The sequence below is a fragment of the Streptomyces sp. CB02400 genome (assembly GCF_001905725.1).
In the GTDB taxonomy this organism is placed as follows: domain Bacteria; phylum Actinomycetota; class Actinomycetes; order Streptomycetales; family Streptomycetaceae; genus Streptomyces; species Streptomyces atrovirens.
In genome coordinates, this window is sequence record NZ_LIWB01000030.1 from 1 (window position 1) to 54,421 (window position 54,421).

At 72.3% G+C, this 54,421-nt stretch carries 46 protein-coding genes and 4 pseudogenes; 27 read left to right on the forward strand and 23 right to left on the reverse strand.

Annotated features, from left to right (window positions below; all coding sequences use genetic code 11):
- The 3 genes and pseudogenes from AMK33_RS44490 to AMK33_RS38630 form a co-directional block, all read left to right on the forward strand.
- Positions 1-608, forward strand: a pseudogene (locus AMK33_RS44490) (DEAD/DEAH box helicase); the annotation flags it as partial.
- Positions 609-677: 69 nt separating this feature from the next.
- Positions 678-989, forward strand: a complete 312-nt coding sequence (locus tag AMK33_RS44495) for a DUF1998 domain-containing protein (RefSeq protein ID WP_268817400.1) — start codon at positions 678-680, stop codon at positions 987-989.
- Between the two features lie 150 nt (positions 990-1,139).
- Complete coding sequence (locus AMK33_RS38630) at positions 1,140-2,639, forward strand: competence protein CoiA (RefSeq protein ID WP_235618336.1); 1,500 nt, start codon at positions 1,140-1,142, stop codon at positions 2,637-2,639.
- Between the two features lie 215 nt (positions 2,640-2,854).
- Here the strand turns inward: AMK33_RS38630 and AMK33_RS38635 are convergent, their stop codons facing one another.
- The 3 genes from AMK33_RS38635 to AMK33_RS38645 form a co-directional block, all read right to left on the reverse strand.
- Entirely contained in the window at positions 2,855-3,157 is a 303-nt protein-coding gene (locus AMK33_RS38635) for a hypothetical protein (RefSeq protein WP_073937926.1), read from the reverse strand.
- Positions 3,154-3,732, reverse strand: coding sequence for an RNA polymerase sigma factor (locus AMK33_RS38640; RefSeq protein ID WP_073937927.1), 579 nt, complete (start codon positions 3,730-3,732; stop codon positions 3,154-3,156). Before AMK33_RS38640 ends, AMK33_RS38635 begins: the two co-directional genes overlap by 4 nt.
- Before the next feature lie 256 nt (positions 3,733-3,988).
- Positions 3,989-5,680, reverse strand: coding sequence for an IclR family transcriptional regulator domain-containing protein (locus AMK33_RS38645; RefSeq protein WP_073937928.1), 1,692 nt, complete (start codon positions 5,678-5,680; stop codon positions 3,989-3,991).
- A gap of 209 nt (positions 5,681-5,889) precedes the next feature.
- Between AMK33_RS38645 and AMK33_RS38650 the strand changes: the two genes are divergently transcribed.
- The 3 genes from AMK33_RS38650 (at position 5,890) to AMK33_RS38660 (ending at position 8,599) form a co-directional block, all read left to right on the forward strand.
- A complete protein-coding gene (locus AMK33_RS38650) occupies positions 5,890-6,636 on the forward strand; it encodes an aquaporin (RefSeq protein WP_073937929.1) in 747 nt (248 codons plus the stop codon).
- 29 nt (positions 6,637-6,665) lie between these two features.
- Positions 6,666-8,135, forward strand: a complete 1,470-nt coding sequence (locus AMK33_RS38655; protein ID WP_073937930.1) for an aldehyde dehydrogenase family protein — start codon at positions 6,666-6,668, stop codon at positions 8,133-8,135.
- Between the two features lie 131 nt (positions 8,136-8,266).
- A complete protein-coding gene (locus AMK33_RS38660) occupies positions 8,267-8,599 on the forward strand; it encodes a deoxyxylulose-5-phosphate synthase (protein ID WP_073937931.1) in 333 nt (110 codons plus the stop codon).
- Between the two features lie 132 nt (positions 8,600-8,731).
- On the opposite strand, the gene AMK33_RS38665 is transcribed toward AMK33_RS38660, so the two are convergent.
- On the reverse strand, positions 8,732-9,220 hold the full coding sequence (locus tag AMK33_RS38665) for a carboxymuconolactone decarboxylase family protein (protein WP_073937932.1): 489 nt from the start codon (positions 9,218-9,220) through the stop codon (positions 8,732-8,734).
- 314 nt (positions 9,221-9,534) lie between these two features.
- Between AMK33_RS38665 and AMK33_RS38670 the strand changes: the two genes are divergently transcribed.
- The 3 genes from AMK33_RS38670 to AMK33_RS38680 all read left to right on the forward strand — a co-directional run bounded on the left by AMK33_RS38670 (position 9,535) and on the right by AMK33_RS38680 (position 13,306).
- Positions 9,535-10,905, forward strand: a complete 1,371-nt coding sequence (locus tag AMK33_RS38670) for a cellulase family glycosylhydrolase (RefSeq protein ID WP_073937933.1) — start codon at positions 9,535-9,537, stop codon at positions 10,903-10,905.
- A gap of 138 nt (positions 10,906-11,043) precedes the next feature.
- Positions 11,044-12,213, forward strand: coding sequence for a cellulose-binding domain-containing protein (locus AMK33_RS38675; protein WP_073937934.1), 1,170 nt, complete (start codon positions 11,044-11,046; stop codon positions 12,211-12,213).
- 106 nt (positions 12,214-12,319) lie between these two features.
- Positions 12,320-13,306: an RNA polymerase sigma-70 factor gene (locus tag AMK33_RS38680; RefSeq protein ID WP_079195155.1), complete on the forward strand. Its 987-nt coding sequence runs from the start codon at positions 12,320-12,322 to the stop codon at positions 13,304-13,306.
- A gap of 36 nt (positions 13,307-13,342) precedes the next feature.
- Here AMK33_RS38680 and nhaA read toward each other — a convergent pair whose 3' ends face one another.
- The 5 genes and pseudogenes from nhaA to AMK33_RS38705 all read right to left on the reverse strand — a co-directional run bounded on the left by nhaA (position 13,343) and on the right by AMK33_RS38705 (position 20,687).
- Complete coding sequence (nhaA, locus tag AMK33_RS38685) at positions 13,343-15,220, reverse strand: Na+/H+ antiporter NhaA (RefSeq protein WP_201263163.1); 1,878 nt, start codon at positions 15,218-15,220, stop codon at positions 13,343-13,345.
- 265 nt (positions 15,221-15,485) lie between these two features.
- A pseudogene (locus AMK33_RS38690) lies at positions 15,486-16,212 on the reverse strand (peptidase dimerization domain-containing protein); the annotation flags it as partial.
- 74 nt (positions 16,213-16,286) lie between these two features.
- Positions 16,287-17,543 carry a glycoside hydrolase family 1 protein gene (locus AMK33_RS38695; RefSeq protein ID WP_073937936.1) on the reverse strand — a complete coding sequence of 419 codons (1,257 nt, stop codon included), beginning with the start codon at positions 17,541-17,543 and terminating at the stop codon, positions 16,287-16,289.
- A gap of 53 nt (positions 17,544-17,596) precedes the next feature.
- Complete coding sequence (locus AMK33_RS38700; protein ID WP_073937937.1) at positions 17,597-19,888, reverse strand: alpha-L-rhamnosidase; 2,292 nt, start codon at positions 19,886-19,888, stop codon at positions 17,597-17,599.
- A gap of 175 nt (positions 19,889-20,063) precedes the next feature.
- The gene (locus AMK33_RS38705) at positions 20,064-20,687 is read right to left on the reverse strand and encodes a TetR/AcrR family transcriptional regulator (protein WP_073937938.1); all 624 of its coding nucleotides are present in this window, start codon (positions 20,685-20,687) and stop codon (positions 20,064-20,066) included.
- A gap of 245 nt (positions 20,688-20,932) precedes the next feature.
- Between AMK33_RS38705 and AMK33_RS38710 the strand changes: the two genes are divergently transcribed.
- Positions 20,933-22,399 carry an MFS transporter gene (locus AMK33_RS38710; RefSeq protein WP_073937939.1) on the forward strand — a complete coding sequence of 489 codons (1,467 nt, stop codon included), beginning with the start codon at positions 20,933-20,935 and terminating at the stop codon, positions 22,397-22,399.
- 9 nt (positions 22,400-22,408) lie between these two features.
- On the opposite strand, the gene AMK33_RS38715 is transcribed toward AMK33_RS38710, so the two are convergent.
- Positions 22,409-23,302 (reverse strand): helix-turn-helix domain-containing protein, encoded by an 894-nt coding sequence (locus AMK33_RS38715; protein ID WP_073937940.1) that lies wholly within the window; start codon positions 23,300-23,302, stop codon positions 22,409-22,411.
- Between the two features lie 149 nt (positions 23,303-23,451).
- Between AMK33_RS38715 and AMK33_RS38720 the strand changes: the two genes are divergently transcribed.
- The 5 genes from AMK33_RS38720 to AMK33_RS38740 are packed head-to-tail and all read left to right on the forward strand — an operon-like array spanning position 23,452 to position 26,284.
- The gene (locus AMK33_RS38720) at positions 23,452-24,012 is read left to right on the forward strand and encodes a quercetin 2,3-dioxygenase (protein ID WP_073937941.1); all 561 of its coding nucleotides are present in this window, start codon (positions 23,452-23,454) and stop codon (positions 24,010-24,012) included.
- A gap of 7 nt (positions 24,013-24,019) precedes the next feature.
- Positions 24,020-24,166, forward strand: coding sequence for a DUF1427 family protein (locus AMK33_RS38725; RefSeq protein WP_073937942.1), 147 nt, complete (start codon positions 24,020-24,022; stop codon positions 24,164-24,166).
- Positions 24,163-24,414, forward strand: a complete 252-nt coding sequence (locus AMK33_RS38730) for a DUF1427 family protein (protein WP_073937943.1) — start codon at positions 24,163-24,165, stop codon at positions 24,412-24,414. The genes AMK33_RS38725 and AMK33_RS38730 overlap by 4 nt, the downstream gene beginning before the upstream one ends.
- Positions 24,404-25,369 (forward strand): amidohydrolase family protein, encoded by a 966-nt coding sequence (locus AMK33_RS38735; RefSeq protein ID WP_073937944.1) that lies wholly within the window; start codon positions 24,404-24,406, stop codon positions 25,367-25,369. Before AMK33_RS38730 ends, AMK33_RS38735 begins: the two co-directional genes overlap by 11 nt.
- Positions 25,370-25,384: 15 nt before the next feature.
- The gene (locus AMK33_RS38740; protein WP_073937945.1) at positions 25,385-26,284 is read left to right on the forward strand and encodes an alpha/beta hydrolase; all 900 of its coding nucleotides are present in this window, start codon (positions 25,385-25,387) and stop codon (positions 26,282-26,284) included.
- Between the two features lie 13 nt (positions 26,285-26,297).
- Here the strand turns inward: AMK33_RS38740 and AMK33_RS38745 are convergent, their stop codons facing one another.
- Together AMK33_RS38745 and aztA are read right to left on the reverse strand one after the other, a co-directional pair.
- Positions 26,298-26,792, reverse strand: a complete 495-nt coding sequence (locus AMK33_RS38745) for a VOC family protein (RefSeq protein ID WP_073937946.1) — start codon at positions 26,790-26,792, stop codon at positions 26,298-26,300.
- 227 nt (positions 26,793-27,019) lie between these two features.
- The gene (aztA, locus tag AMK33_RS38750) at positions 27,020-27,772 is read right to left on the reverse strand and encodes a zinc ABC transporter ATP-binding protein AztA (protein WP_073937947.1); all 753 of its coding nucleotides are present in this window, start codon (positions 27,770-27,772) and stop codon (positions 27,020-27,022) included.
- Between the two features lie 14 nt (positions 27,773-27,786).
- Between aztA and aztB the strand changes: the two genes are divergently transcribed.
- The 4 genes from aztB (at position 27,787) to aztD (ending at position 32,178) form a co-directional block, all read left to right on the forward strand.
- Positions 27,787-28,641: a zinc ABC transporter permease AztB gene (gene aztB / locus AMK33_RS38755; RefSeq protein WP_073937948.1), complete on the forward strand. Its 855-nt coding sequence runs from the start codon at positions 27,787-27,789 to the stop codon at positions 28,639-28,641.
- 17 nt (positions 28,642-28,658) lie between these two features.
- Positions 28,659-29,909, forward strand: coding sequence for a hypothetical protein (locus AMK33_RS38760; protein ID WP_073937949.1), 1,251 nt, complete (start codon positions 28,659-28,661; stop codon positions 29,907-29,909).
- Positions 29,906-30,865 (forward strand): zinc ABC transporter substrate-binding protein AztC, encoded by a 960-nt coding sequence (aztC, locus tag AMK33_RS38765; protein WP_073937950.1) that lies wholly within the window; start codon positions 29,906-29,908, stop codon positions 30,863-30,865. The genes AMK33_RS38760 and aztC overlap by 4 nt, the downstream gene beginning before the upstream one ends.
- A 107-nt stretch (positions 30,866-30,972) precedes the next feature.
- Positions 30,973-32,178 carry a zinc metallochaperone AztD gene (gene aztD, locus AMK33_RS38770; protein ID WP_073937951.1) on the forward strand — a complete coding sequence of 402 codons (1,206 nt, stop codon included), beginning with the start codon at positions 30,973-30,975 and terminating at the stop codon, positions 32,176-32,178.
- Positions 32,179-32,381: 203 nt separating this feature from the next.
- Here the strand turns inward: aztD and AMK33_RS45090 are convergent, their stop codons facing one another.
- The gene (locus AMK33_RS45090; protein WP_327380511.1) at positions 32,382-33,302 is read right to left on the reverse strand and encodes a phosphatase domain-containing protein; all 921 of its coding nucleotides are present in this window, start codon (positions 33,300-33,302) and stop codon (positions 32,382-32,384) included.
- 327 nt (positions 33,303-33,629) lie between these two features.
- Between AMK33_RS45090 and AMK33_RS38785 the strand changes: the two genes are divergently transcribed.
- Positions 33,630-34,829 (forward strand): oxygenase MpaB family protein, encoded by a 1,200-nt coding sequence (locus AMK33_RS38785; protein ID WP_073937952.1) that lies wholly within the window; start codon positions 33,630-33,632, stop codon positions 34,827-34,829.
- 145 nt (positions 34,830-34,974) lie between these two features.
- Here the strand turns inward: AMK33_RS38785 and AMK33_RS38790 are convergent, their stop codons facing one another.
- From AMK33_RS38790 to AMK33_RS38805, 4 genes and pseudogenes are all read right to left on the reverse strand, one after another.
- Positions 34,975-36,168, reverse strand: coding sequence for a TetR/AcrR family transcriptional regulator (locus AMK33_RS38790; RefSeq protein WP_073937953.1), 1,194 nt, complete (start codon positions 36,166-36,168; stop codon positions 34,975-34,977).
- A 124-nt stretch (positions 36,169-36,292) separates the two neighbouring features.
- Positions 36,293-37,385: pseudogene (locus AMK33_RS38795) on the reverse strand (NAD(P)-dependent alcohol dehydrogenase).
- On the reverse strand, positions 37,382-37,891 hold the full coding sequence (locus AMK33_RS38800) for a DUF4334 domain-containing protein (RefSeq protein WP_073937954.1): 510 nt from the start codon (positions 37,889-37,891) through the stop codon (positions 37,382-37,384). The pseudogene AMK33_RS38795 and the gene AMK33_RS38800 overlap by 4 nt, the downstream one beginning before the upstream one ends.
- Before the next feature lie 86 nt (positions 37,892-37,977).
- Positions 37,978-38,700: a TetR/AcrR family transcriptional regulator gene (locus AMK33_RS38805; protein ID WP_073937955.1), complete on the reverse strand. Its 723-nt coding sequence runs from the start codon at positions 38,698-38,700 to the stop codon at positions 37,978-37,980.
- A gap of 262 nt (positions 38,701-38,962) precedes the next feature.
- On the opposite strand from AMK33_RS38805, the gene AMK33_RS38810 reads away from it, so the two are divergent.
- The 6 genes from AMK33_RS38810 (at position 38,963) to AMK33_RS38835 (ending at position 47,882) form a co-directional block, all read left to right on the forward strand.
- The gene (locus tag AMK33_RS38810; RefSeq protein WP_079195156.1) at positions 38,963-40,120 is read left to right on the forward strand and encodes a CaiB/BaiF CoA transferase family protein; all 1,158 of its coding nucleotides are present in this window, start codon (positions 38,963-38,965) and stop codon (positions 40,118-40,120) included.
- A complete protein-coding gene (locus AMK33_RS38815) occupies positions 40,120-41,145 on the forward strand; it encodes an LLM class F420-dependent oxidoreductase (RefSeq protein WP_073937957.1) in 1,026 nt (341 codons plus the stop codon). The genes AMK33_RS38810 and AMK33_RS38815 overlap by 1 nt, the downstream gene beginning before the upstream one ends.
- On the forward strand, positions 41,142-42,290 hold the full coding sequence (locus AMK33_RS38820) for a long-chain specific acyl-CoA dehydrogenase (RefSeq protein ID WP_107425363.1): 1,149 nt from the start codon (positions 41,142-41,144) through the stop codon (positions 42,288-42,290). The genes AMK33_RS38815 and AMK33_RS38820 overlap by 4 nt, the downstream gene beginning before the upstream one ends.
- Positions 42,291-42,367: 77 nt before the next feature.
- On the forward strand, positions 42,368-43,582 hold the full coding sequence (locus tag AMK33_RS38825) for an acetyl-CoA C-acetyltransferase (RefSeq protein ID WP_073937958.1): 1,215 nt from the start codon (positions 42,368-42,370) through the stop codon (positions 43,580-43,582).
- 39 nt (positions 43,583-43,621) lie between these two features.
- Positions 43,622-45,814 carry a 3-hydroxyacyl-CoA dehydrogenase NAD-binding domain-containing protein gene (locus tag AMK33_RS38830; RefSeq protein WP_073937959.1) on the forward strand — a complete coding sequence of 731 codons (2,193 nt, stop codon included), beginning with the start codon at positions 43,622-43,624 and terminating at the stop codon, positions 45,812-45,814.
- A gap of 229 nt (positions 45,815-46,043) precedes the next feature.
- On the forward strand, positions 46,044-47,882 hold the full coding sequence (locus AMK33_RS38835) for an AMP-dependent synthetase/ligase (protein ID WP_073937960.1): 1,839 nt from the start codon (positions 46,044-46,046) through the stop codon (positions 47,880-47,882).
- 79 nt (positions 47,883-47,961) lie between these two features.
- Here the strand turns inward: AMK33_RS38835 and AMK33_RS38840 are convergent, their stop codons facing one another.
- On the reverse strand, positions 47,962-49,101 hold the full coding sequence (locus tag AMK33_RS38840) for an acyl-CoA dehydrogenase family protein (protein ID WP_073937970.1): 1,140 nt from the start codon (positions 49,099-49,101) through the stop codon (positions 47,962-47,964).
- A 128-nt stretch (positions 49,102-49,229) separates the two neighbouring features.
- On the opposite strand from AMK33_RS38840, the gene AMK33_RS38845 reads away from it, so the two are divergent.
- On the forward strand, positions 49,230-49,856 hold the full coding sequence (locus AMK33_RS38845; protein WP_073937961.1) for a TetR/AcrR family transcriptional regulator: 627 nt from the start codon (positions 49,230-49,232) through the stop codon (positions 49,854-49,856).
- A 55-nt stretch (positions 49,857-49,911) separates the two neighbouring features.
- Here the strand turns inward: AMK33_RS38845 and AMK33_RS38850 are convergent, their stop codons facing one another.
- From AMK33_RS38850 to AMK33_RS38870, 5 genes and pseudogenes are all read right to left on the reverse strand, one after another.
- Positions 49,912-51,417, reverse strand: coding sequence for an aldehyde dehydrogenase family protein (locus tag AMK33_RS38850; RefSeq protein ID WP_073937962.1), 1,506 nt, complete (start codon positions 51,415-51,417; stop codon positions 49,912-49,914).
- Positions 51,414-52,355, reverse strand: coding sequence for an oxygenase MpaB family protein (locus AMK33_RS38855; protein ID WP_073937963.1), 942 nt, complete (start codon positions 52,353-52,355; stop codon positions 51,414-51,416). Before AMK33_RS38855 ends, AMK33_RS38850 begins: the two co-directional genes overlap by 4 nt.
- A gap of 442 nt (positions 52,356-52,797) precedes the next feature.
- Positions 52,798-52,935, reverse strand: a pseudogene (locus AMK33_RS42030) (alpha/beta fold hydrolase); the annotation flags it as partial.
- Between the two features lie 4 nt (positions 52,936-52,939).
- Complete coding sequence (locus tag AMK33_RS44500; RefSeq protein WP_073937965.1) at positions 52,940-53,248, reverse strand: hypothetical protein; 309 nt, start codon at positions 53,246-53,248, stop codon at positions 52,940-52,942.
- A 148-nt stretch (positions 53,249-53,396) separates the two neighbouring features.
- Positions 53,397-54,200 (reverse strand): SDR family NAD(P)-dependent oxidoreductase, encoded by an 804-nt coding sequence (locus AMK33_RS38870; protein ID WP_073937966.1) that lies wholly within the window; start codon positions 54,198-54,200, stop codon positions 53,397-53,399.
- Positions 54,201-54,421 lie beyond the last annotated feature (221 nt).

Here is a 54,421-nt window from a genome sequence, read left to right on the forward strand (position 1 = left end):
ACGGGAGAAAACGACCTCTAAGTGCAGCCGTCCACGAGTACGCGCCGGGAGCCGAGATCGTGGCGGGGGGCCGCCTGTGGGCGTCCGCGGGCGTCTACCGCCTGCCCGACCGTGAACTGGTCAGTCGTCACTACACCGTGTGCGACGCCTGTGGCCGTTACGGTGAGGCCACCGAGCCCGTCGATCCCATCTGTACCGCCTGCGGCACGCTGTCCACCTCCGCGCCGCGCCGTTACGTCGAGCCGGTCTACGGGTTCGTCGCCGCGCGCGGACCCCAGCGCAGCCCGGGACAGACACCGCCGCGCCGCTCCTGGTACGGCGACGTCCACATGTCCACCGACACCGCGGACGTCCACGAGGGAACCGCTGTCTTCGAGTTCGGACACACCACGGCCTGGTCGGCGGGTGCCCGGGGCGAGATGGTCGTCGTCTCGGAAGGGCCGGGCGGCGCCGGGTACGAGATCTGCGACTGGTGCGGCTGGGGCCGCCTGCACGCGCGAGCGGCGTCCCGGGGCGCGGCACACCCTCATCTGCTGAAGGACGCGCAGTGCACCGGCCCGCTCCGGGTCGTCTCCCTCGCGCACCGATACCAGACGGACTTCCTCTAGATCCACCTCGACCCGCTCACCGCCCTCAGCGCGACGCAGGAAACCCTGCGTTCCGGCCTCTACGCACTGCTGGAAGGCGCGGCCACCCACCTGGAGATCAGCCGGGACGACATCGACGGCACGGTCCACACCGGAACCGACGGCATGCCGTCGCTGCTCTTCGATACCACGCCAGGCGGCGCGGGTAACACGATCCGTATCGGCGAGCATCTCGAAGCCGTCGTAGAAGCGGCGGTCGACCGGGTGGACGGCTGTGAATGCGGCCCCGAGAGCAGTTGCTACGCATGCCTGCGGACCTTCCGCAACGAGCGCTTCCACGAACTGCTGAGCCGCCGCGAAGCCATGGTGCTCCTAGGCGCCCTGTCAAGAGTTAGCAACTGACCGCATGAAGGTGAAATATGAAATAGGGGACAGCTTGTGAAGTGAGTTTATAGATCACATACTGGTGCCGAAAATGATCAGTGTGACGTCGCCCCCGGTGGGCGCGGACGGTCCCCGGGGGAAGCAGTGAGCGGTCCGGACAGCAGACTCGTGCAGACCGCGGTGATAGGGAGCCCGAACTCGGGACGCGCGATCATTCTGCCGACGGACGCCGACGAACTGCTGCGGTGGCGCCGCGGTCACCGTGCCTGCACATACTGGTGCGGAACTCAGCTCGGTGGCTGTGGCAACGAGCTTTCCGACCGCCTGTACCGGGACAAGGTCTGTCACTTCGCGCACCGGCCGCACACCTCCTGCCACCGCACGGCCACGGGCGCCAACAGCGCCGACCACCTCTTCATCAAGGACGACCTCGCCGCCTGGACCAGCGGACTCGGGATCAAAGGACGTGCCACCTCACGCGATCTCGGGTCCGGACCCGGCGACGCCGTCGACTTCCGTGCCGGGAACGGCGGGCAGCAGCACGTACGCTTCCAGTTCAGCGAGCTCTCTCATGCCGAGTGGACCAGCACGCGTGATCGGCTGACGCGTGAGGCGGCCACCCTCGACTGGGTCTTCGGGCCGAGCACAGTGCAACCGGAAACCATGGAAGAACTGTGCGACGAGTACGGACATCTGCTTCGTTTCCGCTTCGAGACGCACGGCGCGGCCCGGCACATCCGTCTCCGGGCGGAGGACCCCCGGAACAGCACCGAATGGGTGCCACTCCGGGCCTGCGTCATGACTCCCGAAGGGCTGCGCGTGCCAGGAGCCGAGCTGCGACGCCGCACCTCCGGCTCGCGACCTCTCGATGCGGCAGGCACCGCGGCGGCGCCGAGGTCGCGTGACGACCAGGTCCGTGCGCTGAGGGAAGCGTTGACCAGCGCCGCACGCTTCCGGACCCGGCCCACCTGGGAGGCGCTGTGCCGCACGGCTGGTAGTGACCTGCTGAGGGTCTCTCCGCAGGACCGGGTCGGCCTGCTCATCGCCGTGGAACAGGCCGGTGAAGAGGGCACACCGCTACTGTCGGCCCTTCTGAGAACCGGCGCGGGCGAACCGCCGCCCTACATCAGGGAAGCCGTCGCCGCTGTCGGGGGCGGGACACCGGCCACGGCACAGGTGTTGAAGCGCTGGTGTCAGCGGGAGGCCGACCGGGCGTTCGCCGTGTACGGAATGCCGTCCCGCACCGCTCCGGCGCGTCTGGCGCTCACCGCCGACGGACGGATCGCCACGCAGAGAGCCGAGCCGGCGACGCGGCGAACCATCGTCCATGTCGAGGCCCGCGCCTCGGTATTGGAGGTCACACCACTTTCTGAGGCTCTGCGCGGTGCACGAGAGAGGCGGGACAGAAGGCTCGTGGTGGGTCTTCTCGAACAGGCGGAGGACTCGATAGTCACCCTGCCGAAACCCGAACGCACCAAGCTGCTGCAGGAGATGAGGACGGCACGCGACTGGCTGAACAGCGGGGTGACGAAACGCAAGCGGAAGCGCCAGGCGCTGGTGAATCCGGGGAAGAAGGCGCCGGCGAAGAAGAAGGGCGGCACACTGAGGGACGCCCGTCCGCTGCCGGGCCTCGGGGAGAAGCCCAAGAAGAGGAAGCCGTCACAGTGAACCCACGCTCCGTCCGGCATCCGCGGGAGGCTGCGGCGCACCCGCCGGAGCGTCAGAGGACTTCGGGCGACGCGGGCCCTCGGAATCCCGGAGACGATACTTTCTGATGGCGCATCAGTGGATGGGCGGCCACTTCGATGTCGCGGTGTGCGGGGCGTGCGTGGAGTTCGCCCGTTGCCGATGCCTTCCGAGGGCTGCCCTGCCGGGTAGGTGGTTCACGTCGAGGCAGCGTCGCCCGCCTTCGTCAGGGTGCAGACGCCGTCCGCGCAACTGCGTTCCAGACGGCCGCGGGAGATGGTCTGCGCCAGGCCGATCACCCAGCAGGCCGGGCAGCCGCGGAGGGCGACCAGGCCCAGGGGAGCGGCCAGCAGGACGGCGGGGCCGGCGAAGGGCACCAGGGCGATCGAGCCGATGATCAGACCGAAGCCCAGAACACCGCGCAGCAGGTGCCGGGGGACGGAGGAGCCGGCGAAGTCCGCCTCCGCACGGACGGGCCTGCCGGTTTCGGCTGTCTTCACGGTAGTGCCTCTCCTTCGGCTGCTTCATCGGTCGCCAGGGCTTGCCGCAGGGCGGCCCGGGCCCGGTGGAGCCTCGATTTCATGGCCGCGTTGCTCAGGCCGAGCGACTGCGCGACGAGACGGCCCGGATATCCCTGGACGTCCCTCATGATCAGCACCTGCCGCTGGTCGCGGGGGAGACCGCTGACCGCGAGAGCGATCCGCTCGGCGTCCAGCCGCCGCAGCACCGAGGTCTCCGCGGAGGGCGCCGGCTCGCTGCCGGCCTCTTCGGCGACGGAGGCGGAGGCGGATGCGGAGGCGAGCAGCCGTAGGTGCCGCAGGCATTCGTTGCGCACGATGCGGAACATCCAGGAGGCCAGGGCGCCGGATGCGCGGAGCGTGCCGATCTTCCGGTAGAGGATGATCAGCGCTTCCTGAGCCGCGTCCTCGGCGTCCTGCGGTGTGGCGCACAGCGACAGCGCGAACCTGCGCACATGGGGCTGCGACTCCACGATCACCGCGGTCAGCGAACTGATGTTGCCGTCCTGGGCGGCTTTGACGAGCCGTTCGTCGGGCCAGGGGGAGTTCCGGCTCATGTGTCCTGCTCGTGTCCGTCGATCCGCCGTCGTGACCAACGCGGATCAACCACGGCTCCGGTTCCTCCGCTTGAGCAACGTCACGCTGCACATGCAGACCAGCAGTACACCGGCCACGGCGATGATCGCGATCGTCATGCTTCGTTCCTCCTGGTGTCCGCCGGCCCGCTCGGCCGGTTCACGGATAAGAGGCGGTCGGGGCGGAAAAGGATTCAGCGCCGCTGCGGCCGACGTGAGGACGGACCGCACGGAGCGGTCAGCCCGTCTGTACGGGACCGTCGGCGAACGCGACCGCCAGGTCCGACTCGATGCGGGCCGCGCAGGCGCGCAGCGCGGGGAGGAGGGTTTCCCTGGTGTGTTCGGGCGGCTCGGGGCCGGCGTGCAGGGCGATGTTCACGGCTCCGACGGCCCGTCCGTCCCGGTCCCGGACCGGTACGGCCAGGGAGCGCAGTCCCGCCTCCAACTCCTGTTCGACCAGGGCGTGTCCCTCACGGGCGACCCGGTCCAGGGCGGCGGCGAGCGCGTCGGGCGAGGTGAGCGTGTGCGGGGTCAGGGGCCGGGGGCGTGAGGCGTCGACGCGTTCCCGCCGGTCCGCCTCGGGCAGGTCCGCGAGCAGGACCCGGCCCATCGAGGTGGCGTACGCGGGCAGTCGTGTGCCGGGCATGATCCGGGCGCTGGTGATCTGCTGGGCGGCGGCCCGGGCCACGTAGTGGACCTCGGTGCCGTCGAGGACCGCCAGTGAGGCCGACTCCCGTACGCGTACGGCCAGTTCGGTCAGATGGGGCTGGGCGATGTCGGCGAGGGTGAGGGTGGACAGCCGTGCGTAACCGAGCTCCAGGACGCGCGGGGACGGCAGGAAGCGACGGCCGAGCTGATCCACGTAACCCAGTTGACGGAGTGTCAGCAGGTTGCGGCGGGTGCTGGGGTACGAGAGTCCGGCGGCCTCGGCGGCCTCGGCGAGGGTGAGGCCGCCGCGCTGCCGGCCGAGCGCGGTCAGGACGGCGAGGCCCCTGGCCAGTGCCTGGAGGAAGGACGGCCCCAGTTCCGGCTTGGCGTCGGCGTAGGCGGGGGCGGCGGGTGGCACAGCGGTCGTCTTCGAGGTGTCGTACAGCTCGCCCGCTATGCGCAGGGCCTCCTCCGTCATCGTGGCCAGCGCGTGCTCGCGCAGTTCGTCGCCGCTGTGGCGGCTGGTGTGCGCCAGCACGCTGATCGCGCAGACGGGCCGGCCGTCGGGGTCGCGTACCGGGACCGCCAGTGCGACCAGGCCCGGGGCGACCAACTGGTCGTCCAGCGCCCAGCCGTCCGCGTCGGCCGCCGCGGTCCAGGCGGCGAAGTCGGCCTCCGTCCGCTCGGGGGCGGGAGCGGCGAGGCGCGCGGGAACGGCCGGGAAGGTCTCGTCCAGGGGGTCGGCGGCGCGGCGGGCCCGCCACGCCTCGTACGTGTCGGGCCCCCATCCGGTGGCGAGTACGGCACCGGCCGCGCAGCGCTCGGCGGGCAGCAAGTCGCCGACGCGGAAACCCAGGGGGATCACCCGGCCGGGCGGGACGGCCTTGCCGACGATGCGTGCGTCGCAGTCGTCGAGGACGATCGCCGAGACCGACTCGTCGAGGGCGCGGGCCAGCCGGTCGAGGCTCGGCCGCAGCGCGCGGGACATGCCGCTCGCGTGCAGGTAGGCGTTGCCGAACTCCATCAGGCGCGGGGCGGGCACGAGGTCGCGTCCCACGGTGCGCAGATGGTCGAGGTGGGTCAGGGTCGCGGCTATCCGGTCGACGGTCGAACGCGCCAGGCCGGTCGCGCGCGTGAGGTCGCCCGGGCGCACGGAGTGGGGGGCGTCCGCCACGATCCGCAGCACGGCCAGCCCGCGCTCCAGCGGCCCGGCGGCTTCCGCGGGGGAGTCGGCCGGCGCGGACGCCGCCGGCGCCGCCACCCTCGAAACGCCCGGCGCCATGGCACTTCCTCCTGTATGTCGGCTTCCCGGCGCATGCGGCCGTACCCGTCTCCAGGAGAACGCTACCGGCCATTGACAGCCGTCTCGGCGATCACACACACTCAGCGCACTCGGTCAATGAAAGTAAGTTCACTCAGCGAAAAAACAGTGGCCCGGTGTGCTGCGGGACGCATCCCGCCGGGCCGCCCCTTCCCCTGATGAGGACTCCCATGAGCACTTCCGCCCGGAGCCGCGCGGATCTCGTCCGGCACAGCGCGTACGAGTTCGCGCTGACCACGGTGCTTCTCTTCGCCGTGGTGAGCCTGATCCGCTGGCTGGCCCACCCCGCCTCGCCGCTGGCGATCGGCGACCCGGGGACCCTGTTCGCCGTCGCGGGAGTCGCGGTCGCCGCGCTCATCGCGGGCCTGATGTACTCGCCGCCCGGCCGCAGATCCGGGGGCCACATGCACCCCGGCGTCACCGTCTTCCTGTGGTCGAGCGGTCTCTTCCCGTCCCGCGCCGTCCTCCCGTACGTCACCGCGCAGCTCGCCGGGTCCGCGGCCGGCACCGCGCTGGCCGGGCTGGTGTGGGGCGGGGCCGTGCGCCAGGTCGGGCACGGGGCCGTGCACCCCGCACCCGGGACGGGTACGGTCGAACTGTTCCTCGTCGAGGGCGCCGCGCTCGCCGCGGTGTTCACCGCGGTGGCGCTGGTGATGACCAGGCCCGCCCTGGGGGCGCTGATCCCGGCGGCCATCGGTGTCGGCGTGGGCGTGGTCGTCGCGACCCTGGGCACCGTGACCGGCGCGAGCATCAACCCGGCGCGTGCCTTCGGCCCGGCCCTGCTCTCCGGTACGTACGAACACTTCTGGAACTACATGATCGCGCCGGTGGTCGCCCCGGCCCTCGTCGGCCTCGCCCACCGCGCCCTGCGCACCCGCCGGGCCGCCGCCCCCGCCCCCACGCCCGCCGAGGCCTGAGCCCTCACATCCACTGTCAGGAGCACCCCGTGTCCATCTCCCGAGGACTGATCATCAACGGCCAGGAGGTCCCCGCCTCCTCCGGCCGCACCGCGACCGACACCAACCCCTGGACCGGCGCCGTCTGCGCGGAGGTCGCCGCGGGCACCCCGGACGACGTACGCCGTGCCGTGGACGCCGCCGACGCCGCGTTCGAGGCGTGGGCCGCGACCAAGCCGGCCGAACGCCGCCGGATCCTCCTGCGCGCCGCGCAGCTGATGGCCGAGCGCGCCGAGGAGGTCGTACGGCTGATGGCCACGGAGGTCGGCGGCGCCGCCCCCTGGGCGGGCTTCAACGCCCACCTGGCCGCCGACATCCTGCTGGAGGCGGCGGCCGAGGTCAGCCGCCCGACCGGCGAGATCCTCGCCACCGACGCCGACGGCGTCCACTCCACGCAGGTGCGGGTGCCCAAGGGGGTGATCGCCGCGATCTCGCCGTGGAACGCGCCGGTCATCCTCGGTGTCCGCGCGGTGGCGTTGCCGATCGCGATGGGCAACACCGTGGTGATGAAGCCCAGCGAGGACGCGCCGATCGCCTGCGGCCTGCTGATCTCCGACGTCCTGCACGAGGCGGGGCTGCCGGCGGGCGTGCTCAACGTCGTCACCAACGACCGCGCCGACGCCGCCGAGGTGGTCTCCGCGCTGATCGCCGACCCCCGGGTGCGGATGGTCAACTTCACCGGCTCCACGGAGGTCGGCCGCACCATCGGCGTCCAGGCCGCCCGGCACCTCAAGCCCGCCGTCCTCGAACTCGGCGGCAAGAACCCCCTGCTGGTACTGGAGGACGCGGACGTCGACTACGCGGTGGACGCCGCGGTCTTCGGTTCCTTCATGAACGCGGGCCAGATCTGCATGTGCGTGGACCGGGTCATCGTCCACCGTTCGGTCGCCGACGAGTTCACCGCCAAGTTCGCCGCCCGCGTCCGGGCACTGCCCTGCGGCGACCCGAGCGACCCGGGCACGGCGGTCGGCCCGGTCGTGAACGAGGCCGCCGCCCGCCGGGTCGCGTCACTCGTCGCGGACGCGGTCTCCCGGGGCGCCGAACTGGCCGCGGGCACCGGCGAGATCGAGGAACCGGGCACACTGATCCGTCCGGTCGTCCTCACCGGGGTCACCAAGGACATGAAGATCTACTACGACGAGATCTTCGGCCCGGCGACCGTCGTCCACGCCGTCGACAGCACCGACGAGGCCGTCGCGCTCGCCAACGACACCCCGTACGGGCTCACCGCGGGCGTCATCACCGAGGACCTGGCCAAGGGACTGGAGGTCGCCGGCCGGCTGCGTACCGGCATCGTCCACGTCAACGACCAGTCCATCGCCGACGAACCGCAGGCCCCCTTCGGCGGCGTGAAGAGCTCCGGCTACGGCCGCTTCGGCGGCCAGGCCGGCGCCGAGGCCTTCACCGACACCCGCTGGGTCACGGCGCAGGTCAGGGGACACGCGCACTTCCCGATCTGACGGACGGGCGCCCGGCCGGCCGGACGGCGGACCACCGGCCGGCCGGGCGCGTACGTCGTGACGTGGTGGGGGAGGGTCCGGGCGCCCGAATTCGGTCGAGATCCCGGCCGGTCGCCGCCTACTCTGACGGCATGGGCCACGCGAAGACCTCCTATGTCTGTCTGCCCTGCCGGGCCTCGTACAAGCAGCCCTACGACGGGGACAGGCCACACCGGGCCTGTCCCCGCTGTGCGGAGCCGCTGGTCCACGTGGGGTCGGCCTTCGCACCTCCTGCGCGCCGGGACACCGAGGCCTGGAGGGTGCTGTCCGTCCTCCTGCACGCGGGGGTCCACTTCCACAAGAGCTGCTGCGGCGGGCCCGGGTACCGTCCACGCACACTGCGGGAGGTGCGTGAGCGGATGGCGTACGCCCGCCGTACCGGTGAGCCCTTCGCCGAGGCGCTCGTGCGCCACGAGGTGCCGTGACGGGAGATCCGCACGTGGTGCGGCTCGTGCGGCCACCGACGAGGACGGACGGGCGTCGCGCGTCCCGCGGCGGGCCGACCGGGCGACCGGCCCGGGGCACACGCTCCCGGACCGGTCCGAGGCGTCCTCCGGTCAGCTCTTGACCGCCGCCGCGAACATGCCCGCCTCGTACGAGCCGCCCTTCTGGTGGGTGATCACCGCGAGCCGGTTGGCCGCGTTGATCAGGGCGACCAGGGTGACCAGCGCGGCGGTCTGGTCGTCGTCGTAGTGCTTGCGTACCCGGGCCCAGGTCTCGTCGGAGACGCCCTCGGAGGCGTCGGCGAGGCGGGTGCCCTCCTCGGCGAGGGCCAGTGCCGCCTGCTCGGCCTCGGTGAACACGGTGGACTCGCGCCAGGTGGCGACCAGGTGGAGCCGGACCGCGCTCTCACCGGCGGCCGCGGCCTCCTTGACGTGCATGTCGACGCAGTGGCCGCAGCCGTTGATCTGGCTGGCGCGCAGTGACACCAGCTCCTGGGTGGACTTCGGCAGCGGCGAGTCGTGGATCACCAGGGCCGCGCCGGCGAACCGCTTGGCGAACCTGGCGGCGAGCTCGTTCTCGAACAGGTTGAATCGGGTATCCATGGCTTCGTCCTCACTCGTGCTCATTCGCGGTGTTGAGCTGGGCTGAACACGAGATGCCGGCCACCCGCTCCCTGTGACAGGAGGGAGGTGTGACGTGCGCCACCGTTCACGTCGACGGGTCCGGACGCCTCCGTGTGAGCGGCAGTCGCCCACGGCGCAGCATTCTTCGGCCGTCACATGGCTACCGCGCGTCGACGCGTCGGTGTACGGTCTCGGGCCGATGGGTTTTGGGAGCGCTCCCATCGCGCTGCACCACGCTGTGCTCGCATGGCGCGAGTTATCGCACGAGTTCGCATCGCACGAGGAGGAACGCTTTGAAACGCTTTTTGGCCTTACTGGCGACCTGTGCGACGGTCCTGGGCCTCACGGCACTGTCCGGTCCGCAGGCGGCGGCCGCCACCGGCTGCAGGGTCGACTACACGGTGGCCAGTCAGTGGCAGGGCGGCTTCCAGGCCGGAGTGAAGATCACCAACCTGGGCGACCCCGTCTCCGGGTGGACGCTCGGGTTCACCATGCCGGACGCCGGGCAGAAGGTCGCCCAGGGCTGGAACGCCACCTGGTCGCAGTCCGGCTCCACGGTCACCGCCACCGCTGTCGACTGGAACCGCACACTGGCCACCGGCGCGACCGTCGACGTGGGATTCACCGGCTCCTTCACGGGCGCCAACCCTCGGCCCACGGCGTTCACGCTCAACGGCGTCGCCTGTACGGGCTCCGTCGAAGAGCCCCCGCCCACCCCGGACGACGGCACCCCCGTGGACATCAACGGACAGCTGCACGTCTGCGGAGTGAACCTGTGCAATCAGTACGACCGCCCCATCCAGCTGCGCGGCATGAGCACCCACGGCATCCAGTGGTTCAGCCAGTGCTACAACACCGCGTCCCTGGACGCGCTCGCGGAGGACTGGCGGTCGGACCTGCTGCGCATCGCCATGTACGTGCAGGAGGACGGTTACGAGACCGACCCCGCGGGCTTCACCGGCCGCGTGAACGGCCTCGTGGACATGGCCGAGGCCCGTGGCATGTACGCCGTGATCGACTTCCACACCCTCACGCCGGGCGACCCGAACTTCAACCTCGACCGCGCGAAGACGTTCTTCGCCTCCGTCGCCGCCCGCAACGCCGACAAGAACAACGTGATCTACGAGATCGCCAATGAGCCCAACGGTGTGAGCTGGGGGGCCGTCAAGAGCTACGCCGAGCAGGTCATCCCGGTGATCCGGGCCGCCGACCCGGACGCCGTCGTCATCGTCGGCACCCGCGGCTGGTCCTCGCTGGGAGTCTCGGACGGCTCCAATGAGAGCGAGGTCGTCGACAACCCCGTCAACGCCACCAACATCATGTACGCGTTCCACTTCTACGCCGCGAGCCACAAGGACAACTACCGTGCCACGGTGAGCCGGGCGGCCTCCCGACTGCCGTTGTTCGTCTCCGAGTTCGGCACGGTGAGCGCCACCGGCGGTGGAGCGGTGGACCGGGCGAGCAGCACGGCCTGGCTGGACCTGCTCGACCAGCTGAAGATCAGCTACGCGAACTGGACCTACTCCGACGCCGACGAGGGCAGTGCGGCGTTCAGGCCCGGCACCTGTGACGGCACCGACTACAGCGGCAGCGGCGTGCTGACCGAGTCCGGTGCGCTGCTCAAGAGCCGGATCAGCACTCCTGACGCCTTCCCCACGGGCTGACCTTCGACGGGGGTCCGGCCGACCGGACCCCCGTCCCGTCGGCCGGACCCCCGTCCCACCGATTGGGAGCGCTCCCATCACGCTTTCGCACCTCGTACGTCCCACCCCCACCCCTCACCCCCTGCCCCGGAGGCACAAGTGCGCTCCCTTCTCGCCCGATTACCGCGTCGGCCCTGGACCGCGGTCCTCACCGCGGCCGTGCTGTCGGCGTCCGCCCTCACGGTGCTGCCCGCGAGCGGTGCGGAGACCGGCTGCCGGGTCGACTACACCGTGAACAAGTGGGCCGACGGCTACACCGCACAGATCAAGGTCACCAACCTCGGTCCGGCGCTCGACGGCTGGCGGCTGAGCTGGACCTACACCGGCGACCAGCAGGTGACCTCGGCGTGGAACGCGACCGTCACCCAGACCGGCGGGTCCGTCGTCGCCACCAGTACGAGCTGGAACGGCGCACTGCCCACGGGAGGCGCCGCCGAGTTCGGCCTGCAGGGGACCTGGCGTTCGGCCGACCCCGCACCGAGCGACTTCGCCCTCAACGGCGTGCCGTGCGGAGGTGACGGCACCACGCCGCCGACCACGCCCCCCACCACCCCACCGCCCACGACCCCGCCGCCGAGCGCCGACTGCGGCAGCGCGGTGATCTGCTCGGACTTCGAGGACCAGACCGGCTCCGCCCCGTCCGGCGACTGGCGCTTCACCGCACCCGACTGCCAGGGCACCGGGACGGCCGCCGTGGACACCGCCGTCGCGCACAGCGGCAGCCGGTCGCTGCGGGTCGACGGCCGGGCCGGCTACTGCAACCACGCCTTCGTCGCCGCCACCGCGGACCTGTCCTCGGTCGGTCCGGTGATGCACGTACGCATGTGGGTGAGGCACACCACCGCGCTCCCCTCCGCCCACGTCACCTTCGTGTCCCTGCCCGACTCCTCCCAGAGCGGGCGGAGCCTGCGCGTCGGCGGCCAGAACGGCGCCCTGCAGTGGAACCGGGAGAGCGACGACGCCACCCTGCCGGCGCAGAGCCCGGCCGGCGTGGCGCTGAGCAGGCCGCTGCCGACGGGAAGCTGGCAGTGCCTGCGTTTCGCGATCGACACGACGGCCCCCGGACTCGACACCTGGCTCGGCGACGAGCAGATTCCGGGCCTGCACGCCGACGGTGTGCCGACGCAGGACATCGACCGGCAATGGCTCGCCCGTACCACCCCGCCCCGTCCCACCGCCCTGCGACTGGGCTGGGAGAGCTACGGGACGGGCGACGACACGCTGTGGTTCGACGACGTGGCCGTCGGCTCCGCCCCCATCGGCTGCTGACAGCCCCTCGGCCGGGACTCCCGGCCGGCGCCCGCCCCGGCGTCCCGGTCGGAACACGGCCGGACACCGGGCGGACGGCCGTGTTCCGGGCGGGCCCTTTCCGCACATGTCACAGAACCGCGGCGGCCGGCGTCCTGTGTGCAGGGGACCGTGGAGGACGAGCAGGCGGGAGCAGCCGGTGAAGAGCGCGCGGACAGAGGAACCGACAGGGGACGTGGACGCCGCGACCGAGGCGTTCGTCGCCCACCGCAACCTGCTGTTCACCGTCGCCTACGAGATGCTCGGCTCGGCCGCCGACGCGGAGGACGTGCTGCAGGAGACCTGGCTGCGCTGGGCGGGCGTCGACCTCGCCGCGGTGCGGGACCGGCGGGCGTACCTCGTACGGATCACCACCCGGCAGGCGCTGAGCAGACTGCGCACGCTCGGCCGCCGCAAGGAGTCCTACGTCGGCTCCTGGCTCCCCGAACCGCTGCTCACCGCACCCGATGTGGCCGAGGACGTCGAGCTCGCCGACAGCGTCTCGATGGCGATGCTGCTGGTGCTGGAGACGCTCGCCCCCACCGAGCGGGCGGTGTTCGTGCTGCGCGAGGTGTTCGGCCTCGAGTACGACGAGATCGCCGAAGCCGTCGACAAGAGCCCGGCCGCGGTGCGCCAGATCGCGCACCGGGCACGGGCGCACGTCGCGGCACGCCGGCCGCGCGGGGCCGTGTCACCGGCCGAGACACGGGACGCCCTCGACGCCTTCCGGCGGGCGGTCGAGACGGGCGATCTGCAGGGCCTGCTCGACGTCCTCGCGCCGGATGTCGTCCTCCTGGGCGACGGCGGCGGCGTCAAGCAGGCCGTCCTCAAGCCCGTCGTGGGAGCCGACAAGGTGGCCCGCCTGCTGCGGGCCGGACTGGGCAGGCTCACCGCCGAGGTGTCGCTGCGGCCGGCGGAGGTCAACGGCCGCCCCGCGCTGATCGTCGGGCTCGACGGCGTGCTCGACACCGTTCTCGCGGTGCGCGTCGACGACGGCCGCATCACCGGCCTCTACGCCGTCCGCAACCCCGAGAAGCTGTCGCACATGGAGAGCGAGACCGCCCTGCGCCGCTGAGCGCGCGGGCACCGGGACGGGCCGGCGACGGCGGGTTCAGGACGAGCCGTGGGACGCGGATCTCTCGAGCTCGCCGGCGAGCGTCTCCGCGTCGTACGGCCCGGTGTGCCGCCGGTCGCCGACGAAGAAGGTCGGTGTGCCGCGGGCACCACTGGCCTCGGCGCCGGCCGCGTCGGCCCGTACCCGCTCGGCGGTCTCCTCGTCGTCGATGTCCTCGAGGAAGCGCTCCACGTCGAGTCCGATCTCGATGGCGTACGCGGCGATGTCCTCGAACTCCAGCCGGTCCTGGTGCTCGTACAGCAGGTCGTGCATCTGCCAGAAGCGCCCCTGCGCGCCGGCGGCGACGGCCGCCCGTGCGGCGAGCACGGCATGCGGGTGGACATCGGGGAGCGGCAGATGCCGGAAGACATAACGGAACCGGTCGCCGAAGCGCTCCCGCAGCTCCTTGGTGACGCCGGTGGCGCGGGCACAGTAGGGGCATTCGAAGTCGCCGTACTCCACCAGGGTGAGGGGCGCGTCCGCGGGGCCGGTGATGTGGTCCGTGGCCGGGTCGACCGGGCGGGCGAGGGTACGGGGCAGGTCGGCGTCCGTCTCGCCGCGCAGGACGGCGGCGAGGTGGAACGCGAGCCACCCCAGGGCGGTGGCGAGCACGGCGGCCAGCAGGACACCGACGACCGCCTGGTCGCGCAGGACCGGGTCGTCGAAGGCGAGACCGGCGATCAGCAGGGAGACGGTGAAGCCGATCCCGGACAGCACGGCACCGCCCACGACGTGTCCCGGCCCCACCCCCTGGGGGAGCTTTCCCAGGCGGAGGCGGGTGCCGAGCCAGGTTCCGCCCCACACGCCCAGGAGTTTTCCGGCCACGAGGCCGGCGACGACGGCCCAGGTGAGCCGGGAGGACAGGGCACTCCCCAGGACGCCCCCGCGCAGGTCGATACCGGCGTTGGCCAGGGCGAACAGCGGGACGACCACATAGCTCGCCCAGGGGTGCAGCATCAGCTGCAGCCGCTCGTTGACCGAGACCGCCCGTTGCAGTCCCACGCGTGCCGACAGCCCCACATCGGCGCGGGGCGACTGGCGGAAGGCGCGGGCGAGCCGGGTGGCGCGGTCCACGGCCTCGGGCGCGGGGGCGTGGGCGGGGATGAGGAGACCGCCGAGCATGCCGGCGATGGAGGCGTGGAGACCGGATGCGAGGGTGGCGAGCCACAGCACGAGAACGACGAGGAGGTACGGTGCCGCGCGCCAGGCACCCAGCGGGGTCAGCGCGGCGAGGACCGCGCAGAGGGCGAGTGCCACCAGCAGGGGCAGCAGGCGGACCGTGTCCGAGTAGACCAGGCCGATCACACTGACCGCCACGATGTCGTCGATGACGGTGACGGCCAGCAGGAAGACCCGCAGTTGGGTGACGAACCGGGGCCCCACCACGGCGAGCGCCCCGAGCATGAAGGCCGTGTCGGTGCCGATGACCGTGCCCCAGCCGCCGCCGGCCTCGCCCCAGGGAGCGATCGCCAGGTAGAACAGCACCGGAACGACCATGCCACCGATACCGGCCGCGGCCGGGAGCAGCACGCGGCGGCGGCCGGCCAGCGAGCCGACCGAGGACTCGTAGCGGACCTCCAGGCCGACGACGAAGAAGAAGAGGGCCATCAGGCCGTCGCTCACCCAGTGCCCCAGGTCCATGGAGAGTCCGGCGTCGCCGAGCGACATGGACGCCTCGGTCGCCCAGAGCGACTCGTACCCCCCGGACCAGGGCGAGTTGGCCCACCCCAGGGCCACCACGACAGCCGCCAGGAGCAGCCCGGCGCTGCCCGCTTCGGTGGTCAGGTAGGTGCGTACCGGATCGGCGAGCTGGGCCGCCAGCGAACGCCGCCGGGCCCTGGTCTGGGAGGGCGGGGCGTTCTCCGCGCGTGTCACAGGTGTCCCCCTTCCTGGCCGCCTGCTCCGCCCGGGCGGGGGCTTTTCAGCGGGAGAACGCGCCGGAGGCGGGTCGGGCGGCGTCGACGGGAAGTGACGCGCCGAGGACCGGGGCGATCACAGCGGCCAGGGACCCGCGCGGTGCGTGGTGCATGGGTGTCCTTCCTGTCTCTCCTCACTCGATCGTCGCGTTCCGTTGGCCTCTGGGCACCTGGAGTAACCGACTGTTGCGCCGTTCGGCTCATGAAGGGAGGCCGGAGGCGGCTCAGCCGCCGGGCCAGGCCAGGGCGGCCACCGTCAGCGCGGCGATTCCGGTGTCCAGGGTCGGCTGGACGACGGGCGCGAAGCCGGCGCTGTGGTCGACCGGGACGTCCTCGGCGACGGTCCCGTTCCTCGCGGCCTCGGCGTAGCGCTCCGGGTCGGTGCCGCCGATCACCCAGTAGGTGAACGGCGCCCCGGACGCCCGGGGGATCCCGCTCATGTCCTCGCCGGCGGTCTGCGGTTCGACGGTGTGCGCGTCGTCGCCGAAGTACGCGGCGAAGGCGTCCGCGACGCGCCGGGCCGGCTCCTCGTCGTTGGCGGTGGGCGGGAAGGAGGCGGTGCGTTCGATCTCGGGGGGCTGGGGGAGCGGGACGCCTCGCACTCGGCCCCGACGATCCGCTCGATCGCGCCCAGGACGTGCGTGTGCGCGGCGTCGTCGTAGGTGCGGACGTCGAGCTCGACGACGGCCCGGTCCGGGATGACGTCGGGGCCGCTGCCGGCGCGGACGCTGCCCACCGTCACCACGGCGGGGGTGGCGGCGGTCGGCTCCCGGCGGACGACGGTCCGCAGACGTACGACGATCATGGCCGCCGCCACCACGGGGTCGACCACCGCCTGCGGCATCGAGCCGTGCGCCCCGCGTCCGTGGACGGTGACGCGCGGACTGTCCGCGGCGGACAGGAAGGCCCCGTACGGGTGCCGACACAACCGGTGGGACAGGGCAGGACGCGCCGGTCAGGCCGAGCGCGAGCAGCGGCGCGGGCTGGGAACTCATACCGGCCTCCCTGCCCCGTGCCGCGCCGTCTCAGCTCGGGGCGCCGGCGCGCGGCCCCCGATGGCGTCGCACCACCTCCGCGTACGCCCTCGCGCTCGGCTTCGGACGGCGCTCGAAGGTGTCGCGGTCGACCTCGTGGAGCCCGAGCCGGGCGCCGTATCCGAAGATCCACTCGAAGTTGTCCATGAGCGTCCAGTGGCAGTACCCGAGGACGGGCGTCCCCGCGCGCACCTCGGCCGCGAGGTGTTCGACGGCGGCGGGGACGAAGGCGGCGCGCTGTGCGTCGTCCGGGGTCTGGATGCCGTGTTCGGTGACGAGGACCGGCACCCCGGACATCTCATGGGCGTAGCGCACGGCGCCCGCGAGGGATGCCGGCTCGATGACGGTGCCCATCCCGTTGCGTTCGCCGTCGGGCGTCACCTCGCCGTCGGGGCCGTGGACGATCCGCTCGTAGTTCTGCACGCCGATGAAGTCGTCGTGGCGTGCCTCGCGCAGCCAGTGGTCGTAGACGGCGGCGCGCTTGGCGTCCCGGCGTTCCTCACCGCCGGGGAGGGCCACTTCGTCGGCGATGGCGATGGAGACGCCGACGGGCAGGTCGCCGCGGCGGGCCTTGACCGCGTCGCGGGCGGCCCGGTGCGCCCGGGTGAACGCGGCCTGGAACTCGTCCTGCCGGTGGGCGGGGATGACGTTCGCACTGGCGTAGGTGGCGCTCCCGGCGGCGTGTGCGGCGGCTTCGAGCATCCGGGTCTTGAGCGTCTCGGCCTCGGCCGGGAGCTTCGCGCCCGCCTGGAGCAACTGTTCCAGGTTGGGTTCGTTCAGGGTGACGGCGTGGGAGACACGGTCGCCGAAGCGCGCCATGACGCGGTCGCACTGCTCGGCGAAGCGGGCGGGGGCGTCGGCGGCGGTCCAGGAACCGGCCGCGGCGAACCAGTGCGGGGCGGTGAAGTGGCTGAACGTCACGACGGGGGCGAGACCGCGTTCGAGACAGCCGTCGACCTTGCGCTCGTAGTGGTCGAGGGCCTCGGCGGAGACGACTCCGCGTTCGGGTTCGACGCGGGCCCATTCGACGGAGAACCGGAAGGCGTTGAGCCCGAGTCCGGCGGCCAGGTCGAGGTCCGTCTCCCACCGCTGGTAACCGCGGCACGCCGGACCGCTCGGTTCACGGAACAGGGAGGGCGTCGTGTGCTCCAGGAACCAGGTGTCACTGGCGCTGTTGTCGCCTTCGTTCTGGTGTCCCGCGGTGGCGACGCCCCACAGGAAGGTGTCGGGCAGGCTGGTGTGGGTCATGTGTGTGTTCCTTGCACTGGTTCAGGGACGGCGGTGGGAGGGGCGTACGGGCGTCACCGCGTGGTCGCGGGGAACGGCGCGTAGAAGGTGTGCCGGCCGGAACCGGCCTCCACGGGCTCCGCACCCGGCAGCTCGACCAGCGCGGTGACGTCGGGCGGTACGACGACGTCGACGCGCAGCCTGTCGCCCTCCCGGCTCCACCCGGCCTCGGCCCGGCCGTACGGCGTCTCGTGCTCGGCCCGCGCCCAGGTCAGGCCGCCGCCGGGACGGGGACGGATCAGCAGCCGCCGGTAGCCCGGCTCGGCGGGGGCCAGACCGGCCACGGTGCGGTGCATCCAGTCGGCGACCGCGCCGAGCGCGTAGTGGTTGAACGAGGTCATCTCGCCGGGATGGACGCTGCCGTCGGGAAGCATGCTGTCCCAGCGTTCCCACACGGTGGTGGCGCCCATGTCGACCTGGTACAGCCATGACGGGCACGCCCGCTGGGTCAGCAGCCGGTAGGCGGTGTCCACGTGTCCGGTGCCGGTCAGCGCGTCGCACACCAGGGGAGTGCCGAGGAAACCGGTGCCGATGCGGTGGCCGCGCCCGGCCACCAGGGCGGCCAGCCGGCGTCCGGCCTCGGCGCGCTCGGCGTCGTCCTCGAGCAGCCGGAAGCACAGGGCGAGGGCGTAGGCGGTCTGCGTCTCCTCCGTCAGGCGTCCGCCGCCGGTGTGGAAGCGGGCGCGGAAGGCGTCCCGGACCGCGTCGGCCAGGGCGTGGTGGCGGACGGCGTCGTCGTGGTCGTCCAGGACCTCCGCGGTCCGCGCCAGCAGCCGCGCGGAGTGCGCGAAGTACGCCGTGGCGACCAGGGCGGACGACGTCATCGCGCGGCCGGGGTCGTCCGCCGGGGCGGTCGGGTCCAGCCAGTCGCCGAACTGGAACCCCTCGCCCCAGGTCCGGTCGGGTCCGGCCAGGCGGCCGACGGCGTCGACCCAGGCGCGCATCGACGGGTACTGGGCGCGCAGCACCTCCGTGTCGCCGTAGCGCTCGTACAGCACCCAGGGCACGACGACGGCCGCGTCGCACCAGCCGGCCATGGGCGGGTTGCCCGCCGGCAGGGGCACCGGGGTGATCACCGGGATGTCGGGGCTGAACACCGGCGGCACCCCGCGCTCGTCGTCGCCCTGGTCGGCGGCGAGGTCGCGCAGCCAGGAGCGCAGGAAGTCACGGACGTCGTGGAGGAAGGCGGCGGTGGGGGCGAAGACCTGGACGTCTCCGGTCCAGCCGAGCCGCTCGTCGCGCTGCGGGCAGTCGGTGGGCACGTCGACGAAGTTGCCGCGCATCCCCCACACCACGTTCTCGTGCAGCCGGTTCAGGGAGGCGTCCGAGCAGGAGAACCAGCCCGTGCGGCGCAGGTCGCTGTGGACGACCACGGCCGTGACGTCGGCCGGGTCGAGGTCACCGGGCCAGCCCTCGACGTCGGCGTAACGGAAGCCGTGGAAGGTGAAGCGGGGCTCCCACTCCTCGCCCGCCGGGTCGCCGCGCAGGACGTAGCGGTCGGTGGCGAGCGCGTGCCGCAGCGGGCGCGTGCAGAGTTCGCCCTCCTCCAGGACCTCCGCGTGGCGGAGCGTCACCGTGCGGCCGGCCTCGCCGCGGACCCGGATGCGCAGCCGCCCGACGAGGTTTTGGCCGAAGTCGAGGACCGTACGCCCGGTGGGCGAGGTGGTGACCGCGACGGGCGCGAGGTGTTCGACGCGGCGCACGGGCGGGCTGTCGGCCGGGAAGAGGACGGTGGTGTCGAAGTCGATGACGTCGGCCGGCTGCCACGCCGAGTCGTCGAAGCCGGCTTCGCTGAAGCCCGCCCGTTCCCGGCGGGCGTCGTACTCCTCGCCCTCGTACAGGCCGGCGGCGAGGACGGGCCCGGCGCTCCAGCGCCAGCCGTCCCCGGTGGTGACGGTCTCGGTGGTGCCGTCGGCGTACTCCAGGCGCAGTTCGGCGAGGAGCCCGGTGCGCTCGCCGTAGATGTCCCGGGTGCCGCCGTTGAACCCGAGCAGGCCCCGGTACCAGCCGTCGGCCAGGTGGGCGCCCCAGGCGTTGCGGCCCGCACGGACCAGGGAGGTGACGTCGAAGGACTGGTAGCGGTGCCGGTGGCGGTAGCTCGTCCAGCCGGGGGCCAGTACGTGGTCGCCCACCGTGGTGCCGTTGAGTTCCAGTTCGTAGACGCCTAGGGCGGTGACCCGGAGCCGGGCCGACCGCACGGCGGTCCGCGCGGTGAACTCGCCCCGCAGCAGCGCGGCCGGGCGGGCCCCCTCGGCGGGCGCGGACATGGGCGGGCTGACGACACGTGCGGTCCAGTGGTGATTCATGGCGCCCTTTCTCAGCAGCGGCGGGGAGCAGGCACGATCATGCAGCCAACACCTAGTGATTACTAGGTTTTGGCGTGTGTGACGTGCGGCACACGCAGGGGCTGCCCGGTTCGGCAAGTCATGGCCATGACAATAAGAAGGGACCGCCGGCACCCTGTGGCTCCGCAAAGGGTGCCTACAACCCCTGCCCGTCCGTGGAGATGCCCCGCAGCAGGCGGTCGAGGTGGGCGCGCATGACCGCGACCAGGTCGAAGGACCGCCCTGAGGCCAGCCACTGCTGCTGCAGACCCGCGTCCACGGCGACGCACTCGCGGGCGATGCCTTCGTGGTCCAGTCCGGGAAGCAGCTCCCCGCTGCGGCTGCCGGCCCGCAGCCGGTCGGCGAGCTCCGCGACGCCCTTCTCCTGCCAGGTGGTGAAGTGGTCGTGGGCCGGATGGTCGGGCGCGGTGGCCTCGGCGGTCAGGACGACCGCCAGCTCCACCATGCCGGGCATGCCGAGCGTCTCGGCCGTGTCCTCCAGGTGGCAGCGGAAGGCGTCCCGCACCGAGTCGGAGACGCGCTCCCACCGCACGTCCATGCGTTCGTGCCAGTACTCGACGACCGCGAGCAGCAGTTGCTGCTTGTCGCGGAAGTGGTGCAGCAGCCCGGCGTCGGTGATCTCGGCGTCCCGCGCGACGCGGGCGAGGGAGGTCTTGCGGTAGCCGTCCCTGCCGAAGCGCAGCAGGGCGGCCTCCAGGATCTGCGTACGCCGTGCCCGGCCCGCCGTGTAGTGGCCGCGAGGTCCCCTGGGTGTCGCCATGCCAGAACAGTACCGGCGGGGTGCGGGGTGACGGCCGGCCGCGCCCGCCGCGGACGTGCTGTGTGAGGTGGGCCACACTCTCGAAACCTAGCGGTCACTAGGTGTTCGGGTCATCATCGACGTCACGCGACGACGGGCTGCCGCGCCGTCACCTTCCCGTGAGCGCCGCGCCACGGCAGCCCGTTCTCCGCTCTTCCCCCACATGCTCCCTCTTCCCTCGGCACCTCCGTGAAAGGAGGGCTGGCATGACGACGCCGTCATCAAGCCCCACGGTCGACCTCGCACCCCGCGACCCCGCGGACGGGCGGTGGACACCCCGCCTGGTCCTGATCCTCATCGCGCTCGCCTGGCCGACCCAGTTGCTCGCCGCGGGCGGCATCCTCGGCGCCAACGCCACCGCGGGCGTCGCCCAGGCGTTCCACACCACCCAGGTGGTGTGGTTCGGCCTGACCCTCACCCTGGTGTCGACCCTGCTCACCCCCTTCGTGATCAAGCTGGGCGACCTGTACGGCAAGCGGCGCGTCATGCTCGCGATGACGGCCCTGGGCGCCCTCGGCGAGCTGCTGGCGGCGCTGGCCGGCAGCTTCTGGCTGGTCCTCGCGGGCCGGGCGGTCGCCGGGTGCTACGGGCCCTTCGGCGCCCTGTCGTTCGCCGCCGTACGGGACGTCTTCCCGTCCCGGCTGGTGAAGCAGGCGAGCGGCATCATGGGCAGCAGCGTAGGTCTGGTGGCCCTCGGCTCCCCGTTCCTCGCGGGACGGCTGATCGACACCTGGGGGTACCGCGGGGTCCTGTGGTTCCTCGCCGCCGCCACCGCGGTCGCCTTCGCGCTGATCGCGCTGCTGGTCCCGGAGACTCCCCGGCACGCCTTCGGGTCCCGTCTCGACTGGCCGGGCGGCCTGGTCCTCGGCGGCGGTCTGACGGCCGTGGTCTACGCCCTCGGCCAGGGGCAGAGCTGGGGCTGGGCGGACGTACGGACCCTGGGCTGGCTCGGCGCGGGAACCACCGCGCTGATCACCTTCCTGTTCGTCGAGCGCTCCAGCGCCCACCCCATCCTGGACCTGCGGGTCCTGCGCCGCCGCCCGGTCGCCCTGGCGCTGACGGCCGGCGGGCTCGGCCAGACCGTCGCCTTCACCATGCCGGGCCTCGCCATCCTGCTCGCCCTGTACCCCGCCATTCCGGGCGTGTCGGACGGGCTCGGCTGGACCGCCCACCACAACGCCGTCGTCAGCGTGAGCTGGAACCTGGTGATGTTCGGCACCGGCATGCTGGTCAGCCGGTACCTGCGCCGCTTCGACGCGCGCCGGGTGTGGTGCGTGGGTCTGGCGGTCATGGCCGTCGGCTACGCCCTCGTGGGCTTCCACCACGGCGACGAACTCCAGCTCGTCGTCACCTCCTGCGTCGCCAACGTCGGCGCCGGCGTCGTCGTCTCGACGGCACCGGTCCTGGTGATCGGCGTGGTCTCGCGCGACGAACAGGGGCTGGGCAGCGGCATGCTCAACATGCTCATCAGCCTGTTCGGTGCCGTCGTGACCGCCGGCGCCTACGCCGTCCTCGGCGCGCACAGTATCACCGTCGACGGCACCGCCTTCTACCTCGACGCCGGCTACTCCGGGATCTTCTGGCTCGGTGCCGCGGTCACGGCCGTGGCCCTGCTGCTCTCCGTGTTCATCCCGCCGCTGCGCGACCCCGACGAAGAACCCGCCGACGGCTGACCCCCGCCTTCAGGGACTCGTCAGCGACCGGAACTCGGTCGGCGTCATGCCGGTGTGCTGACGGAAGAAGGCGCTGAAGACCGTCGGGTAGGTGAACCCGATCTGTTCGCTGATGGCGGCGGGCGGCAGCGAGCTGTGGATCAGCAGACGTTTGGCCTCCAGCAGCACCCGGTCGTCGATGTAGCGCTTGGCGCCGCAGCCGAGGGCGGCCAGGGTGGCCCGGGTCAGGGTGCGCGGACTGTAGCCGAGCCGGGCGGCGTAGTCCTCGACCCGGTGGGTCCGGCGGAAGTCCTCCTCGACGGCCTCGCGGAACAGCCGGAACGGCTCGCCGCCGCCGGAACGCCCCTGCCGTCGCGGGTCGGCGAGGTGGACGAGCCGGATCAGGATCACCGACAGCAGGTGCCGCACCGTCTCGATGTACGCCTCCAGCGGCAGGTCGGACAGTGCGGTGTGCTCCTCGACCAGGGCGTCCAGGAGCCGCAGCAGGGCCGTCTGCCGCGGCCCGTCCGGCGTGACGAGGCGGTACGGGACGTGCGCGCCGTCCCGGATGAGCGCGTCCGTCGCGGCGCTGGGGAAGACCAGGACGGTGGCGTCGCAGCCCCGGTGCCCGTCGGGGAACCGGAGCACCTGCCCGGGCCACACCCACAGCCAGTCGCCCGGCGCGAGCGGGTACGAGGTGAAGTCCACCGAGCACGCGAGCCGCCCGCCGCGGACCGCGACGACCACGTGGAACGCCGGACGTCCGGGCACCGTGAGGGGCAGCCCCCGCTCGACGGCGCGGGCGGCGAGTCCGGGCAGGTCGAGGACCTCCAGACCCGGTGGCCTGCCGGGCGTCGGCCGGTACGACACGGCCGGGATGCCGGCCGCACCACGGCCCACGGGGAACTGTCCGTTTTCCTTCATCGCGTGCCCGAGTGTACGTAAGGCCGTCCCTCCCGGCCGGTCTAGCTTGAGGAGCACGGGCCGCGACGGGCGCGGGGCGAGCCGCCGACGCCCCGGCCGGGTCCCTTTTCCTTCTTCCATCGACTTCTTCTTCAACGGGAAGGATCACCATGACCATCGAGTTCGCCACCCGCTACCGCGAGCGCTCCCACATCCCGCCCGAGCCGGGCAAGCCGTACTTCATCGAGAAGGGCAAGGGCGACCGCGCCCACCTGTTCACCGACCTGTTCACCGTCTACGCCGGCGGCGAGCAGACCGAGAACACCTTCAACTTCTTCACCTGCGAGGGCCCGAAGGGCGACATCATCCCCGCCCACTCCCACCCGGACACCTACGAGGTCTTCTACATCACCGACGGCGCGGTACGGCTGTTCGTCGAGGACCTCGAGGGCGAGCAGTACGAGAAGCTGCTCACCGCGGGCGACTTCGGGTTCGTGCCCAAGAACTGCCCGCACGCCTACCGCATCGAACGTCACCACAGCCGGATCGTCGGCGTGGCCGCGGGACCCGGCGGCACCTTCGAGCGGTTCTTCGAGAACCTCGGCACCCCCACCGACGAACTCGGCCTGCCTCGGAAGCCGTTCGTTCCCGAGCCGCACAAGTTCGGCACCGTGCCGCAGCGGTACGACGTGAACTTCCTGCCCGACCACAAGTGGCGCACCGGAAGCTGAGCGCCCCATGCCGTACCTGAAGGCACTGCTCGCCGGAGCGCTGGTCGGCGTGGCCTACGTACTGGTGCGGGTCGAGTCGCCCGCACCGCCCCCCGTCGCGCTGGCCGGACTGCTGGGCATGCTGCTGGGCCAGGCAGTGCTGGAGACCCTGTGAGCGCCGCCGGTGCCACGCGCGGCTTCCTCCGCAAGGCCGGCCTCTCCTTCGCCGCCGGTCTGCTCATGGGCGCGCTGTACTGGGCGCTGGACCTCACCTCACCCGCCCCGCCGCTCCTCGGCCTGACCGGGCTGGCCGGCATCGTGCTCGGCGAACGCGCCGCCACCGCCGTACGCCACCGCCCGACCCGGCGCCGTCCCGCTCCTCCTTTGTCCGCCGCAGAAGAAGGAACCCCCCGTGTCCCCTGACACCCCCGGATACCTCGACGTCCACGCCCACTTCCTCACCGACTCCTACGTCCGCCGGGCCCGCGAGGCCGGACACGAACTCCCCGACGGGGTCCCCGCCTGGCCCACCTGGTCGGCGGCCGCGCACCTGGAGCTGATGGACCGCTGCGGTATCGGGACCTCGATGCTCTCGATCTCCTCGCCGGGCGTCCACTTCGGCGACGACACCGTCGCCCGCCGCCTGGCCCGCGAGGTCAACGAGGCCGGCGCCGAGACCGTACGCGACCACCCGGGCCGCTTCGGCCTGTTCGCCTCGCTGCCCCTCCCGGACGTCGACGGCGCCCTGGAGGAGATCGCGTACGCCTACGACACCCTGCACGCCGACGGGGTGGTCCTGGAGACCAACACCCACGGCACCTACCTCGGCGACCCGGACCTGGAGCCCGTATGGGCCGAACTCGGCCGGCGCCGCGCCGTCGTCTTCCTGCACCCCACGTCCCCGGTGTGCTGGGAGCGGTCCGCCCTCGGACGCCCCCGCCCGATGATCGAGTTCGTCTTCGACACCGCCCGCACCGTCACCGACCTGCTCATGGCCGGGACGCTGGACCGCCACCGCGACCTCACGGTGATCGTGCCGCACTGCGGTGGCGCCCTGCCGGTGCTGGCCGACCGCATCGACGGCTTCATGAGGATGTTCATGCCCGAGGGCACCGAGGCCCCCGGCGCCGTCGAACAGCTCGGCCGCCTCCACTACGACCTCGCGGGACCCGCGCTGCCCCGCCAGCTCCCCGCCCTGCTGAACCTCGTCGGCAGCGACCGCCTCCTGTACGGCAGCGACCACTGCTGGACCCCCGCCGCCGGGGTGGAGGCCCATGTCGCCGCCCTGGACGCCGCCCCGGCACCCGACGGCGCGACCGGCTGGCGCGCGCTCACCACCGCCAACGCCCGCCGCATCCTGCCCCGTACGGCCCGCTGACGTAAGGCACCCACCGTGACGTTCCCCCTCCACCTGCTCGCCCCGCCCGACCCGGCCGTGCTGCCCCTGCCGCACCCCGCGCACCCCGCCGACGGCGTACGGCTGCTGCGCGGCGCCGTCTACGCGGTCCCCGAGGGCAGCCGCCCGCTGACCGCCGACCTGTGGCTGCCGCAGGCTGCCGCAGGACCCGTCCCGGTCGTGGTCTTCGTCCACGGCGGCGCCTGGCGCACGGGCCTGCGCGACGACCTCGGCCCCCGCTTCCGCCACTGGGACCCCGGACCCTTCGCCCGGCTCGTCCGGGCCGGGTTCGCCGTCGCCTGCCCCGACTACCGCCTCAGCGGCGAGGCCCCCCACCCCGCCCAGACCGACGACCTGGCCGCCTGCCTCAGCTGGCTGCGCACCCGCGCCGCCGACCTCGGCCTGGACACCGCGCGGACCGTCCTGTGGGGCGAGTCGGCCGGCGGACACCTCGCCGCCCTGACCGCCCTCACCAGGCCCGCCGGCACCGTCGCCGGCTGCGTCACCTGGTACGCCCCCACCGACCTGCCCGCACTCGCCGAGGACCACCCCGAGGGCGCCTACGACGCCCACGACCCGGCCGGCTTCGAGGCACTGCTGCTCGGCGGCGCCCCGGCGGAGCGGACCGGCGCGGCCCGCGACGCCAGCCCGGTCACCCACGTCGGCCCCCAGGCGCCGCCCTTCCTGATCCTGCACGGCACCGACGACGCCCTGGTCCCCGCCCGGCAGTCCGTCCGCCTCGCCGGAGCCCTGCGGGCGGCGGGCCACGACCCCGACCTGCGCCTCCTCGACGGCGGCAACCACCTCTGGGTGGGCCTGACCGACACGGACGTCGAGGACTGCTTCACCCGCACCGTGGACTTCGCCCGCCGCCGCACGGGAGACGACCGGACCTGAGCCGGGGGAGCGGTCACCCGGCGGCGGCCAGGCGTCGCCGCAGCTCCTCCTCCGAGACGTCCTCCAGGTGAGTCAGGAAGACCCACATGTGGCCCGAGGGATCCTTGAGGATGACGGTGCGGTCACCGTGGAACATGTCGGTCGGCGGCTGGAGGATCTCGGCGCCGGCCGCCTCCGCGCGCTCCGCCAGGCTGTCGACGTCCGGCACGAAGACGTGCAGCGTGACGGAGGTGCCCCCGCCGAGCGCGGCCGGCGCGGCGAAGGAGCCGGCCTCCGCCTCGTCCACGCTCGCGTCGCCCAGCATCAGCACCGACCGCCCGACGGTGATCTCGGCGTGCAGGATCCCGCCGCCGGGAGCGTCGATCCTGAAGTCCTCATGGGCGCCGAACGCCCGCCGGTAGAAGTCGATCGCCGTGGCGGCGTCGTCGACCATGATGTGCGGGACCACGGCACAGCGATAGCGGTCGGGAATCTCGATGTCGGCTGTGTCGACTGTGCGCTCGGTCATGACGGACCTCCTCGAAAAGCACCGCCGGTCGGTTCCCGCGGCTGCGAACGAACGTAGAAGCTCAAGTCCGGTTCAGGTCAAGCGCGCGGCGCCCCGGCCTCACCCGGCGAGGACCGGTCGGCCACCTCGGTCCACGGCAGTCCGCGTACCTCGCGTCCGTCCTCCGCGCGCACGGTTGCGAGCGTCACCTCATGTTGATCCGGTGGCGTGGCACCGGAATGTGCGCGTCAGATGGTTCCGCCCGGTTGCCAGGCGCCGACGAGCGCCGACGGGGTGAGGATCCGGTCGGGATGTCCCTGTCCCGCCAGGCGCCCTTCGCGCAGCAGGAGGCAGGCGTCGGCCGCGCGGGCGGCGTCCAGGTCGTGTGTGGCGTGGACGACGGTCACGCCGTCGGCGGCCAGTTCCGTCAGCAGTGTCGCGATGCGTTCCCTGGCCTCGGGGTCGAGTCCGGTGGTCGGCTCGTCGAGCAGGAGCAGGTCCGACTCCTGGGCGAGCCCCTGGGCGATGAGGGCGCGCTGCCTCTGTCCGCCGGACAGGTCCCCGAGCTGACGGGCGGCCAGATCGGCGATGCCCATGCGGTCCATGGCCGCGTCCACGGTGGCGCGGTCCCGCCGGGTCAGCCGGCGCCACGGGCCGCGTTCGCCCCAGCGTCCCATCTCCACGGTCTGCCGGACCGTCAACGGCAGTGCGTCACCGACCGCGCCGCGCTGGGGGACGAACGCCGGTGGCCGGCTGCCGGTGTGGTGCAGCTCGCCCGCTGTGGGCCGGATCACTCCGGCCAGGACACCGAGCAGGGTGGACTTCCCGCTGCCGTTCGGACCGACGAGTGCGGTGGTGGCCGACGCCGGTATGCCGGCGGTGAGTTGATGGAGCACCGGATGACCGGTGTAGCCCGCGGACAGCTCGGTGAAGCGGATGCGGAACGTCGTGTCCTCGGGGGCGGTGGAGGGGAGGCCGGATTTTTTGAACATGATTTTCATTGTAGTGTGCTCGCATGGAGTGGTTGACAGCCCCTTTCGAGGCGACCTTCGTGCAACGCGCCTTGTGGGGCGGAATCCTGGTGTCGGCGATCTGCGCCCTGGCGGGCACATGGGTGGTGCTGAGGGGGATGGCCTTCCTCGGTGACGCCATGTCGCACGGGCTGCTGCCCGGAGTGGCACTCGCCGCGCTGCTGGGCGGCAACCCGATGGTGGGGGCGCTGTTGAGCGCGGCGGTCATGACGGCCGGTGTCACCGCCCTCGGCCGCACCCCGCGGCTGTCCCAGGACACCGGTATCGGGCTGCTGTTCGTGGGGATGCTGTCGCTCGGCGTCATCATCGTGTCGCGGTCGCAGTCCTTCGCGGTGGACCTGACCGGTTTCCTCTTCGGCGACGTCCTCGCCGTGCGCGAACGGGACCTGGCGCTGCTGGGCGTGGCCCTCGTGCTGGCCCTGGCCGTCTCGGTCCTCGGCCACCGCGCCTTTCTGGCCCTGGCGTTCGACCCGCGCAAGGCCCGGACGCTCGGGCTGCGTCCGCGCCTGGCCCATGCCGTGCTGCTCGGCCTGCTGACGCTGGCCATCGTCGCCTCCTTCCACATCGTGGGGACGCTGCTGGTGCTGGGCCTGCTCATCGCTCCGCCGGCGGCCGCGCTGCCCTGGGCGCGCGGCGTGCGGGGCGTGATGGTCCTCGCGGCGCTGCTCGGTGTGACCGCCACCTTCTTCGGCCTGCTGCTGTCCTGGCACCTGGGCACCGCCGCCGGCGCGACCGTCTCAGCCCTGGCCGTGAGCCTGTTCTTCCTCTCCCACCTGGCATCCGGCATCCGCCACCGCCGCACACACCCGGCCGGCATCCGTCCGTCGGCGACCGACTGAGAAAGACCTGAGAGGCGATGTCCTTGTTCGTCCGAAAAAACGTCACTGCCGGGGCGCCGGCCGCGCTCGTGGCCCTCGCGCTGCTCACCGCGGGCTGCGCGGAGCAGGACGACGACACGTCCTCCCCGAAAGCCGGTTCCACGGCCTCCGCCACCCCGCACGGGTACGTCGAAGGGGCACAGGAGGCAGCCGAGCAGCAGTCACGACTGGTGCTCAACGACCCGGGCGCCGGAGACACCCGGGTACTGGACCTGATCACCGGCAAAACACACGAGGAGTCCCGGACGACGGGCACCACGGAACTCACCACGGACGGCCGGTTCGGCTACTTCCACACCCCGGACGGCACCCGCGTCCTCGACGCCGGCACCTGGACGGTGGACCACGGCGACCACGTGCACTACTACCGCGCCGCGATACGCGACGCCGGCAGGTTCCCGGCGGGCTCGGGCGCGCGGGTGCGCGGCGACGCGGCCGTGACCGCGGTGACCGGTGAGGACGGCAGGGCCACGATCCACCGCCGGGCCGACCTGGAGGAGGGCCGCGTCGGCTCCCCCCGCACGCTCCCCGGAACCCACGCCGGGGCGGTGGTGCCGTACGCGGAGCACCTGCTGACCCTCACCGGCGACGGGAAGGGCAACACACCGAAGGTCGCGGTGTACGACCGTGAGGGCGGGCGCGTGGCGTCCCCGGACGCCACCTGCGAGGACCCGGCGGGCGACGCCGTCACCCGGCGCGGCGTCGTCTTCGGCTGCGCCGACGGCGCCCTGCTGATCCGCGAGGACGACGGAGACTTCACGGCCGAGAGGATCCCGTACGACCGCGACCTGCCCGCGGGGGAACGGGCGTCGTCCTTCCGTCACCGCGCGGGCAGCGACACCCTCACCGCACCGGCCGGGGACCGGGCCGTGTGGGTGCTGGACGTCACCGAACGCACGTGGACCCGCGTGGGGACCGGCCCGGTCGTCGCCGCCAACACCGCCGGAGAGGGCTCCCCGCTGCTCGTCCTGGAGACCGACGGGGCGCTGCACGGTTACGACATCGCCACCGGCGAGCCGGTCGCCCGGACCGAGCGGCTCCTCACCGGAGACCTGCGGGCGGGCACCGACGGACACGGACCCGTGATCGAGGTCGACCGCAGCCGTGCCTACCTCAACGACCCGGAAGGCAGCCGCGTGTACGAGATCGACTACAACGACAGCCTGCGCGTCGCCCGCACCTTCGACCTGGACATGAAGCCGGCGCTGATGGTGGAGACCGGACGATGACGACACCGAGGCGAACCGTTCTGCGGCTGCGCCGCCTGCCGGCGGCCCTGATCGCCCTCGTCTGCGCGAGTACGGCCACCGCCTGCACGAGCGGCGACGAGCGGCCCCAGGTCGTGGTGACGACCAACATCCTCGGCGACATCACCCGCGAGGTCGTCGGCGACGAGGCCGACGTCACCGTACTGATGAAGCCCGATGCCGACCCGCACTCCTTCGGCCTGTCGGCCGTGCAGGCCGCCGAACTGGAACACGCCGACCTGGTGGTCTTCAACGGCCTGGGCCTGGAGGAGAACGTACTGCGGCACGTGGAGGCCGCCCACGAGTCCGGGGTCACCACCTTCGAGGCCGGCAGGGCGGTGGACCCCCTCACCTTCCGGAAGCAGGCCGACGGAGGCCCCGAGGAGGAGGCCGGGCAGCCCGATCCGCACTTCTGGACCGACCCCGACCGTGTGCGCAGGGCCGCCGGTCTGATCGCCGACCAGGTGATCGAGAACGTGGACGGCGTGGACGAGGAGGCGGTCCGGGACAACGCCGAACGCTACGACGCACAACTCGCCGACCTCACCACCTGGATGGAGAAGTCCTTCGACGGCATACCCGAGGACCGGCGCGCCCTGGTGACCAACCACCATGTCTTCGGCTACCTCGCCGACCGCTTCGGCTTCCGGGTGATCGGCGCGGTCATCCCCAGCGGCACCACCCTGGCCTCACCCAGCTCCTCCGACCTGCGCTCACTCACCGAGGCCATGCGCGAAGCGGGCGTGCGCACCGTCTTCGCCGACTCCTCCCGGCCCACCCGCCTGGCCGAGGTCCTGCGCACGGAACTCGGCGGCGAGGTGCGCGTCGTCGAGCTCTACTCCGAGTCGCTGACCGGGAAGGGCGGGGGCGCCGACACCTACCTGCGGATGATGCGCGCCAACACCGAGGCCGTGACCGACGGCCTGACCACCGGCTGAACCCGCGCCACCGTGCCGGGCCGGCGCGACCGGCCGACACCACCCACCACTCACCACCCACCACCACACCGACGCCGCGCCCGCGCGGCCGGAAGGAAACACACACAGTGAACAAGTCGATACGCAACAGATTCGTCTCCGGTACGGCCCTCGCCCTCGCGGTGTCCGCGGTCCTGACCGCCTGCGGGGGAGGGGAGAGTGCCTCGTCCGACACGAAGGCGGCGAAGGCGACGCCCGGCGCCACACCCGCCGGCGACGTCAAGGACCCGCTGGTCGCCACCTTCGACGGGGGCCTGTACATCCTGGACGGCGAGAGCCTCGAACTCACCGGGACCATCGAGCTGCCCGGCTTCAACCGGGTCAACCCCGCCGGAGACGACGACCACGTCATCGTCTCCACCGACGCGGGCTTCCGCGTCCTCGACGCCACCGGGCAGACCCTCACCGGCATCACCTACGAGGGAGCCAAGCCCGGACACGTCGTACGGCACGCCGGCAAGACGGTGCTCTTCACCGACGGCACCGGAGAGGTCAACGTCTTCGACCCCGCCGACCTCGCCGGCGGCGAGAAGCCGGAAGGACGCACCTACACCACCGCCGAGGCGCACCACGGCGTCGCCATCGAACTGGGCAACGGTGAACTCCTCACCACCCTCGGCACCGAGGAGAAGCGTACCGGCGCCCTCGTCCTCGACAAGAACGACAAGGAGATCGCGCGCAGCGAGAACTGCCCCGGCGTCCACGGCGAGGCCGCGGCCCAGGGCGAGGCCGTCGCCGTCGGCTGCGAGGACGGCGTCCTCATCTACAAGGACGGCGAGTTCACCAAGGTCGACGCCCCCGACGACTACGGCCGCATCGGCAACCAGGCGGGCAGCGACGCGTCACCGGTCCTCCTGGGCGACTACAAGACCGACCCGGACGCCGAGCTGGAGCGGCCGACCCGCATCTCCCTCATCGACACCGGGACCGCGAAGCTGCGCCTGGTCGACCTCGGCACCAGCTACTCCTTCCGCTCACTCGGACGCGGACCGCACGGCGAGGCACTCGTCCTCGGCACGAACGGCACCCTCCACGTCATCGACCCCGGGACCGGCAAGGTGGAGAAGGAGATCCCCGTCGCCGACGCGTGGCAGGAACCGCTGGACTGGCAGCAGCCCCGGCCCACCCTCTTCGTCCGCGACCACACCGCGTACGTCTCCGAACCGGGCGAGCGGAAGCTCCACGCCGTCGACATCGAGACCGGCGAGAAACTGGCGTCGGTGACCCTGCCGAAGAGCACGAACGAACTCTCCGGCGTCACCGCCGGCCACTGACGGCCCACTCGGCGAGGCGACAGCGCCCCCGGCCCGCCGGCCCGACCCGGCGCGGCCGGGGCGCCGCTGCCGCCGGACGCCTTTCACCTGCCGGTGGGCCGCCCCGTCACCTGCAAGATCTACCGCGACGCCGCACACGCCTCCCGTCTCGTGCCGCCGTTCACGACGGCTCGCCGTACCGGGCCCTGACTCACGGAACCCGGCTACGGCTCTCGGGGCCCGGAGACACCGGATGCGTGGACCCGGCGGATGAACCGCCGTTGCCAGGGGACCTCGACGGCCCGTGAACGATAGCGCTGCCGGACCCACTTGACCGCTTGACCGGGTTCCATGCCCTCCATCACGCACATCGCGGCCAGTGCCGTTCCGGTGCGTCCGGCACCGCCGCCGCAGGCGACCTCGACCCGCTCGCCGAGTCCGCGCTCATGGACGAGCCGGAGCGTGCGCAACGCGTCGTCGGGGTCGGAGGGCAGCCGGAAGCCCCGCCACCGGATCCACCGGCTCTCCCACGGTTGCGTCGCGGGCCGGTGATCCGTCAGGTATACGGCCAGCGTCGGTACCTGGCCCTCCGGAAGTCCGTTTCTCAGCCCCCGCCCGCGGACGAGTCGTCCTGACGGGAGCCGGACGACTCCGGGGGTTCCGTCGTTGATGCCGGCTGGCCCGGCGGAAAAAACGCTAGGTCGGTCGCCTTGCCGTGAGTACGAGGAAAACCGCCGTACGTCCTGTGGTTTCCCGCAGTACCGGCCCTGCGGGAAACCACAGGGGGGAGGGAGGCCGCGACTGGAGTGCCCCTCGAAACCCCGGCACCGGGAGGCCGGTTGTTCCGTCGTCCGGGGGAAGCGATCCACGGCGGCAGAGCGGAAGAACCGCCCTGAAGAGCCAAAGGGGGACGCGGTGGGCCCGGTGCGCTTCCCGACGGACCGTCCTCGCTGTCGGCGGCCATGTCCGGGTGACCTGTCCGGTGCCCGTCGGAAACCGCTGGAACCGACCCCGACGGCCTGGCGGGTGAAGGGAGAGGAAGGAGCCTGGACATCGGCCGGCCACTTGAACACGACCCGCGCCGGAGCACGGGCACGATCCTCCGCGTCGACCGCACCGGACTTTCCCGACGCCCTTTCCCGCACGACTGCGCACCGTGGGAACCGGCTACGGGCACTTCGCCGCCCGGCATGCGCGGGTTCCCGCGTCGGCCGCCCACTCCGGTCCGGGGGACGCTATCGGCGCGGTGCCGTACGGCTCCTCCTGACGTCGCGTCGGAGAGGGACCGGCGGGCCGTGGGCCGACATCGGCGACGAGCCTTCTGTCATGACCATTGCCGACAGCGACACGCCTCGCTATGTTAATCGAAAATCACATCTGTGCTGCGAGGCCCATCACGTATTGGTCGCGCAACAGGCAAGCCCGCGAAGGTATCTGGAACCATCTGGCCCATCAGGGAAGCAGGTAAGTCAATGGAGAACCTCAGCAGGCGAAAGGCCCTGTCACTAGGTGTCGCACTCGGCCTCGTGGGCGTGGCGAACCCCGTCCGGGCGTGGGCGTCGGAGGGCTCGGTGACGGGGGCCGCCGCGGGAACCGGTCCGGAGTGGATCTGGGACGACGCGGCGGACCCTCTGATGGCTTCGATGCTCGAGAACGGACACGTTCCGGCGATCAACACCGCATGGGCGTCGTGGGTGAACAACGACGACCCGCTGCCCGGCGGCCTGCCGGCCGAATTCGCCGCGTACCTGCGGCAGGTCAACCAGTTGCCCTCCTGGGCCGACCCCGCCAAGCTGGCCCGCGCCGCCGACTTCAACCGGCGCAGGGACACGTACCTCTTCATGCTGTACGGCCTCGGCAGCGGCATCATGAGCACCGTGATCCCGCGCGAGGCCAAGAGCGTCTACTGGTCCGCGGGCGGCGCCGACATGCAGGACCGCGCGGCCAAGACGTTCACGTTCGGCTACGACCTGTCCGAGCTGGGAGCCTTCGAGCCGACGGGACAGTTCGTCGTCACCGCCAACAAGACACGCGTGGTGCACGCCGCGGTACGTCACCTGCTGCCGCAGTCGCCGCACTGGCGGGCGGTCGCCGACGAGACCATCCCGATCAGCGCCGCCGACATCCTCGTCACCTTCCACAGCCTGGGCACCTACGTGCACCGGAAGCTGCTCGACTGGAGGATCCCGTACCCGGCAGCGGACCAGGAGGCGTTCCTGCACTCGTGGCAGGTCGCCATTCACCTGCTCGGTGTGCCGTACGAGCACATCCCCAGGACCTGGGCGGCCGCCGAGAAGCAGTCGGCGCAGGTGCTCACCCCGATCCTCACCCCGTCGACCGAGGGCATCGAACTGGCCGAGGAACTGCTCGGCCTGACCGCGCAGATCGACCTCGGCGTCACGCGCGGGTTCCTGAACGAGTTCGTGCGCTACGTCCTCAGCAACGAGGTCGGCGACTGGCTGGGGCTGAAGCGCGACTACGCGGCGGCGGCCCTGGTCCGCACCGCATGGCCTGCGTTCATCCTGTTCCGCGAGGGGCTGTCGCCCGTCATGCCCGGCACCTTCTACATGTTCGACCAGTTCGTGCGCGCCCTGGCCATGCTGTTCCTCAACAAGGGCTCCTCCGGGACCACCACCCCCATCACGATCCCCACCGGAAACAGGCCGGGCTGAGCCGCCGATCCGGTCCCGCACGTGCCCGCCCCGCGGCAGACGGAACGAGGGGCGGGCGCCGGGGTGACTCCCGCACGAGGCGCACGAGGCGCACGAGGCGCCTCCCGGCAGCGGCGCCCCGCCGCTGCCGGGTTCCGGCGGCCGTTCAGAGACCCAGAGCGCCCACGACCAGAGCGGTCACGGCCGCACGATGGCCGGGGCTGTCCCGCCACCGCAGTCTGCGTCCCGCCTCGACCACCACACCGAACCCCGCGTGCACCAGCACCCGGGCCTGGCGCGGGTCCAGTTCCGGACGGGCCAGCCGCAACTGCTGCTCCCAGACGGCGATGTGTTCCCGCTGGGCGAGGAGCAGGGGCCGCCGCAGGTCGGCCGGCAAGCCGGCGAGCTCGGCCTCGGCGACACTGTTGAGTTCGGTGTACTCGAAGCTGTAGGCCACGTACGTCGCCGCCAGCATGACGACGGCGTCGTGCGGACCGGCCACCTCGTGCAGACTCCGCTCCACGCCCTGGGCCAGCAGTCCCGCCGCCTGGAGACATGCCGCCGCCAGGATGTCGATCTTGCCGGGGTAGTGCCGGTAGAGCGCGGACGGGGTCAGTCCCACCGCCTGGGCGATCTGTCCGTTCGTGACGTTGGCGAATCCGTCCCGGGCGAACAGCGGGACGGAGGCCGCGAGGATCTCCGCGCGCCGTGTGCGCGGCACCGGCCGGGCGGGCAGCTCGACGGGGCGCGTGCCCGGCCGGCCCGCCGCCGGATCGGTCGCGGCCACGCGCAGCGCGGACGCCAGCAGCAGCTCCTCGGCCCGGCGCCCGGCGATGGAGGTGCGGTGCATCGTGATGGACCCGATCGCACCGAGGGCCGCCATGGCCCGCAGGCGCTCGTCGGGCAGCGGGCGCTCGTGCTGCACCGCCTCGTCGACCCGCCCGACGAGACGGCCGAACTTCACCGCGAGACGCCGGCGGTCCTCGCGGTCGAGGTACCGGGCCTCCCACCGGTACACGCCGCCCGACGCGCGATGGGCGACGGTGACCCGGGTGACGGCGGTGAGCACATCCGTCAAGGGCGCCCCGGGCGGCACCTCTTCGAGCGCGGCGACCAGTCCGTCCACCATGACGTGGGCGCACGCGGCGAACAGCGCGTACTTGTTCGGGAAGTGCCGGTACAGGGCGGTCGCGGTGATCCCCACGCCGGCGGCGACCTCCTCCATGGACGCCTTGTGGTAGCCGCGCTCGCTGAAGACCCGCCCGGCCGCGTCGACGATGAGCTGCTTGCGGTTGCGGGGCCGGGTGGCCGCGGCCGGGGCGGTCGCGGCCGGACGGGCGGGCGGGGAGGCGGGAGCCATGCGGATCAGTCAATCACACGCCGTCAGGAGGCCGGACTCCCTCGGCGCGGACCGACAGGACGCGGGCGGACACGCCGTCCGGCACCGCCGTTCCCGGTGCCGGAGCGGCCGGCCAGGTGAAGGTTCAGGTGAAGGTGAGCACCGGCTTGACCACGCTGCCGTCCCCCATGGCGGCCACGGCCACGCCGATGTCCTCGAACGGGAACGTGGTGACCAGCCGCTCGACCGGGAAGAGGCCACGCCCGTGCAGGCCGATCAGTTCGGGGACGAAGCGACCGGGGTCGGAGTCCCCCTCGATCACCCCGTGGACGCGGACGCCCTTGGCGAGCAGGACCGTCACGTCGAACGTCACCTCACCGCCGAGGCCGAGGAGGGCGAGTTCGCCGCGCGGGCGCAGCGCGCCGACGGCCCGGCGGGCCATCTCCGGACGGCCGGTGGTCTCGACGACATGGTGCGCGCCGCCGCCGGTGAGGTCGCGCAGCGCCGCCGTCAGACCGTCCCCGGGGGGGCAGGGCCGCCTTTGCGCCCAGTCCGATGGCCAGGGCACGGCGGGAGGCGACCGGGTCGACGGCCACCACCGGGTCGCAGCCCACGGCCACCGCGGCCATCAGCGCGCTCAGCCCGACCCCGCCCGCGCCCAGGACGACCAGCGAGGATCCCGGTTCGGGGCGCAGCCGGTTGAGCACGGTGCCCGCGCCCGTCTGGCCGCCGCAGCCCAGCGGCGCGGCGACCGCGGCCGGCAGGTCGGAGGGCACCTTGACCACGCCGCGTTCGTGGACGACGGCGTGCGTGGCGAAGCTGGACTGGCCGAAGAAACCGGCGTGCAGCGGTGCGCCGTCGAGGGAGAGCGGAGTGGTGCCGTCGCCGCGTCCACCGGAGAAGTTCCGGGCCCGCGCGGCGTGGCAGTAGGCCGGATGGCCCGCCGCGCACTGCTCGCAGGCGCCGCAACTGGCGAAGGTGAGGCAGACATGGTCCCCCGGTACGACGCCGGTCACCTCCGTGCCCACCGCCTCGACCCGGCCGGCGCCCTCGTGGCCGAAGACCATCGGGGTGAGGTGCCGGGGCCAGGTGTCCCGCATCCCCAGGTCGGTGTGGCAGACGCCGGCCGCGGTCATCCGCACCAGCACCTCGTGCGGCCGCGGGTCCTCGAGGTCCGCGTCCCGGACGGTGAACGGGGCGCCCGGCGCCTCGGTGACCGCGGCGCGGATACGCCTCACGAGCCCTCTTCGGCACGGGCAGCCTCGTGCGGGGCGTCGGGGGCGCGATGGAGGAAGAAGTAGTAGAAGGGGCCTTCGGCGGGGACGCCCTTGGCGTTCATGATCCCCATCAGGGTGGTGTCGTCCACCCGCTTGAAGTGGTCGAGGACCGGCCGGCCGTCGTAGATCATGGTGGCCGTCGACTCGCCGCGGAACTCGACGGTCCACAGGCTGGCCTCGCCCATGCCGAGCTCGCGGTTGGAGTACAGCTCGCCCTTCTCGTTCCGGCAGATCAGCGGCTTGGCGTCGTGGACGGCGGCGAACGTCTTGCCGTACCAGCCGGCCTTCGCCAGCGTGCCGTTGAGGGGGTGGCCGGTGTCGAACTCGCCGCCCTTCCACTCACCGAGGATCTCCTCGGGGCGGACGGTCGCCAACTCCGCCCAGATCCGGTCGAGTTCGGAGGGGTCGACCGGGCCGTCCTTCTCCCGGAGTTCCTGGAACCGGGCGCGGGCCTCGAGCACGTCCATGCGGGCTGTCCTCTCGTCGGTGCGGGACCATGAGGGTGAAACGTCAAGGTGTCCCCGGTGGGGCCGTACGGCGGTGCCGTGCCGCGTCACCGGGAGGCGCGCGGAGCCGGACCCCGGGAGGCCTGGGTCCGCGCGGGGGAGAAGTGCCGTGGGAGTGCGAGGGCGAGGTCGCCGGTGACCACGCCGGGGTGGCCCACGGTGCCGAGGCTCAGCAGCACATGGCGTTCGGCGACCTCCTCCGCGGTGAGCGGGCCGTCCTCGCGGAACCAGTTGGCGACCCCCTGGCACATGATGAGCACCGCACGCACCGCGTCGGCCGGGACCGGCGTGGTGAACACGCCCCGGGCGCGGCCGGCCTCGACCGTGTCCAGCAGCATGTGCTGGAGGTAGTCGCGCAGGGCGACGTAGCGGGCCCGGTTCTGCGGCTCCAGGCTGCGGATCTCGGTGTCCAGGAAGGCCAGTTGCTGACGGTGGGTCATGTAGAGCACGATCGACTCGACCATGCCGCAGAACCGCGCCAGAGGATCGTCCCCGGCCTCCCCGGCCGCGGTCCGGCAGCGGTCCAGGACGTCCTTGATGGAGGTCTCGAGGAGCGTGGCCAGCAACGCCTGCTTGTTCTCGTAGTGGTAGTACAGCGCGGGCACGGTGACGCCGACCCGGCCGGCGATGTCCCGGACCGAAGTGCCGTGGTAGCCGTGCTCGTTGAAGGCCTCCATGGCGTGGACCAGGATCGGGTGCAGGTCGAGCGGCCCGTAGGAGCGCCAGTGCTCCGTCGAGGGCGTGGTGTCCTGGCTCGGCTCGGTGCTCAACGACTCTCCTCAAGACGGGCGGCGATCGGCGACATCGTACGGCCGTGAGTCCGCGTCATCTCCTTCCGGCAGCTTAGCGATCGATCAGGGGAACGGGGAGACCGGCGTCCGGCTCGATGTCACTTCCCCGGTACGAGGGCGCAAAAACTCCCGCAGCTCAGGTAGTTGACCGACCGTCCGCGCTCTCCTACGTTCTTAGCGAACGCTCAGTAAGGTCCCGGTCGAGCGGCGGCGAGCCCACCGCGCACCGAGAGAGGAACCCATGAGCCATCACTCTCCCGACCCACCACCCGGCCGCCGTACGACGGGCCCGCTGGACGGCGTGCGCGTGGTCGAACTGGCGGGGATCGGCCCCGGTCCGTTCGCCGCGATGCTCCTCGCCGACCTGGGCGCCGACGTGGTGCGCGTGGACCGCCCCGGCCCCTCGCCGCTCGGCGGCGATCCCGCCCGTGACGTGACCAACCGCAACAAGCGCTCCGTCCTGGTCGACCTCAAGTCACCCGAAGGGCCGGGAACGGTACGGGCGTTGGCGGCGCGCGCCGAAATCCTGGTGGAGGGATACCGGCCCGGTGTCGCGGAGCGGCTCGGGGTCGGCCCCGAGGAGTGCATGGCCGGCAACCCCGCCCTGGTGTACGGCCGGATGACCGGCTGGGGCCAGCGAGGACCCCTCTCCTCCCTGGCCGGACACGACATCGGCTACATCGCCACCGCCGGCGCCCTGTCCATGATCGGCACGCCGGACGGACCACCCGTCGTCCCCGTCAACCTGCTCGGCGACTACGCGGGCGGCTCCCTCTACCTGACCACCGGCGTCCTCGCCGCGCTGCTCACCGCCCGCGCCACCGGCCGCGGCCAGGTGGTGGACGCCGCGATCGTGGACGGCACCGCACACCTCACCGCCATGTTCTGGGGCATGCTCGCCGAGGGCACCTGGCAGGACGCCCGCGGCCGCAACCTGCTCGACGGCGGCTGCCCCCACTACGGCGTCTACGAGACCGCCGACGGCGGCTGGATGGCGGTCGGCGCCCTGGAACCGCAGTTCTACACGGTGTTCGTCTCCCTGCTCGGCCTGGACGGCGAGGAGCTGCCGGACCGCGCCGACCCGCGCAACTGGCCCGAGCTGCGGGCCGTGTTCACCGCCCGGTTCAAGAACGCCACCCGTGCGGAGTGGACGGCCCTCTTCGAGGACACCGACGCCTGCGTCGCGCCCGTGCTCTCGCTGCACGAGGCGGCCGGCCACCGGCACCTGACCGGACGCGGCACCTACACGCAGGCGTACGGCATCACCCAGCCCGCCCCCGCCCCCCGCTTCTCCGACACCCCCGGCACCCTCCGCCTCCCTCCGGCCGCCCCCGGCGCGCACACCCCCGACGTGGCCCGTGACTGGGACGTACCCGAACTGATCGAGGACCACCGCTGATGGAACTCTCCTCACCTCTGACGTACGCCGGCGACCCGCGCGCCGCCGCGGACCGGGCCGCCGCCCTGGAGTCCGCGGGACTCGACGCCGTCTGGGTGGCCGAGGCCTACGGCTTCGACTCCCCGACGGTCATGGGATACCTCGCCGCGAAGACCGAGCGGATGCGGATCGGCTCGGCCATCCTCAACGTCTACTCCCGCAGCCCCGCGCTGATCGCCCAGACCGCGGCCGGACTCGACGCCCTCACCGGCGGACGCGCCCTCCTCGGCGTCGGCGCCTCCGGACCCCAGGTCGTCGAGGGCTGGCACGGCCGCCGTTACGACCGCCCGCTGGGCCGCACCCGCGAGGTGATCGAGCTGTCCCGGCGGATCTGGCGGCGCGAGGTGATCGAGCACCACGGCATCACCGACCTGCCCCTGCCGGCCGAGAAGGGCGGCACCCTCGGCAAACCGCTGAAACTGCTGAACCACCCGGTCCGCGACACCGTCCCCGTGTACGTCGCCGCGCTCGGCCCGGCCAACGTCCGCATGACCGCCGAACTCGCCGACGGCTGGCTGCCGTTCCTCTACGTCCCCGAACACGCCGCCAAGGTCTGGGGCGGACCGCTCGCCGAGGGCACCGCACGGCGCGACCCCGCGCTCGGCCCGCTCTCGGTGGTGGCGGGCGGCCTGCTGGCCATCGGCGACGACGCCGAGGCCGTCCGCGACCTGATGCGCCCCACCGTCGCCCTCTACGTCGGCGGCATGGGCGCGCCCGGCCGCAACTTCTACCACGACCTGGTCTGCTCCTACGGCTACGAGTCCGCCGCCGCCACGATCCAGGAGCACTACCTCGCGGGCCGCAAGAGGGACGCGGAGGCCGCCGTACCGGCCGAACTGCTGGAACTCCTCTGCCTGGCCGGCCCCGAGGGCCATGTCCGCGACCGCGTCGAGGCCTTCCGCGAAACGGGCGTGACCATGCTCAACGTCACCCCCGTCGGCCCCGATCCCGCCCGGCTGATCGAGCACGTGAGGAGTTGGCTGTGACCTTGGAACGCGACCTGTACGGCCCCGACCACGAGGCCTTCCGCGAGACCGTCCGCACCTTCCTCGCCAAGGAGGTGGCCCCGCACCACGAACGCTGGGAGAAGGACGGCGTCGTCGACCGCGAGGTGTGGCGCTCGGCGGGCCGCCAGGGCCTGCTGGGCATGGCCGTCGACGAGGAGTACGGCGGCGGCGGAACCGACGACTTCCGGTACAGCGCCGTCCTCATCGAGGAGTTCGCCCGCGCGGGTGCCTCCGGGCTCGCCCTGAGCCTGCACAACGACATCGTCGGCCCCTATCTGACCCGGCTCGCCACCGAGGAGCAGAAACGCCGCTGGCTGCCCGGATTCGTCTCCGGCGACCTCGTCACCGCCATCGCCATGACGGAACCCGGTGCCGGCTCCGACCTCCAGGGCATCCGCACCACCGCCACCGACCGGGGCGACCACTACCTGCTCAACGGCGCGAAGACCTTCATCTCCAACGGCATCCTCGCCGACCTCGTCGTCGTGGTCGCCCGCACCACCCCCGAGGGCGGCAGCGGCGGGCAGAGCCTGCTCGTCGTCGAGCGCGGCACGGAAGGTTTCGAACGGGGCCGCAACCTCGACAAGATCGGCCAGAAGGCCCAGGACACCGCCGAGTTGTTCTTCGAAGACGTACGCGTCCCCAAGGAGAACCTGCTGGGCGAGGAGAACCGGGCCTTCACCTACCTCATGGGCAACCTCGCCCAGGAGCGGCTGGCCATCGCGGTCGGCGCCGCCGCCGCGGCCGAGGAGATCCTGGACGTCACCACGCGGTACGTGAAGGAACGCGAGGCGTTCGGGAGGCCGCTGGCCAAGTTTCAGCACATCCGCTTCGAGATCGCCGAGATGGCCACCGAGACCGCGGTCACCCGCACCTTCCTCGATCGCTGCGTCGCCGAGCACAGCCGGGGCGAACTCGACGCCGTACACGCCTCGATGGCCAAGTGGTGGGCCACCGAACTGCAGAAGCGGATCGCCGACCGCTGTCTGCAACTCCACGGCGGATACGGCTACATGACCGAGTACCGGGTCGCCAAGGCGTTCGTCGACGGCCGCATCCAGACCATCTACGGCGGCACCACCGAGATCATGAAGGAGATCATCGGCCGCTCCCTGCTCGCTTGAGCGCCGGCCGACCTCCCCCGACCACACCCGTGTCGCGTTCGCGGCCTCCCTCAGACCCGACCCGGAAGGCACCCAAGGTGAGCACCGAAGCGTACGTGTACGACGCGATCCGCACCCCGCGCGGGCGCGGCAAGGCAGGCGGGGCCCTGCACGGCACCAAGCCGATCGACCTGGTCGTCGGCCTGATCCACGAGACCCTCCGCCGCTTCCCGGACCTCGACCCGGCGGCGATCGACGACATCGTGCTCGGTGTGGTCAGCCCCCTGGGCGACCAGGGCGCGGACCTCGCCCGCACCGCCGCCGTCCTCGCGGGGCTGCCGGAGACGGTGGCGGGCGTGCAGGAGAACCGCTTCTGCGCGTCCGGTCTCGAAGCCGTCAACATGGCGGCGGCAAAGGTCCGTTCGGGCTGGGAGGACCTGGCCCTGGCGGGCGGCGTGGAGTCCATGTCGCGGGTCCCGATGGGCAGTGACGGCGGTGCCTGGGCACTGGACCCGCGTACCAACCACGACACCGGCTTCGTCCCGCAGGGCATCGGCGCCGACCTGATCGCCACCCTGGAGGGCTTCTCCCGGCACGACGTGGACTCCTACGCCGCGCTCTCCCAGGAGCGGGCCGCCGCGGCCTGGAAGGAAGGGCGCTTCGACCGCTCCGTCGTCCCCGTGCGGGACCGGGGCGGGCGGCTGGTCCTCGACCGGGACGAGCACATGCGGCCCGGCACGACGGCCGAATCGCTGGGCAAGCTGAAGCCGTCCTTCGCCGACATCGGCGAACTGGCCGGCTTCGACGCGGTGGCGCTGCAGAAGTACCACTGGGTGGAGCGGATCGACCACGTCCACCACGCGGGCAACTCCTCCGGCATCGTCGACGGCGCCGCCCTGGTCGCCATCGGCAGCGAGGAGGCCGGCGAGCGTCACGGCCTGGCCCCGCGGGCCCGGATCGTCTCCGCCGCGGTCTCCGGGGCCGACCCCACCATCATGCTGACCGGGCCCGCGCCCGCCTCCCGCAAGGCGCTCGCCATGGCCGGCCTGACCGTCGACGACATCGACCTGGTCGAGATCAACGAGGCGTTCGCCGCCGTCGTCCTGCGCTACGTCAGGGACATGGGGCTGAGCCTGGACCGGGTCAACGTCAACGGCGGCGCCATCGCCATGGGACACCCGCTCGGCGCGACCGGCGCGATGATCCTCGGCACCCTCGTCGACGAACTCGAGCGCCAAGGCAAGCGCTACGGCCTCGCCACGCTGTGCGTGGGCGGCGGCATGGGCATCGCCACCGTCGTCGAACGCCTCTGAACCCCAGCGACCGCGCGCGACCACTACGGAGACCCCCTCATGACCGAGAGCACCACCATCCGCTGGGAAGAGTCCGACGACCACGTGGTCACCCTCGTCCTCGACGATCCGGACCAGTCCGCCAACACCATGAACGCCGCGTTCGTCGACTCGCTGGACGCCGTCGCGGCGCGGCTGGCGGAACGCCGCGACACCGTCCGGGGCGTCATCGTCACCTCCGCCAAGAAGAGCTTCTTCGCCGGCGGTGACCTGCGCGACCTGATATCCGTCACCCCCGAGACCGCGGAGGCCTCCTTCGAGGCCGGGATGCGTGTCAAGCGCTCGCTGCGCGTCCTGGAGACACTGGGCAAGCCGGTCGTCGCCGCGATCAACGGCGCGGCACTGGGCGGCGGTTACGAGATCGCCCTGGCCTGTCACCACCGCGTGCTGCTGGACAGCCCGGCCGCCCGCGTCGGGCTCCCCGAGGTCACCCTGGGGCTGCTGCCAGGCGGCGGGGGAGTGACCCGCACGGTCCGTATGTTCGGTGTGGCGGACGCCCTGCGGAAGGTCCTCCTGGAGGGTACCCGGTACGGACCGGCACGCGCCCTGGAGGCCGGCCTGGTCGACGAGATCGCCGCCGACCCGGACGGACTCCTCGCCAAGGCACGGGCGTTCGTCGACGCCCACCCCGAGTCCGCGCAGCGCTGGGACGCCGCCGGGTACCGCATCCCCGGCGGCACCCCCTCGAATCCGCAGCTGGCCGCTCAACTCCCAGCACTTCCAGCGATGTTGAAGAAGAAGACGGGTGGCGCCCCCTACCCGGCCCCGCGCAACATCCTCGCGGCGGCCGTGGAGAGCTCCCAGGTCGACGTGGACACGGCCTTCGTGGTGGAGGCCAGGTACCTGACGGAACTGGTCACCGGGCAGATCACCAAGAACATGATCCAGGCGTACTTCTTCGACCTGGGGGCGGTGAACTCCGGCGCCGGTCGTCCCCAGGGCGTCGAGCCGCGCAGGGTGACCAAGGTGGCCGTGCTCGGCGCGGGCATGATGGGCGCGGGCATCGCCCACTCCTGCGCGCTGGCGGGGATCGACGTCGTGCTGAAGGACGTGTCGGCGGAGGCGGCGGCCAGGGGCAAGGGCTACTCGGAGAAGCTGTGCGCCAAGGCCGTATCGCGCGGCAGCACCACGCGGGAGAAGGCCGACGCCCTGCTGGCCCGCATCACCCCGACCGCCGACGTCCGGGACCTGGCCGGCTGCGACGCGGTGATCGAGGCGGTCTTCGAGGACACCGGCCTCAAGCACAAGGTGTTCCAGGAGATACAGGAGGTCGTCGCCCCCGACGCGCTGCTGTGCTCCAACACCTCCACCCTGCCCATCACCGTCCTCGCCAAGGGGGTGCAGCGACCGCGGGACTTCGTCGGCCTGCACTTCTTCTCGCCGGTCGACAGGATGCCGCTGGTGGAGATCGTCAAGGGCGAGAAGACGGGGGACGAGGCGCTGGCGCGCGCCTTCGACCTGGTGCGGCAGATCCGCAAGACGCCGATCGTGGTCAACGACTCGCGCGGCTTCTTCACCTCCCGGGTCATCGGCCGCTTCATCGACGAGGGCGTCGCCATGGTCGGCGAGGGCATCGAACCCGCCTCCGTCGAGCAGGCCGCCGCCCGGGCCGGCTACCCGGCCAAGGTCCTCAACCTGATGGACGAACTCACCCTCACCCTCCCGCGCAGGATCCGCGAGGAGACCCGCCGCGCGGCCGAGACGTCGGGCCACCGCTGGGAGCCGCACCCCGCGGACGCGGTGGTGGACCGCATGATCGACGAGTTCGGCCGCCCCGGACGGTCCGGCGGCGCGGGCTTCTACGACTACGTCGACGGCAGGCGCGCCGGGCTCTGGCCGGGGCTGCGCGAGCACTTCACGGACCCCGCGAAGCAGCCCGCCGACCTGACCGAGATGGTGGAGCGGATGCTCTTCGTCGAGGCGCTGGACTCGGTGCGCTGCCTGGAGGAGGGCGTGCTGGCCTCGGTGGCGGACGCCAACATCGGCTCGCTGCTCGGCATCGGCTTCCCGCCGTGGACGGGCGGAGTGCTGCAGTACATCAACGGCTACGACGGCGGCGCCGGGGGCGGTACCGGGCTGCCCGGCTTCGTGGCCCGCGCGCGTGAGCTGGCCGCGAAGCACGGCGAGCGCTTCACCCCGCCCGAGCTGCTGCTGCGCAAGGCCGAGCGGGGCGAGACCTTCACCGACTCCTGATCCGCTCCGAGGGCCTGTGACGCCCCGTGCTTCCTGATCCGCTCCGAGGGCCTGCGGCGTCCCGTATCTCCTGAGCACCGACCGGCTCCGTGGGCAGGGCCGCCCGTCCCCGGCCGACCGGACCCACGGGCGGCCCCCACCTCCCCCAGCTCCACCAGGCACGCCGGCAGGGGCACCCCAGCGCCCCGGTCTCCCCAGATGTTCCCTTCCGACCCGCAAGGAGGCCCCGATGACATCCGCACCCCGCACCACCGGCGACCTGCCCGACGACCCGGTCGGCCGGACCCTGCCGCAGCTACTGGCCCGAAACGCACGCGAGTACCCGCAACTCCCCGGCCTCTCCTGGCAGTCGGCGGACCCGGACGGCGACGGCGACTGGACGACGCTCGGCTGGGCGGAGATCCACGAGCACACCCGGAGCCTCGCCGCCGGCTACCGGGCCCTCGGCGTCGGCCGCGGCGACCACGTGCTGATGATGATGTCCAACCGGCCCGAACACTGGCTGTCGGACCTGGCGCTGGTCCGCCTCGGCGCGGTCCCGGTCAGTGTCTACGGCACCGCGGCCCCCGAGCAGATCACCCACATCGCCCGCAACTGCCGGGCCCGCCTCGCCGTCGTCGAGGGGGCGGCGCAGGTCGCCGTGTGGGAGCCGTTGCTGGCCGACGCCGCCACCCCGCTGGAGCGGCTGGTGGTGGCCGAGGCGGGTGCGGAGGGCGCCCACGTCCCGTACGCCGCCCTGCTCCGCGAGCCGGCGCCGGAGCAGTTCGCCAAGGAGCTGGACGCCGCCCGCCCCGAGGATCCGCTGACCGTCGTCTACACCTCCGGCACCACCGGTGAGCCCAAGGGCGTCGTCCTCACCCACCGCGAGGTGATGTCCAACGCCCTGGCGCTGGACGCCGTGGTGGAGCTTCCCCCGCACGTCGAGCACATCTGCTACCTGCCGTTCGCCCACATCGCCGAGCGGATGCTGGGCATCTACCTGCCCTGTCACCGTGCCTCGCACGTCCACCTCTGCGCCGACCCGGCGCGCGTCGGCGAGGTGGTGCGCAAGGTGCGCCCCGCGCAGTTCTTCGGCGTGCCGAGGATCTGGGAGAAGCTGTCCGCCGCCGTGCGGGCCGTCCTCTCGCTGATGCCGGCCGAGCAACGGACGGTCATCGACCGGGCGTTCGAGGTCGCCCGCGAGCACGTCGGGTACCGCGAGCGGGGCGAGACACCGCCCGCCGAGCTCGAGGAGCGCTATGTCCGTGCCCGTGAGGACGTGCTGCTGCCGCTGCTGGCCGCGGGCGGTCTGGACCGGGTGACCTGGGCGGCCAGCGCGTCGGCGCCGATGTCGGTCGACGTGGTGAGGTTCTGGGCCGGGTTCGGCATCGTCATCATGGACGCCTGGGGGCTGACCGAGACCACCGGCGTGGCCACCAGCAACAGCCCGAAGACCGGTTTCCGGCTCGGCTCGGTGGGACGCCCGGTGGAGTCCGTGGAGATCCGTGTCGCCGAGGACGGCGAGATCCTGGTGCGGGGCCCGTCCGTGTTCTCCGGCTACCTCCGGCCGGACGGCTCGGTGCGGTCCGCCCTGGACGCCGACGGCTGGCTGGCCACCGGCGACATCGGCCGGACCGACGAGGACGGCTACCTCTGGCTCACCGACCGGAAGAAGGAGATGATCATCACCTCCACCGGCAAGAACGTCTCCCCGGCGCTGGTGGAGAACGCGCTCAAGGAACACCCGTTGATCGGCCAGGCGATGGTGCACGGCGACAACCGCTCCTACCTCGTCGCCCTGCTGGTGCTCGACGCGGAGGCCGCCCCCGCCTGGGCCGCGGCCAACGGCGTCCAGGCGGACGGGGGACCGGCCGGGCTGGCGCGGCACCCCGCCGTCCGGGCGGAGGTGGACCGCGCGGTGGCCGCCGCCAACACCCGGCTCAACCGCACCGAGCAGGTCAAGCGGTACGAGCTGCTGGCGGAGGAGTGGGGCCCGGCGACCGGCGAGCTGACGCCGTCGCTGAAGATGCGGCGCCGGGTCATCCGGGACAAGTACGCCGACGCGCTGTCCGGGCTCTACGAGGACTGACCCGGGCCGCGTTCCCCTCGCACGAAAGACGGCCGCCCGCCCCTCTTCCGGGGGCGGGCGGCCGTCGCGTACGGCCGTCTCAGAGGCCGTAGGTCTTGCCGATGACGTCCCGCTGGATCTCGCTGGTCCCGCCGTAGACCGTGGAGACGACCGCGGCCCGCAGATGGCGCTCCATGTCGAACTCGGTGGTGTAGCCGTAGCCGCCCATCATCTGCATGCCCTCCAGGGCGGCCCGCTTGGCGATCTCGGTGGCCTTCAGCTTGGCCATGGACGCCTCGCGCGGGAACAGCCGGTCCGGCTGCGCGTCGCAGTCCAGCGCCACCTCGCGCACCAGCAGCCGGGTGCACTCGATCTCCGTGGCGAGATCGGCGATCCGGTGCCGCAGGGCCTGGAAGGAGCCGACGGGCCGCCCGAACTGCTCGCGCTCGCGGACGTAGGCGACGGTGTCGTCGAAGGCGCGGCGGGCCAGGCCCAGCATGTTCGCGGCCAGGAAGAGCCGCTCGTAGTTCAGGCCGGCCATCAACTGCCGCCATCCACCGTCCACTTCACCGACGACGGCGTCTGCGGGCAGCCGTACGCCGGTGAGGAAGACGTCGTTGACCTCCCGGCCGCGCATGGTCTCGATGCCCCGCACCTCCACGCCTGGGGCGTCGGTGGGCAGATGGAACATGGTCAGACCGCCGTGCTTGTCCTCACCGGTGCGGGCCACCAGCAGAACGCTCTTCGCGCAGTGCGCGTTGGAGATCCAGGTCTTCTGACCGTCGATCACCCACGTGCCGTCCTCCTCCCGCCGGGCGCGGCAGCGCAGCGCGCCGACGTCGGACCCGGCGCCGGGCTCCGACATGGCGATGGCCAGGACATCGCCGCGCACCGCCCCGGTGAGCACCTCGCGCCGCTGGCGCTCCGTGCCGAACCGCTCGTACGCCTTCGCGGTGATGACGGTGGTGACGAAACCCCCGCACGGGACCATCCCGTACGAGGTCTCCTCCAGGAAGAGGCAGGCGTCGGCCAGTCCGCCGCCGGAGCCGCCGTACTCCTCGGGCAGACACACACCGAGCCAGCCCAGCTCGGCGAGCCTTCCGTACAACTCGGGGTGGTGGGCCTCGCGGCCGTCCCCTGCCAGCGCGTCGCGCTGTTCTCGGGTACCGCACTCGCGCTTGGCGAAATCGCGCACGGCCGCGGCGAAAGCGGCCTGTTCTTCGGTGAGTCGACTGCCCATCAGGTCCTCCGGGATCCGGGTGCCGGTCGGCGGCTCGGTCAGGGTCGGGCACACAAGTGGGTTACAGAGAAACGATAGATGTTTCTTCGCATCTCGGGGAAGTGTTCGCCGGTATCGTGAGGAGCACCATGAGAACTGACACGAACGACTCGTGGCTCGCCCGGGCTCTCGACCGGCCGGAGCCGGAGGACCGCATGGCGCTGCGGATCCTCGACGCGGCACTGGAGCAGTTCACCCTGCTGGGTCTGCGCCGCTCCTCCGTGGACGACGTCGCCAAGCGGGCCGGGGTCTCCCGGGTCACCGTCTACCGGCGTTTCCAGACCAAGGACAAGCTGGTCGAGGACACCCTGCTGCGTGAACTCAGCCGGTTCTTCCAGCGGCTGGACGCGGCGGTGGCGGCGCTGCCGACCATGAAGGAGCGGGTCGTCGAGGGGTTCGTGGTGGCCCTGCGCCACACCCGCGCCCATCCGCTCTTCGGCGGCCTGCTGCGCCTCGAACCCGAGGTGGTGCTGCCCTACCTGACCGTGCAGGGCAGCTCCTCGCTCTCCGCCACCGTCGAGTACCTGACGGTCCATCTGCGCCGCGCGCAACAGGCCGAGGGCCGCCTTGACGAGGACCCGCGTCCGGTCGCCGAGCTGATGGTGCGGGTCGCCGTGTCCTTCCTGCTCAACCCCGCGAGCTGCATCGAGATGGAGGACGAGGACCAGGCCCGGGCCTTCGCCCGTCGCTACCTGGCCCCGCTGCTGGACGCCTGACCGGCAGGGACCGTCCGCTCGGACGGTCCCTGCCGGCGGGACGCCGTCCGGCCGTTCAGCGGCGCCGGTGCAGTGCCCGCGCCAGCCGCACCGCGCGCTCCCGCGTGGCGGCCGGAACCCCGAAGGAGGTCAGCGCGATCGGCGGGGTGAACCGCTGCACCGTCGTCGACTGCACGGAGGTGAAGGCGCGCAGCCCTTCCTCCCCGTGGATCCGCCCGAAGCCGGAGTCCCGCGAACCGCCGAACGGCAGCGCCGGCACCGCCGCGAAGCCCAGCACCGAGTTCACCGACACCGCCCCCGCGCGCAGCCGCGCCGCGATCGCCGCACCGGCGCGCCCGCCGCGGCAGAACACCGCGGCCCCCAGGGCGTAACGCGAGGCGTTGGCCCGCTCCACCGCCTCGTCCACGTCGGCCACCGGGTTGATCGCCACGACCGGCCCGAAGGTCTCCTCCGCCATCGCCGCCGCGTCCTCCGGAACGCTGGTCAGCACCACCGGCGCGACGTACGGAGCGCGTACCGACTCGGGCCCGCCCAGCAGGGCCCGCGCCCCCGCCGCGACCGCACCGGTCACATGCCGCTCGACGACCGCGACCTGGCCCGGCAGTGTCATCGGGCCGTAGGAGGCGTCCGCCCCGGCACCCGGACGCAGCGCCCCGGCCCGCTCGACCACCCGTTCGCACAGCGCCGCGTGGATCTCACGCACCGCGTAGACGCGCTCCACCCCCGCGCAGGTCTGCCCCGCGTTGCTCAGCGCGCCCCACACGATCGCGTCGGCCGCCGCGTCCAGGTCCGCGTCCGCGGTGACGATCACCGCGTCCTTCCCGCCGCACTCGGCGAGGAACGGCGTCAGCGTCCCGGCGCACACCGCCATCACCTTGCGGGCCGTGCCCGGCGAACCGGTGAACGCCAGCTTGTCGACCCCGGACCGGGCCAGGGCGTCCCCGGTGGACGCCGCACCGGTGACGGTGGTGAGCAGCCCGGCGTGCCCGGGCACGGCGGAGTCGAAGAGCCCGGCCAGCAGGGCCCCGGTGCCCGGGGTCAGTTCGGACGGCTTGAAGACCACGGCGTTCCCCGCGGCCAGGGCGTAACCGATGGAGCCCATCGGCGTGTACAGGGGGTAGTTCCAGGGGCCGATCACGCCGACCACGCCCAGCGGCCGGTGCACCAGCGAGGCCCGCTGGTGGACGGTGAACAGCCCCGTGCCCACCTTCCGCCGGCGCAGCACGCGTCCGGCGTTGCGGGCGGCCCAGCCCAGGTGCTCCAGCGTGAGGACGACCTCCAGCGCGGCGTCACCGGCCGGCTTGCCGGTCTCCTCGGCGATGGTGCGGGCCACGGCGTCCAGGTCGGTGGCGAGCGCCTTCTTCCAGCGCAGCAGGTGGTCACGGCGCCGGGACGCGGGCAGCGCGGCCCAGCCGACCTGGACGGTCCGGGCCCGGGCCACGGCGCGGGAGACCTCCTCCGGCCCGTCCACCGGGTGATCGGCGATCGGCTCGCCGGTCGCGGGGGAGTACGTGGTGAAGGTCGCGGCGCGTGGTGCGGTGGCCGGGGTGGTGTCGGTCATCGGGTCTCCTGACGGGGAGCGCGGGAGGCGGACGGCTGCGCCGGAACGGGGTCCCCCTCCGGCGGTGTCTCGTCCTGGAGCGGGATCGTCGGACGGGAGTGCGCCCAGTGCGGGCCCAGGTCGTCCAGGGTCCAGCCGAAGGGGTAGGTGCGCGCCTTGGGCTTGCGCGGGAACCACTCCGGCCGTCCGGGCAGCAGGCGGATCAGCGCGGCCCGTACGCGGAAGCCGCGGTGGACGGCGGCCCGCACCCAGCGCGGCTCCGGGCGGAAGCCGAGCGCCGTCAGCAGCGGTTCGTCCAGGACGGCGAGTACGATCCGGGACGCCGGCCGCCGTAACGGGGCCGGGTACCAGGAGGCCAGAATCCGCAGGGTGGCCGCGGCGACCCTGCGGTTGGCGGGGTCGTAGGCGTACATCTCCCGCTCGTAGTCGTCGTGGAGCCGCTCGAACGCGGCATAGGTGCCGGGCACGCCGGAGATGCCCATCATCTCGCCCATCCGCCGGCCCACCAGCGCCAGGCTCTCGGTCTCCTGCTCGGACAGGCGCCGCCAGCCGAACCGGTCGATCCACCGCTTCGGCCCCACCACCGTGGTGGCGAGGACGTAGAGGAAGTCCTCGTTGGGGATCCGGTAACGGCCGTGGATGCGGTTCAGGTGACGGGCGGCTGCCCGGCCGTGCTCCGAGTCCATCCCCTCGCGGACCATCTCGTACGTGATCAGCACCGTGTCGTCGTACCGCTTCTGACCGGCACGTTCGAACTCCTGGGTGCGGTCCAGGAGCCGGGAGACGCGTGGGACGCCGAAGTCGCGCAGGAACGCGATCGACGTCCCGTGGAGATAGTCGCGGGGGAACTCGTAGTGGACGATCCACCGGTAGATCTGCTCGAAGTCCCGCTGCGGATCCATCTGCTGGATGCGGCGGAGCCGGTTGTAGCGGCCCATGGGTGATCCCTCCTGTCGGAATCGTGGCCACCGGCTCGCGGCACGAGCGGTCGGACCGGAGAAGCGGACGGTCTCCGCGTCGACCGGCCCCTGCCGTACGGGTGGGGATGACGATGCCGCCGGTGAGCCGGATGACGTGGCTGCGCGGTGCCGTGCGGGTCGTGGGCGGTGAGTCGAAGATACTGAAACTATTGACTTGTTTCACAGGCGTCAAGACTCCGGAGGCGCGGATGCGCCCGTGACCGCGCCCGGTTTCGGCACGTGTCACCAACTTCCGTGTGCGGCAGAGTGGTCGACGGAGCGTCGACCCGAGCTCTCGCCCGTCGTCGATGTCCGCTTCCACCGTCTTCCGGACGTCCGTCGATCCGCTCTCGTCGCGGAGCTGTGGGCAAGCGGAACCGCGTCATGAGAAGCCGGCAGAACAACACCCGGTCATCCACGGTCACTTCGAGAGGAAGTCGCGCAGTGCGGTGCCGACCTCGTCGGCGTGGGTCCGGAGCAGGCCGTGGGGCGCTCCTTCGACCTCGGCGTAGTCGGCCTCGGGGAGCGCTTTGCGGAAGCGGCGCGCAGTGGCGTCGAGTCGCTCACGGCCGGGGGTTCGTGCGGTGCCACCGGGGGCGGACGTCGCTTCCGCGGCGTCCCGCGACAGAGGCACAGCGGGGGCACACACGCCGGACGCGGTCCGCCGCGCCTCCGGATTCGGGGAAGGTGTCCTGCCAGACCACATGCGAGAAACGGATCAGCTCCGAGCGGCTCAGGGACAACCCGCAAACGGTCTGGTTCAGGCCCGGTTCCCAGGCGTGCACCTCACCCGCGGGCAGTCGGCGGCGGCCCTCTTCCTGGTCCGTCCACTGTCCGGTGGCGGCCACGGCGTACTGCTTCACGCGCGTCATGATGTTCCCTCCTGACCGTCCGTGGTACCCGCACCGCCGGGCGTCACGCCGAACGCACGCCGTCCACCCGCGACGGCCCGTGGCCGGTTCCGGCCGTCCCGCTCCGGCCCCGTCGGCACGCGGTCGTCCGCCGCGCGGACGGGCCGGGTCAGCTCCCGCCCCGGCGGGCCGCCGTACGGATCGCCAGTTCGGCCTCTGCCAGACCGTCGACCGGGGCCGGGTCCTCGAGCCCCGGTACACACACCACCTCGCCGGTGTCCAGTGCGGCCAGGGACGCGTCGACGACCTGGTCCACGGGCATGCCGCCGTCCTCGTGCACGGACTGGTTCCGTCCCGGGACGGGCTCGTCGCCACGCGACCGGTGGAACTCGGTGGCGGTCAGCCCGGGGCACAGCACCTGGATCCGCAGCGGGGTGCCGGCCAGTTCGGCGGCGAGCGTGCGGGTGAAGGTGACCACATAGCCCTTGGTGCCGCCGTACACCGCGCGCTCGGGCAGCGGATGCGGCGGCAGCGCGCCCGCGAAGGCCAGCTGTGAGGCCACGTTGACCAGGGTGCCGCGCCCGCGTTCCAGCATGCCCGGGACCGCGGCCCGCGTGAGCGCGGTGACGGCGAGGACGTTGAGGTCGAGGATCTTCGTCATGAGTTCCGGTTCGAGTCCGGCGAACGGACCGTAGCCGTTGATCCCCGCGTTGTTGAGGAGGAACCCGATGTCGTCGCCCGCCGCACGCCGCGTCACCCGTGCCAGGTCGCCGGATTCGGACAGATCGGCCACGAGGGTCTCCACCACGGTGCCCGTCCCCTCGCGCAGTCGCTGCGCGAGGTCGTCGAGCCGCTGCCCCCTTCTGGCCACGAGGACGGTGTCCCACCCGTGGGAGGCCAACCGCCCGGCGTAGGCCGCGCCGATGCCGGAGGAGGCTCCCGTCACCAGGGCCGTGCCGTGTCGTGTGCTCACTGGTGTGCCGCCTTTCACGCCGACGGTCCGCGGATGCCGTGATCGGGGACGGGTGTCCCGGGCGAAAGTCCCGTACGTGAAGGAAACCGAAGGTCACGAGCGAGTACCCGCCGCTTCGGGTGCCGGAACACGGCACCCGGAGGAAACTCCTGACGAGCGAGGTCGTCTCCGGCACCGGTGACGAGCCGGCGGTGCCCCGTCCCCGTTATCTTCTTCGCGGT

Bases quoted from the DNA above. Each gene is read 5' to 3' on its own strand.
- AMK33_RS38640 (WP_073937927.1), bottom strand. From the start codon at position 3,732: ATGAGCCGGAACTCCCCCTGGCCCGACGAACGGCTCGTCAAAGCCGCC.
- AMK33_RS38645 (WP_073937928.1), bottom strand. From the start codon at position 5,680: ATGGCGCCGGGCGTTTCGAGGGTGGCGGCGCCGGCGGCGTCCGCGCCG.
- AMK33_RS38650 (WP_073937929.1), top strand. From the start codon at position 5,890: ATGAGCACTTCCGCCCGGAGCCGCGCGGATCTCGTCCGGCACAGCGCG.
- AMK33_RS38660 (WP_073937931.1), top strand. From the start codon at position 8,267: ATGGGCCACGCGAAGACCTCCTATGTCTGTCTGCCCTGCCGGGCCTCG.
- AMK33_RS38665 (WP_073937932.1), bottom strand. From the start codon at position 9,220: ATGGATACCCGATTCAACCTGTTCGAGAACGAGCTCGCCGCCAGGTTC.
- AMK33_RS38680 (WP_079195155.1), top strand. From the start codon at position 12,320: ATGTCACAGAACCGCGGCGGCCGGCGTCCTGTGTGCAGGGGACCGTGG.
- AMK33_RS38695 (WP_073937936.1), bottom strand. From the start codon at position 17,543: ATGACCCACACCAGCCTGCCCGACACCTTCCTGTGGGGCGTCGCCACC.
- AMK33_RS38700 (WP_073937937.1), bottom strand. From the start codon at position 19,888: ATGAATCACCACTGGACCGCACGTGTCGTCAGCCCGCCCATGTCCGCG.
- AMK33_RS38705 (WP_073937938.1), bottom strand. From the start codon at position 20,687: ATGGCGACACCCAGGGGACCTCGCGGCCACTACACGGCGGGCCGGGCA.
- AMK33_RS38710 (WP_073937939.1), top strand. From the start codon at position 20,933: ATGACGACGCCGTCATCAAGCCCCACGGTCGACCTCGCACCCCGCGAC.
- AMK33_RS38715 (WP_073937940.1), bottom strand. From the start codon at position 23,302: ATGAAGGAAAACGGACAGTTCCCCGTGGGCCGTGGTGCGGCCGGCATC.
- AMK33_RS38720 (WP_073937941.1), top strand. From the start codon at position 23,452: ATGACCATCGAGTTCGCCACCCGCTACCGCGAGCGCTCCCACATCCCG.
- AMK33_RS38725 (WP_073937942.1), top strand. From the start codon at position 24,020: ATGCCGTACCTGAAGGCACTGCTCGCCGGAGCGCTGGTCGGCGTGGCC.
- AMK33_RS38745 (WP_073937946.1), bottom strand. From the start codon at position 26,792: ATGACCGAGCGCACAGTCGACACAGCCGACATCGAGATTCCCGACCGC.
- aztA (WP_073937947.1), bottom strand. From the start codon at position 27,772: ATGAAAATCATGTTCAAAAAATCCGGCCTCCCCTCCACCGCCCCCGAG.
- aztB (WP_073937948.1), top strand. From the start codon at position 27,787: ATGGAGTGGTTGACAGCCCCTTTCGAGGCGACCTTCGTGCAACGCGCC.
- AMK33_RS38760 (WP_073937949.1), top strand. From the start codon at position 28,659: ATGTCCTTGTTCGTCCGAAAAAACGTCACTGCCGGGGCGCCGGCCGCG.
- aztC (WP_073937950.1), top strand. From the start codon at position 29,906: ATGACGACACCGAGGCGAACCGTTCTGCGGCTGCGCCGCCTGCCGGCG.
- AMK33_RS38785 (WP_073937952.1), top strand. From the start codon at position 33,630: ATGGAGAACCTCAGCAGGCGAAAGGCCCTGTCACTAGGTGTCGCACTC.
- AMK33_RS38790 (WP_073937953.1), bottom strand. From the start codon at position 36,168: ATGGCTCCCGCCTCCCCGCCCGCCCGTCCGGCCGCGACCGCCCCGGCC.
- AMK33_RS38800 (WP_073937954.1), bottom strand. From the start codon at position 37,891: ATGGACGTGCTCGAGGCCCGCGCCCGGTTCCAGGAACTCCGGGAGAAG.
- AMK33_RS38810 (WP_079195156.1), top strand. From the start codon at position 38,963: ATGAGCCATCACTCTCCCGACCCACCACCCGGCCGCCGTACGACGGGC.
- AMK33_RS38815 (WP_073937957.1), top strand. From the start codon at position 40,120: ATGGAACTCTCCTCACCTCTGACGTACGCCGGCGACCCGCGCGCCGCC.
- AMK33_RS38830 (WP_073937959.1), top strand. From the start codon at position 43,622: ATGACCGAGAGCACCACCATCCGCTGGGAAGAGTCCGACGACCACGTG.
- AMK33_RS38835 (WP_073937960.1), top strand. From the start codon at position 46,044: ATGACATCCGCACCCCGCACCACCGGCGACCTGCCCGACGACCCGGTC.
- AMK33_RS38840 (WP_073937970.1), bottom strand. From the start codon at position 49,101: ATGGGCAGTCGACTCACCGAAGAACAGGCCGCTTTCGCCGCGGCCGTG.
- AMK33_RS38845 (WP_073937961.1), top strand. From the start codon at position 49,230: ATGAGAACTGACACGAACGACTCGTGGCTCGCCCGGGCTCTCGACCGG.
- AMK33_RS38850 (WP_073937962.1), bottom strand. From the start codon at position 51,417: ATGACCGACACCACCCCGGCCACCGCACCACGCGCCGCGACCTTCACC.
- AMK33_RS38855 (WP_073937963.1), bottom strand. From the start codon at position 52,355: ATGGGCCGCTACAACCGGCTCCGCCGCATCCAGCAGATGGATCCGCAG.
- AMK33_RS44500 (WP_073937965.1), bottom strand. From the start codon at position 53,248: ATGACGCGCGTGAAGCAGTACGCCGTGGCCGCCACCGGACAGTGGACG.